This window comes from Mesorhizobium sp. M1396, from assembly GCF_040317725.1.
Classification (GTDB): Bacteria; Pseudomonadota; Alphaproteobacteria; order Rhizobiales; family Rhizobiaceae; genus Mesorhizobium.
In genome coordinates this window covers 1-56,809 of sequence record NZ_JAMYLA010000018.1, presented here as the reverse complement: position 1 = coordinate 56,809, position 56,809 = coordinate 1, and the positions used below count along the sequence as shown (strand labels likewise).

The 56,809-nt window shown below is 62.8% G+C and carries 53 protein-coding genes (1 of these 53 cut by a window edge); 33 read left to right on the top strand and 20 right to left on the bottom strand.

Translation table 11 applies throughout. The features are described 5' to 3' along the window. Positions 1-527, bottom strand: partial view of a L,D-transpeptidase gene (locus tag NKH02_RS14220; protein ID WP_352879504.1) — the 5' portion only. The gene continues 214 nt to the left of window position 1, outside the view; the window shows 527 of its 741 coding nt (coding positions 1-527); the start codon lies at positions 525-527; its stop codon lies beyond the left edge, outside the window. A 212-nt stretch (positions 528-739) separates the two neighbouring features. On the opposite strand from NKH02_RS14220, the gene NKH02_RS14215 reads away from it, so the two are divergent. After that, positions 740-1,378, top strand: coding sequence for a DNA-3-methyladenine glycosylase I (locus NKH02_RS14215; RefSeq protein WP_352871612.1), 639 nt, complete (start codon positions 740-742; stop codon positions 1,376-1,378). Positions 1,379-1,381: 3 nt separating this feature from the next. Here the strand turns inward: NKH02_RS14215 and NKH02_RS14210 are convergent, their stop codons facing one another. Further along, positions 1,382-1,633: a hypothetical protein gene (locus NKH02_RS14210; RefSeq protein ID WP_352879502.1), complete on the bottom strand. Its 252-nt coding sequence runs from the start codon at positions 1,631-1,633 to the stop codon at positions 1,382-1,384. Positions 1,634-1,868: 235 nt separating this feature from the next. Here NKH02_RS14210 and hisS point away from each other — a divergent pair, with 235 nt between their 5' ends. The 5 genes from hisS to NKH02_RS14185 all read left to right on the top strand — a co-directional run bounded on the left by hisS (position 1,869) and on the right by NKH02_RS14185 (position 8,522). Then, on the top strand, positions 1,869-3,374 hold the full coding sequence (gene hisS, locus NKH02_RS14205; RefSeq protein ID WP_352879501.1) for a histidine--tRNA ligase: 1,506 nt from the start codon (positions 1,869-1,871) through the stop codon (positions 3,372-3,374). Positions 3,375-3,552: 178 nt separating this feature from the next. Further along, positions 3,553-4,674 (top strand): ATP phosphoribosyltransferase regulatory subunit, encoded by a 1,122-nt coding sequence (locus NKH02_RS14200; RefSeq protein ID WP_352879500.1) that lies wholly within the window; start codon positions 3,553-3,555, stop codon positions 4,672-4,674. Continuing rightward, positions 4,671-5,372 carry an ATP phosphoribosyltransferase gene (gene hisG, locus NKH02_RS14195; protein WP_352879498.1) on the top strand — a complete coding sequence of 234 codons (702 nt, stop codon included), beginning with the start codon at positions 4,671-4,673 and terminating at the stop codon, positions 5,370-5,372. Before NKH02_RS14200 ends, hisG begins: the two co-directional genes overlap by 4 nt. 230 nt (positions 5,373-5,602) lie before the next feature. Further along, positions 5,603-7,375, top strand: coding sequence for an AMP-binding protein (locus tag NKH02_RS14190; RefSeq protein WP_352879496.1), 1,773 nt, complete (start codon positions 5,603-5,605; stop codon positions 7,373-7,375). A gap of 43 nt (positions 7,376-7,418) precedes the next feature. Further along, the gene (locus NKH02_RS14185) at positions 7,419-8,522 is read left to right on the top strand and encodes a calcium:cation antiporter (protein ID WP_352879494.1); all 1,104 of its coding nucleotides are present in this window, start codon (positions 7,419-7,421) and stop codon (positions 8,520-8,522) included. Positions 8,523-9,078: 556 nt separating this feature from the next. Here NKH02_RS14185 and NKH02_RS14180 read toward each other — a convergent pair. From NKH02_RS14180 to NKH02_RS14170, 3 genes are all read right to left on the bottom strand, one after another. Next, positions 9,079-9,777, bottom strand: a complete 699-nt coding sequence (locus NKH02_RS14180) for a hypothetical protein (RefSeq protein ID WP_352879493.1) — start codon at positions 9,775-9,777, stop codon at positions 9,079-9,081. After that, the gene (locus NKH02_RS14175) at positions 9,774-10,322 is read right to left on the bottom strand and encodes a hypothetical protein (RefSeq protein WP_352879491.1); all 549 of its coding nucleotides are present in this window, start codon (positions 10,320-10,322) and stop codon (positions 9,774-9,776) included. Before NKH02_RS14175 ends, NKH02_RS14180 begins: the two co-directional genes overlap by 4 nt. A 501-nt stretch (positions 10,323-10,823) precedes the next feature. Continuing rightward, positions 10,824-11,732, bottom strand: coding sequence for a LysR substrate-binding domain-containing protein (locus NKH02_RS14170; RefSeq protein WP_352879489.1), 909 nt, complete (start codon positions 11,730-11,732; stop codon positions 10,824-10,826). A 101-nt stretch (positions 11,733-11,833) separates the two neighbouring features. Here NKH02_RS14170 and NKH02_RS14165 point away from each other — a divergent pair, with 101 nt between their 5' ends. After that, entirely contained in the window at positions 11,834-12,358 is a 525-nt protein-coding gene (locus tag NKH02_RS14165; RefSeq protein ID WP_352879487.1) for a DUF8737 domain-containing protein, read from the top strand. A 129-nt stretch (positions 12,359-12,487) separates the two neighbouring features. Here the strand turns inward: NKH02_RS14165 and NKH02_RS14160 are convergent, their stop codons facing one another. After that, complete coding sequence (locus NKH02_RS14160; protein ID WP_352879485.1) at positions 12,488-13,165, bottom strand: MIP family channel protein; 678 nt, start codon at positions 13,163-13,165, stop codon at positions 12,488-12,490. Positions 13,166-13,481: 316 nt separating this feature from the next. On the opposite strand from NKH02_RS14160, the gene NKH02_RS14155 reads away from it, so the two are divergent. The 4 genes from NKH02_RS14155 (at position 13,482) to guaA (ending at position 17,726) form a co-directional block, all read left to right on the top strand. Next, entirely contained in the window at positions 13,482-14,771 is a 1,290-nt protein-coding gene (locus NKH02_RS14155) for an RsmB/NOP family class I SAM-dependent RNA methyltransferase (protein WP_352879483.1), read from the top strand. A 141-nt stretch (positions 14,772-14,912) separates the two neighbouring features. Next, the gene (locus tag NKH02_RS14150) at positions 14,913-15,371 is read left to right on the top strand and encodes a PaaI family thioesterase (RefSeq protein ID WP_352866618.1); all 459 of its coding nucleotides are present in this window, start codon (positions 14,913-14,915) and stop codon (positions 15,369-15,371) included. Positions 15,372-15,375: 4 nt separating this feature from the next. Beyond that, complete coding sequence (locus tag NKH02_RS14145; protein ID WP_352879481.1) at positions 15,376-16,011, top strand: 5'-methylthioadenosine/S-adenosylhomocysteine nucleosidase; 636 nt, start codon at positions 15,376-15,378, stop codon at positions 16,009-16,011. A 152-nt stretch (positions 16,012-16,163) separates the two neighbouring features. Further along, positions 16,164-17,726: a glutamine-hydrolyzing GMP synthase gene (gene guaA / locus NKH02_RS14140; RefSeq protein WP_352866622.1), complete on the top strand. Its 1,563-nt coding sequence runs from the start codon at positions 16,164-16,166 to the stop codon at positions 17,724-17,726. 412 nt (positions 17,727-18,138) lie between these two features. Here the strand turns inward: guaA and NKH02_RS14135 are convergent, their stop codons facing one another. Next, a complete protein-coding gene (locus tag NKH02_RS14135) occupies positions 18,139-18,570 on the bottom strand; it encodes a hypothetical protein (RefSeq protein WP_352879479.1) in 432 nt (143 codons plus the stop codon). Positions 18,571-19,310: 740 nt separating this feature from the next. On the opposite strand from NKH02_RS14135, the gene NKH02_RS14130 reads away from it, so the two are divergent. Next, positions 19,311-19,493, top strand: coding sequence for a hypothetical protein (locus NKH02_RS14130; RefSeq protein WP_352879478.1), 183 nt, complete (start codon positions 19,311-19,313; stop codon positions 19,491-19,493). A gap of 101 nt (positions 19,494-19,594) precedes the next feature. Here the strand turns inward: NKH02_RS14130 and atzF are convergent, their stop codons facing one another. From atzF to NKH02_RS14090, 8 genes are read right to left on the bottom strand one after another with little or no spacing between them, the layout of a single operon-like run. Beyond that, a complete protein-coding gene (atzF, locus tag NKH02_RS14125) occupies positions 19,595-21,412 on the bottom strand; it encodes an allophanate hydrolase (RefSeq protein WP_352879477.1) in 1,818 nt (605 codons plus the stop codon). Continuing rightward, positions 21,409-21,759, bottom strand: a complete 351-nt coding sequence (locus tag NKH02_RS14120; RefSeq protein ID WP_352879475.1) for a cupin domain-containing protein — start codon at positions 21,757-21,759, stop codon at positions 21,409-21,411. Before NKH02_RS14120 ends, atzF begins: the two co-directional genes overlap by 4 nt. Then, positions 21,752-22,420: a cysteine hydrolase family protein gene (locus NKH02_RS14115; protein WP_352879473.1), complete on the bottom strand. Its 669-nt coding sequence runs from the start codon at positions 22,418-22,420 to the stop codon at positions 21,752-21,754. The genes NKH02_RS14120 and NKH02_RS14115 overlap by 8 nt, the downstream gene beginning before the upstream one ends. Further along, positions 22,420-23,952 carry an ABC transporter ATP-binding protein gene (locus tag NKH02_RS14110; RefSeq protein ID WP_352879471.1) on the bottom strand — a complete coding sequence of 511 codons (1,533 nt, stop codon included), beginning with the start codon at positions 23,950-23,952 and terminating at the stop codon, positions 22,420-22,422. Before NKH02_RS14110 ends, NKH02_RS14115 begins: the two co-directional genes overlap by 1 nt. A 10-nt stretch (positions 23,953-23,962) precedes the next feature. Further along, entirely contained in the window at positions 23,963-24,664 is a 702-nt protein-coding gene (biuH, locus tag NKH02_RS14105; protein ID WP_352866664.1) for a biuret amidohydrolase, read from the bottom strand. A gap of 16 nt (positions 24,665-24,680) precedes the next feature. Beyond that, positions 24,681-25,607, bottom strand: a complete 927-nt coding sequence (locus NKH02_RS14100) for an ABC transporter permease (RefSeq protein WP_352879469.1) — start codon at positions 25,605-25,607, stop codon at positions 24,681-24,683. Then, positions 25,607-26,704 (bottom strand): ABC transporter permease, encoded by a 1,098-nt coding sequence (locus NKH02_RS14095; protein ID WP_352879590.1) that lies wholly within the window; start codon positions 26,702-26,704, stop codon positions 25,607-25,609. Before NKH02_RS14095 ends, NKH02_RS14100 begins: the two co-directional genes overlap by 1 nt. Before the next feature lie 45 nt (positions 26,705-26,749). Then, the gene (locus tag NKH02_RS14090) at positions 26,750-27,877 is read right to left on the bottom strand and encodes a BMP family ABC transporter substrate-binding protein (protein WP_352879467.1); all 1,128 of its coding nucleotides are present in this window, start codon (positions 27,875-27,877) and stop codon (positions 26,750-26,752) included. A gap of 335 nt (positions 27,878-28,212) precedes the next feature. Here NKH02_RS14090 and NKH02_RS14085 point away from each other — a divergent pair, with 335 nt between their 5' ends. Continuing rightward, on the top strand, positions 28,213-28,869 hold the full coding sequence (locus tag NKH02_RS14085; RefSeq protein ID WP_502913814.1) for a GntR family transcriptional regulator: 657 nt from the start codon (positions 28,213-28,215) through the stop codon (positions 28,867-28,869). 151 nt (positions 28,870-29,020) lie between these two features. Here the strand turns inward: NKH02_RS14085 and NKH02_RS14080 are convergent, their stop codons facing one another. Together NKH02_RS14080 and NKH02_RS14075 are read right to left on the bottom strand one after the other, a co-directional pair. Beyond that, the gene (locus NKH02_RS14080) at positions 29,021-29,620 is read right to left on the bottom strand and encodes an NADPH-dependent F420 reductase (protein ID WP_352879466.1); all 600 of its coding nucleotides are present in this window, start codon (positions 29,618-29,620) and stop codon (positions 29,021-29,023) included. A gap of 41 nt (positions 29,621-29,661) precedes the next feature. Beyond that, positions 29,662-30,396: an SDR family NAD(P)-dependent oxidoreductase gene (locus NKH02_RS14075; protein WP_352879465.1), complete on the bottom strand. Its 735-nt coding sequence runs from the start codon at positions 30,394-30,396 to the stop codon at positions 29,662-29,664. A 270-nt stretch (positions 30,397-30,666) separates the two neighbouring features. On the opposite strand from NKH02_RS14075, the gene NKH02_RS14070 reads away from it, so the two are divergent. Continuing rightward, positions 30,667-31,563 carry a LysR family transcriptional regulator gene (locus tag NKH02_RS14070; RefSeq protein ID WP_352879463.1) on the top strand — a complete coding sequence of 299 codons (897 nt, stop codon included), beginning with the start codon at positions 30,667-30,669 and terminating at the stop codon, positions 31,561-31,563. 261 nt (positions 31,564-31,824) lie between these two features. Here the strand turns inward: NKH02_RS14070 and NKH02_RS14065 are convergent, their stop codons facing one another. The 3 genes from NKH02_RS14065 to NKH02_RS14055 are packed head-to-tail and all read right to left on the bottom strand — an operon-like array spanning position 31,825 to position 34,433. Next, positions 31,825-32,943, bottom strand: a complete 1,119-nt coding sequence (locus NKH02_RS14065) for a mannonate dehydratase (protein WP_352879461.1) — start codon at positions 32,941-32,943, stop codon at positions 31,825-31,827. A 4-nt stretch (positions 32,944-32,947) separates the two neighbouring features. Next, positions 32,948-33,733 carry an SDR family NAD(P)-dependent oxidoreductase gene (locus tag NKH02_RS14060; RefSeq protein WP_352879459.1) on the bottom strand — a complete coding sequence of 262 codons (786 nt, stop codon included), beginning with the start codon at positions 33,731-33,733 and terminating at the stop codon, positions 32,948-32,950. Further along, complete coding sequence (locus NKH02_RS14055) at positions 33,726-34,433, bottom strand: FadR/GntR family transcriptional regulator (protein WP_352879588.1); 708 nt, start codon at positions 34,431-34,433, stop codon at positions 33,726-33,728. The genes NKH02_RS14060 and NKH02_RS14055 overlap by 8 nt, the downstream gene beginning before the upstream one ends. A gap of 222 nt (positions 34,434-34,655) precedes the next feature. Here NKH02_RS14055 and uxuA point away from each other — a divergent pair, with 222 nt between their 5' ends. From uxuA to NKH02_RS13960, 19 genes are all read left to right on the top strand, one after another. Next, positions 34,656-35,840: a mannonate dehydratase gene (gene uxuA / locus NKH02_RS14050; protein WP_352879458.1), complete on the top strand. Its 1,185-nt coding sequence runs from the start codon at positions 34,656-34,658 to the stop codon at positions 35,838-35,840. 118 nt (positions 35,841-35,958) lie between these two features. Continuing rightward, on the top strand, positions 35,959-37,101 hold the full coding sequence (locus NKH02_RS14045) for an ABC transporter substrate-binding protein (RefSeq protein WP_352879457.1): 1,143 nt from the start codon (positions 35,959-35,961) through the stop codon (positions 37,099-37,101). Next, positions 37,101-37,952: an IclR family transcriptional regulator gene (locus tag NKH02_RS14040; protein WP_352830887.1), complete on the top strand. Its 852-nt coding sequence runs from the start codon at positions 37,101-37,103 to the stop codon at positions 37,950-37,952. The genes NKH02_RS14045 and NKH02_RS14040 overlap by 1 nt, the downstream gene beginning before the upstream one ends. 27 nt (positions 37,953-37,979) lie before the next feature. Further along, a complete protein-coding gene (locus tag NKH02_RS14035; protein WP_352879455.1) occupies positions 37,980-39,011 on the top strand; it encodes a sugar ABC transporter substrate-binding protein in 1,032 nt (343 codons plus the stop codon). A 71-nt stretch (positions 39,012-39,082) separates the two neighbouring features. Then, complete coding sequence (locus NKH02_RS14030; RefSeq protein ID WP_352879453.1) at positions 39,083-40,066, top strand: ABC transporter permease; 984 nt, start codon at positions 39,083-39,085, stop codon at positions 40,064-40,066. Beyond that, positions 40,056-41,588, top strand: a complete 1,533-nt coding sequence (locus tag NKH02_RS14025; protein WP_352879451.1) for a sugar ABC transporter ATP-binding protein — start codon at positions 40,056-40,058, stop codon at positions 41,586-41,588. Before NKH02_RS14030 ends, NKH02_RS14025 begins: the two co-directional genes overlap by 11 nt. 45 nt (positions 41,589-41,633) lie before the next feature. Then, positions 41,634-42,629, top strand: a complete 996-nt coding sequence (locus NKH02_RS14020) for an ABC transporter permease (protein WP_352879449.1) — start codon at positions 41,634-41,636, stop codon at positions 42,627-42,629. A gap of 1 nt (position 42,630) precedes the next feature. Then, positions 42,631-43,416, top strand: coding sequence for an SDR family NAD(P)-dependent oxidoreductase (locus NKH02_RS14015; RefSeq protein ID WP_352879447.1), 786 nt, complete (start codon positions 42,631-42,633; stop codon positions 43,414-43,416). Between the two features lie 21 nt (positions 43,417-43,437). Further along, a complete protein-coding gene (locus tag NKH02_RS14010) occupies positions 43,438-44,643 on the top strand; it encodes a CaiB/BaiF CoA transferase family protein (RefSeq protein WP_352879445.1) in 1,206 nt (401 codons plus the stop codon). Next, on the top strand, positions 44,640-45,434 hold the full coding sequence (locus tag NKH02_RS14005) for an enoyl-CoA hydratase/isomerase family protein (RefSeq protein WP_352879443.1): 795 nt from the start codon (positions 44,640-44,642) through the stop codon (positions 45,432-45,434). The genes NKH02_RS14010 and NKH02_RS14005 overlap by 4 nt, the downstream gene beginning before the upstream one ends. Continuing rightward, positions 45,431-46,447, top strand: a complete 1,017-nt coding sequence (locus NKH02_RS14000) for a hypothetical protein (protein WP_352879441.1) — start codon at positions 45,431-45,433, stop codon at positions 46,445-46,447. Before NKH02_RS14005 ends, NKH02_RS14000 begins: the two co-directional genes overlap by 4 nt. Continuing rightward, on the top strand, positions 46,444-48,231 hold the full coding sequence (locus NKH02_RS13995) for a CoA-transferase (RefSeq protein WP_352879439.1): 1,788 nt from the start codon (positions 46,444-46,446) through the stop codon (positions 48,229-48,231). The genes NKH02_RS14000 and NKH02_RS13995 overlap by 4 nt, the downstream gene beginning before the upstream one ends. Positions 48,232-48,238: 7 nt before the next feature. Continuing rightward, entirely contained in the window at positions 48,239-49,075 is an 837-nt protein-coding gene (locus NKH02_RS13990; RefSeq protein WP_352879437.1) for an SMP-30/gluconolactonase/LRE family protein, read from the top strand. Between the two features lie 228 nt (positions 49,076-49,303). Continuing rightward, entirely contained in the window at positions 49,304-50,230 is a 927-nt protein-coding gene (locus NKH02_RS13985) for an ArsR/SmtB family transcription factor (protein ID WP_352879435.1), read from the top strand. A gap of 181 nt (positions 50,231-50,411) precedes the next feature. Continuing rightward, positions 50,412-51,923: an arabinosylfuranosidase ArfA gene (gene arfA, locus NKH02_RS13980; protein ID WP_352866714.1), complete on the top strand. Its 1,512-nt coding sequence runs from the start codon at positions 50,412-50,414 to the stop codon at positions 51,921-51,923. A 48-nt stretch (positions 51,924-51,971) separates the two neighbouring features. Continuing rightward, complete coding sequence (locus NKH02_RS13975; RefSeq protein ID WP_352879433.1) at positions 51,972-53,063, top strand: ABC transporter ATP-binding protein; 1,092 nt, start codon at positions 51,972-51,974, stop codon at positions 53,061-53,063. A 13-nt stretch (positions 53,064-53,076) separates the two neighbouring features. Then, positions 53,077-54,000 (top strand): carbohydrate ABC transporter permease, encoded by a 924-nt coding sequence (locus tag NKH02_RS13970; RefSeq protein ID WP_502913813.1) that lies wholly within the window; start codon positions 53,077-53,079, stop codon positions 53,998-54,000. Further along, positions 53,997-54,845 carry a carbohydrate ABC transporter permease gene (locus NKH02_RS13965; protein WP_352866720.1) on the top strand — a complete coding sequence of 283 codons (849 nt, stop codon included), beginning with the start codon at positions 53,997-53,999 and terminating at the stop codon, positions 54,843-54,845. The genes NKH02_RS13970 and NKH02_RS13965 overlap by 4 nt, the downstream gene beginning before the upstream one ends. A gap of 99 nt (positions 54,846-54,944) precedes the next feature. Further along, positions 54,945-56,258 (top strand): ABC transporter substrate-binding protein, encoded by a 1,314-nt coding sequence (locus tag NKH02_RS13960; protein ID WP_352879587.1) that lies wholly within the window; start codon positions 54,945-54,947, stop codon positions 56,256-56,258. Positions 56,259-56,809: the final 551 nt, after the last annotated feature.

Here is a 56,809-nt window from a genome sequence, read left to right as displayed (position 1 = left end):
CCCTTGGCGGCTTCGCGCTTGATCATTTGCGCCGGCGGGCGCCAGTCCGGCCACTCGCGCTTGTTGGTGATCTTGTGCGTGCCCGACCATTCGAAGCCCGGCTTGCCGGTGCCGACGCCGTAGCGCCGCGCCTTGCCGTTCTTCTCGATCAGGAAGAGGAAATTCTGCGTGGTATCGATGACGATTGTGCCCGGCTTCTGCGGGCCGTCAAAGTCGACCTCCTGCGGCAGGAAGATCGGGTTGATCTGCGGGCGAATGGCCACACGTTTCGCGGGTGGCTGCACCGCTGCCGTCTGTACCCGGTCGGGCTGTTGCGTAGCGCGCAGCCGCAACTGCTGCTGCACGATCTGGCGGTTCTGTCGCACGATGCCGGGCGCCTGGCCAAGCTGCAGCACCCAAGGTGCTGAAAGGTCGGGGCTCACCATCACCGGCGGCCTGTCGGCATAGCGGTCGCCAGCGGTTGAGGGCGTGACGCCGGCGGCAAACACAGCCACGGCGCCGAGCATGGGAAACAGAATTGTCTTCATCGGAACGCACCTTGATCGTCTGATAAACGGGTGGAAACGTCCTCCCGGTTCGGCGATCATTGGCGTGGAAGCAGCAACCGAAACATGAATCGGAATGCGTAAAATGCGCAAGTGTCAGTAAACCTTTTGGTGTGGTTACCGCCGGGTTCAGGAATCTGGTAAAGCCGCGGTAAATGCAGCGCAAGAGCGCATTAACGAACGGATTTTGGGCTATGGACAAGGAAAACACCGGCCTGCTCGCAGGCCCCGACGGCGTCGCGCGCTGCTTCTGGCACGGCAATCTGCCCGACTATCTGCACTACCACGACCATGAGTGGGGACGGCCTGTCGCCGATGACCGCAGGCTGTTCGAAAAGATCTGCCTCGAAGGTTTCCAGTCAGGTCTGTCGTGGCTGACAATCCTGCGCAAGCGGGAGAATTTTCGCGAGGCCTTCGCCAATTTCGAATTCGACAAGGTCGCCGCCTTCACCGACAAGGATGTCGAGCGCCTGCTCGGCAATGCCGGCATCATCCGCCATCGCGGCAAGATCGTCTCGACGATCAACAACGCCAAGCGCGCCCGCGAGATGGCCGACGAGTTCGGCTCGCTGGCCGCCTGGTTCTGGAAATTCGAACCCGGCAAGGATGAGCGGCCCGTGATCATCGATCTCGCGCATCTGCGTGCCAACCCGACCACGGCGGTCTCGGTGCGGATTTCGAAGGAGCTGAAGAAGCGCGGCTGGAGCTTCGTCGGCCCGACCACCGTCTACGCCTTCATGCAGGCGATGGGTCTGGTCAACGACCACCTCGAGGGCTGCGTCTGCCGCAAGGAGGTCGAGAAACAGCGGAAGGCTTTCAAGCGGCCGAAGTAGGGCTCACGTGCCGTTGGCGCTGGCCAGCACCAGGCCGGCGACAATCGCCACCACCGTGGCCACTGCCGGATAGATCACCAGCAGGCCGGTCATCAACGCGTCGCGCATGGAGGGACCCTTGCCCGTGTCGGCCGGGACTTCGAATGGGCCGGCAGCCTGACTGACCATTTTCGGAGCGCGGCTGTCGGCCGGGCGCAGGCGTGCGGGCAGTTCGGCACCGCTGTCGATGGCATGGAATCTTGCTATGCTGGTCATGGCCGCGAACCCCTCAATTCGGCGCGTTTATCTGTTGCGATTGTGTCGGCACGATGCCGCGCGCATGGCGGGATTGTTTCATTCTCGGTGCGTTTCTGTTTCAGGGGGCGGCGCCTTTTCCCTTCTCCCACAAGGGGAGAAGGAAGAGCGCGCGCCCTTGCCGCACCAAGCAGCTTCGGTTAGGACACGCCCATTCGCGATATGTCATCGATTACTTAGCAAAAAGACTCATTCCATGGCCGACAAATCGGAAAAGACGAAAGCGCGCCTGCCGCGCGGTTTTGCCGACCGCAGCGCCGAGGACATCCGAGCCGTCGAGAAGATGATGGCGACGATCCGCTCGGTCTATGAGCTTTATGGTTTTGAACCGGCCGACCAGCCGCTGATCGAATACACGGATGCGCTCGGAAAATTCCTGCCTGACCAGGACCGGCCCAACGAAGGCGTGTTCTCCTTCCAGGATGACGATGACCAGTGGTTGTCGCTGCGCTATGACCTGACCGCGCCGACGGCGCGCTTTGTCGCCGAGAATTATGAGCGCCTGCCCAAACCCTATCGCAGCTATCGCTCCGGCTGGGTGTTCCGCAACGAGAAGCCCGGCCCCGGTCGCTTCCGCCAGTTCATGCAGTTCGATGCCGACACGATCGGCACACCGGGCGTGGCCGCCGACGCCGAGATGGCCATGATGATGGCCGACGTGATGGAAGCGCTCGGCATCAAGCGCGGCGACTACGTCATCCGCGTCAACAACCGCAAGGTGCTGGACGGCGTTCTGGAAGCGATCGGCCTTGGCGGCGACGAGAATGCCGGCCGCCGGCTGACGGTGCTGCGGGGGATCGACAAGCTGGACAAGCTCGGGCCGGAAGGGGTGAGGCTTCTGCTTGGGCCGGGGCGCTGGGATGGCGGCAAGGAAGGCGAAGGCGACTTCGCCAAGGGCGCCGGGTTGAACAACGGGCAGACCGAGGCAGTCCTTCTCGCGACAGCGAGGAATGCACAGGCCGGCCAGGATGCCATGGTTAGTTCGAACGCGGTCTACCAGGAAGGTGTCGGCGAACTGTCGACGATTGAAGCCCTGGTCAGGGCAGCAGGATATGGCGAGGACCGTATTGCCATGGACCGTTCCGTCGTGCGCGGCCTCGAATATTACACCGGCCCCGTCTTCGAGGCCGAGCTGCTGGCTGAAATCCCCAATGAGGACGGCCAGATCGTGCGCTTCGGCTCGGTCGGTGGCGGCGGCCGTTATGATGGCTTGGTCTCGCGCTTTCGCGGCGAGTCGGTGCCGGCAACCGGTTTCTCCATCGGCGTCTCCAGGCTGATGACCGCGCTGAAGAACCTCGGCAAGCTCGACGCCTCGGACGTGATCGCGCCGGTCGTGGTGCTGGTGATGGACAAGGATATCGACAGTCTCGGCCGCTATCAGAAGATGGTGTCGGAGCTGCGTGCTGCCGGCATCCGCTCCGAAATGTATCTCGGCGGCGCCGGCATGAAGGCGCAGCTCAAATACGCCGACCGCCGCAACTGCCCGGTCGCAATCATCCAGGGCGGCGACGAGCGCGCCAAGGGCGAGCTGCAGATCAAGGACCTGATCGAAGGCGCGCGCATGTCGGCCGAAATCACCGACAACGCCGAATGGCGCGCCGCGCGCCCGGCGCAAGTGACGGTTGCCGAGGGCGAACTGGTCGCGGAAGTGAAGAAGATCCTGGCGGCGCAGGCTGCCGATCGCGCGAAAGGTGGCGCTTGAACACCCCCCTCTGGCCTGCCGGCCATCTCCCCCGCAAGGGGGGAGATCGGATGTCACGTGGGCTTTCGCCAATCTCCAGCGTTGAAGGAGAGGCGCTGAGCCTCAAGCTGCCAATCTCCCCCCTTGCGGGGGAGATGGCTGGCAGGCCAGAGGGGGGTGCCTCGCGCCCATCCGATCGATGACCTCCCGCTACCCCGCCATCGCAGCCGACATCACCAACCTCTTCGCCACCTGCGACACGCATGCCGTCGAGGTCGCGGTGCTGCAGCCAGCCGATCCATTCCTCGACATGGCCGGCGAGGATCTGCGCCGCCGTATCTTTCTGACCGAAAGCGAGACCGGGCAGACATTGTGCCTGCGGCCTGAATTCACCATTCCGGTCTGTCTCGACCACATAAATTCGCAGGCCGGGACGCCGCGCCGCTATTCCTATCTCGGCGAGGTCTTTCGCCAGCGTCGCGAGGGCGGCAACGAGTTCTTCCAAGCCGGTATCGAGGACCTCGGCGACAGCGACACGGCGCATGCCGATGCCCGCTCGGTGGCCGATGCGTATGCGCTGCTGTCGCTTGTGTTGCCTGGGCAGGCGCTGGCGATCACGCTCGGCGACCAGACCATTTTCGAGGCTGTGCTGGCTTCCCTTGGCCTGCCGCGCGGCTGGCGCATGCGCCTTGCCCGCGCCTTCGGCTCCGCACCGATGCTTGAGGCGGCACTCGCCGATCTCGCCAACCCGCCGCGCAACGGTCAGCTCTCCGGCCCGGTCGCCGCCCTCGTCCTCGACGGTGATCTGGACGGACTTTCCGCCCACATCGCCGGCGGCATGGAAAAGGCGGGGCTGTCGGCGTCCGCCGGACGCCCGCCATCCGACATCGCGCGGCGGCTGATCGAAAAGGCCGAACTGCGCAGCGTGCGGCTGTCGAACGAGGCCTTCGCGGCGCTGAAGGGTTTTCTAGCGATCGACGTGCCGCTCGATGGCGCGGCCGAGGCGCTGGCCTCCTTCGCCAGCGGTGCCGGGCTTTCGCTCGATACCGCGCTGGAGAAGTTCGCCGCCCGTGCCAAGGCGATCGAGGCGCACGGCCTGCCGGCCGGAAACATCCGCTACGATGCCGCCTTCGGCCGTCCGCTCGACTATTACACCGGCCTTGTTTTCGAAATCGCGGCTGACAATGGCGACCGGCCGCTGGTCGGTGGCGGCCGCTACGACCGGCTGCTGACCTTGCTTGGCGCGAAGACGCCGATCCCCGGCGTCGGCTTTTCCGTCTGGCTCGACCGCATCGAGGCGTTGCGGGAGATGGCGCCATGATCACGCTGGCGATCCCGTCGAAAGGCCGCCTCAAGGAGCAAGCGCTGGACGTGCTGGCCAAGGCCGGCCTCGCCGTCAGCCTGCCCGGCGACGAGCGCAAGTACCACGCCCGCGTCGAGGGCCTGGACAATGTCGAAGTGGTCTTCCTGTCGGCGTCCGAGATTGCGGGCGAGATCGGCCAGGGCACGGTCGATCTCGGCATCACCGGCGAAGATCTGGTGCGTGAGAACCTCGCTGACTGGGAGACCCGCGCCGAAATCGTCGCCCGTCTCGGCTTTGGCAGTGCCGATGTCGTGGTTGCCGTGCCGGACATATGGCTCGACGTCGACACCATGGCCGACCTTGATGACGTCGCCGCCGATTTCCGCCAGCGCCACGGCAGGCGGTTGCGCATCGCCACCAAATACTGGCGGCTGACCCAGCAATTCTTCTCGCAGAAGCATGGCATCCAGGTCTATCGCATCGTCGAGAGCTTAGGTGCCACCGAAGGCGCGCCGGCGGCGGGACTGGCCGATGTCATCGTCGACATCACCACCACTGGCTCGACGCTGCGCGCCAACCATCTCAAGGTGCTGGGCGACGGCCTCGTGTTGCGCTCGCAGGCCTGTCTCGTGGCGTCGAAGAAGACACGGGCGGCGGCGGATGAAGCGATCCTGCGCGACATTGCCGCGAAGATGAGCGCCCTCCCTCCCCCTTGAGGGGAGGGTGGACAGCCGCCGAAGGCGGATGGACGGGTGGGGTCCGCGGTGACGCACTCCATCTTTTCAGTCAAAGCCAGATAGAGGTCGGGGCAGTTGAGATGACCCCACCCGCCTCGCTTCGCTCGGCACCCTCCCCTCAAGGGGGAGGGGATCGTCCAGTACCATCGGCGGGATTTCCACCGTCGCGGCAGGCTGATAGGCTCGACCAGTGCCGGGAGGAGAGAACGATGCCAGTCAATCTCGACGAGCTGAAGAATGCCAGCAATTTGCGCGGACATGGATCGCGCAATGGCGGTGTCTTCGTAGCGCCCGTCGACGGCAAGGCGCATGTCTCCGGCGAGCGCACCGTGCCGCTGCTGAACAAGACGATCCCCGCGCTGTTTTCCGACACTGCCAGCAAATATGCCACGCAAGATGCCGCCGTCTTCGTCGACCAGGACAAGCGCTTCACCTGGAGCGAACTGTCGGACACGGTCGACGCGCTGGCCGCCGGCTTCCTGGCACTTGGCCTGGAAAAAGGCGATCGCGTCGGCATCTGGTCGCCCAACCGATGGGAATGGCTGGTGACGCAATTCGCCACCGCCCGCATCGGCCTGATCCTGGTCAACATCAACCCGGCCTACCGGCTGACCGAGCTGGACTACGCGCTGAACAAGGTCGGCTGCAAGGCGCTGGTCACCGCGGCCAAGTTCAAGACCTCCGACTATCTCGGCATGATCGAGACGCTGGCGCCGGAGATCGCGAAGGCCACGCCCGGCAAACTCAAGGCGCAAAAACTGCCGGCGCTGAAGATCGTCATCCGCATGGGCGAGGACAACTCACCCGGCATGTTCAATTTCGGTGATGTGCTGGCCATGGCAGGCCGCGACGAGCATGACAGCCTCGACCGCATTTCGGAGGGGCTGAAGCCCGGCGACGCCATCAACATCCAGTTCACGTCAGGCACGACAGGAGCCCCCAAGGGCGCGACGCTGACCCACAACAACATCGTCAACAACGGCAGTTTCGTCACCTCGGCGATCAAACTCACCGTCGACGACCGGCTCTGCATTCCGGTGCCGCTCTATCACTGCTTCGGCATGTCGATGGGCACGATAGGCTGCGTGTCGAAGGGCGCCACCATGGTTTTCCCGGGCGAGGGGTTCGACCCGGGCGCCACGCTGAAGGCGGTGGCTCAGGAACGCTGCACCGGGCTCTATGGTGTGCCGACAATGTTCGTCGCGCTGCTAGATCACCCGGACTTTTCATCCTTCGATCTCTCCAGCCTGCGCACCGGCATCATGGCCGGCTCGCCATGCCCGATCGAGGTGATGAAGAAGGTGGTGTCGCTGATGCATATGGAACAGGTGACAATCGCCTATGGCATGACCGAGACCAGTCCGGTCTCGTTCCAGAGCGGCGTCGACGACCCGCTGGAAAAGCGCGTCTCGACGGTCGGGCGCATCCACCCGCATGTCGAGGTCAAGGCGGTCGATGCCGATGGCGTCACCGTCGCCGTCGGCGCGCCGGGCGAGCTTTGCACGCGCGGCTATTCGGTGATGAAGGGTTACTGGGATGACGAGGAGAAGACCCGCGAGGCGATCGACGCCGACGGCTGGATGCACACCGGCGACCTCGCCACCATCGACGCCGAGGGCTATTGCAACATCGTCGGCCGGGTCAAGGACATGGTCATCCGCGGTGGCGAGAACGTCTACCCGCGCGAAGTCGAGGAATTCCTCTACCGCCATCCCAAGGTCAAGGAGGTGCAGGTCTTCGGCATTCCCGACGCCAAATACGGCGAGGAACTGTGCGCCTGGATCGTGCTCAAGCCCGGCCAGATCGTCACCGAGCAGGAAATCAAAAACTTCTGCGCCGGCCAAATCGCCCACTACAAGATCCCGCGCCATATCCGCTTCCGAACCGAATTGCCGATGACGGTGACCGGCAAGCCGCAGAAGTTTTTGATGCGCAATGCGATGATCGAGGAACTTGGGTTGGTGACGCAGAGGACGGCGTGAGTATAGGCTTTCCGCAAGGTTCGCAGAAACACACAGGGCTTGCATGAGTGGTTTCGCGCGATCGGTGACTTCTTATGCGATGCCGTTGGTCGCCTTGGCGATGGCTATCGCAGTCAGAGCCAGCGGGCTGTCGGTGGATGAAGGTTCGCCGAGCGTCAAGATCCTTGTCGGAGCGCTTTCGAGTGCGATCATGTTTATCACCATTTTCGTGGTGCTCGACCATGCCGAAGCGGTAGCTCGGCGAGTAGGGGAGCCTTACGGTACGTTGGTGCTGACTTTTGCCGTGACGGCAATCGAAGTGTCGATCATCGTTTCCATGATGCTGCATGGAGAGAACAACCCTACGCTTGCACGTGAGTCCGTCTTCTCGACGGTGATGATTACATCTACCGGCGTTGTCGGCACGTGTCTCACGCTTGGCGGCTGGCGCCATCGCAAGCAGGCAATCGTTCGACAAGGGACCAGCGCATATCTTGCGGTTCTGGCCGCGCTGACCGTCATGACGCTTATTCTGCCGACCTACACACGAACTACGGAGCCTGGCACATTTTCAGCAGCTCAACTTGGTTTCGTGAGCGTACTTTCAGTGCTGCTCTATGCAGGTTTCGTGTTCGCGCAGACTGTCCGGCATCGCGACGACTTCATCGAAGGACAAGCACACGATGTTTCAATGCGAACCGCCCCGCACGAAAGCATCTCTGCCAGCGCTCTGCTCCTGTTAATCGGGCTGATCGGAATTGTCATGCTCGCCGAGCAAGTCGCCGCAAGCGTTGAAGATGCGCTCGTTACCTACCAGGTGACCCAAGCTGACGCTATTGTGGGAGCATTGATCGCGGGGTTGGTTTTGATGCCAGAGGCCATTTCGGCGGTTCGTGCTTCACTCAACAATGAGCTGCAGCGCGGCTTGAATGTCGCGATGGGTTCGGCTTGCGCTACAATTGGTTTGACAATACCTGCGGTCGCAGCCGCCAGCCTGCTGACGGGAAGGGGTTTGACCCTGGGGCTCCCGGCGACCGACACAGTGCTTTTGATTTTGGCGCTTTTCATATGTAGCGTAAGCTTTAGCAATGAAAGAACGACATTCCTGACCGGCATGGTCCATCTTGTATTATTTTTTACTTACGTATTTCTAATATTTGTACCATGAAAGCTTAATCTTGCATCGTGGTCGCGGACGGGCGACCTCCGGCCCACTATAGTCATTCATTCGAAGACGGGCAGCGGATGACCGCCTACCGGCGCCTCGACGGTCGAATCCGATGGCTACGTCTGCGATATTCTGGCTGACCACGAAGTCTCGCAGGCCAGGAGCGCAAAGCATTCGGGTAGGCAACGCGCAGATTTCGCACGAGCGCCGAGGTCAGAATGACATCCCCGATGTATTTCGTCTGGATAACGAGAATGGACTTGATTTGCAGCCGATCAGCCGTCGAGATATTCAGCACGTCGAACTCACGAAAGGCGGGTAAGGTTGGTCATTGGTGGCACCAGCGCGCGGGCTCACGGTTTCGGCTAAGGGATATCTCTCAACACCGAAGCAAGGTCACCCTCGTTTAAAATTCGGGACGGTCCGCCATATTGCGAGCCTCCTAAGATATCCCACTGTCTTTCACTGTGAACGGTGCCTTTCCGATAACAAGCAAAGGTAAATGCAGCTCAAGGACGTGGCCTCAAGTCCTTGGCCACTGTCGTCGCCCGGCCCATCATCGCATTTGTCCCTGCCACAAGGGCAATCCACTTTCTGCGGCGAAGTCTCTATCCTCGGCGTAGATCGGCTCACCTCTTCTCACCACCCGTCGAAGCAAAGCCGCATCTTCGTCGGCATGATATCGAAAGGCATTTCGGCTGTCGTACCCATGCCCGGCTTGGGACAGGGAAAACCCGCTGACGACAACAGGAGCGAAACCGGCGAACCGCGCCAGCATGATCGCGAAGGCTCCGGTGGAGATTTTCCGGTGCCAACCGCGGGACACATGATATTTGCCGCTGAGCCGCCAGACGATGTTGGCAAGCTGCCATTTGGTAAGCGCCTGCAAGGTGTCATAACGATAGTTGAAGGTGCGACAACCAGCTTTCAGCTTGTCCTCGACGTCCGGCCAAACCGGGATGATCAGATGCTTTGCCCCCCGGCCTTTTAACAAATCACGCTTGTAATAATCCTGCTCGCCCTCGCCGACTAAAATGCCGCGGCGGATCAGGGCGATATCAGGAGCGGGGAGGCTGAAGGTTTCCGCCAAAAGCTGGGAAGCATTGACAGTCACAAGTGCCCAGTCGGCATCATGTCGCTCCGGGAGGCGAAAATTCGGCGCCGACCCCATCACCAAGGCGGGACCCGTGACGCCGGGCAAGCGAAGAATTGGCTTTGAGAAGGTTGGCAAGAGATCCGAAAGCGGAGTTTTCATTTGGGAATCTGAACCGCATCTTCCTCAAACGCACGCAGAATGCTCTCTTCTCGGCTCCACAATTCGTCCCATTGCGTGGCGCCGGACCAGCCCGCAAACCAAGGGCCGCCGAGCGTGTAGTGCGCCAGCGAGACATCGGCGGGGTCGAGTTCGGAAGCCGAAGCCCCAACGAGGTAGTTCCATGCGAGAGGCAATTCCCCGATCTCATGGTCCTCAAGCCATTTGAAGGCGTGGAGGTCACGCCCGGGCCACGTGTTAAGCATTTCGTTGGTCAGCCGTTTGTTGGCGGGATGATCTAGATTCCACAAAACGACCGATGACCAGTTTTTGCGGCGATAGAACGTCTGCGTTTGTCCGTCCATCTTGACCGCTTCGGATTCTCGTTGCTGGTGCTTAACCGCCATGATCGCGTAGGAAGGATCGACCAGGTCGAGCAGCTTGACCGGATCCTTTAGAAACAGGACGTCACAATCGCAGAACATGGCCCAGCCGCCTTGCCGCACAAACGGAACTGCAAAGCGCGATATGGCAAACTCGGTCGCCATCGGTGCCTCGGAAATCGGGCACCAGAGCCTACCATCACGTATCTCCATCGGTCGCTTCATGATTCCTTTGGCTTCAAGGTCTTTGAGCACGAGTGGCCGTATCTGCAATGGCTTACTTGTCCGCCGGTAGGCGCTCCATCGCGCTACGTCCAGGACTCGGGCTTCGCGTGGATCATACCCAATGTAGATTGGTATCATGTGGCAACTCTATAATTGGATGTGAATTTACTCGTGCATGGCAGCACTGGAGAACCGAAGTAAGCGCATCACCTCGTCGCGGTGGCGACCGTACAAACCAGGACGTCGCAGACGGAAGATTGCATGTTCCAACCCAGGGGGAGATGACGGAATTTCGGCTCATGCAGCCAGAGACCTCCGGAGCAGCGATTGTCGCTTCAGCATGCGCCTGAACCCACGCAATGATAGGCAAATGTCGCGATTGCCGCAACGGTCTGGCCCATCGTCTCGTCGCGACGCGAGTGCCGCCGGTCACCGAGACGCTCACGCGCCCGATTTGAGGTGATCGATGAAGGCGCGCAGCTTCGGCAGGATCTGGCGTTTGCCGGGATGATAGAGGAAGACGCCCGGCGTCGTGGCGGCGACGCCGTCCAGCACCGATCTGAGTTTTCCCTGTTCTATGGAGCCTATGGCGACGGGTCGCGGCGTCTGCGCCAGCCCGATGCCTTGTATCGCCGCACCGAGCAATGTCGGATAGTCGTGCGCGATCAGCGGGCCGGAGACCATCGCCTCGATTGCCTCGTTGCCGTCGACGAAGGACCAGGGCGCGATGGCGCCGTTCGAGCGGCGCAATCGCAGGCAGGCGTGGTGGCGCAAGTCGTCCACACGCTCGGGGCTGCCGTGGCGCTCAAGATAGTCCGGACTGCCGACAACCACGAACGGGAACGACGGCGTCAGCCGCACGGCGACCATATCGGGCGCGATGAACTGGCCGAGGCGGATGCCGGCATCGAACCCGCCGGTTGCGAGATCGACCATTTCGTCGCTTGCGGCGATCTCCAGTTCGATCTCGGGATAGGTTCGGCAGAACGACGCAATCATCGGCTCCACGATCAACGGCACGACGGCGCGGGGTACGGACAGGCGCAGCAACCCGGTCGGCCGTTGGCCGAGGTCACGCGCGGCTTCGCCTGCCGCGACGAGTTCCTCGAAGGCAGGGCCCGCACGGTCGAGGAACCGCTGACCGGCCTCGGTCAAACCGACGCTCCGCGTCGTGCGCACGAACAGCGCCGCACCCGTGCGGGCTTCCAGCGTGCGCACCGCTTGGCTCACGGCGGAAGGCGTCACGCCGAGGTCCGCGGCGGCACGGCGGAAATTGCGCCGCCTGGCGACGGCCAGGAAGGCCTCGACGCCTTCCAGCGCACCGTGTCGAACTGTGTAGTTCTGCTTCATAGGTTGTGGTGATTACACCGGCTAGTCGAACTATGAAAGCTGGCTTAGAGGTAACCGACTGGCTGGGAGGCTGCGTGAACCAGCCGCTGACAGGAGGCCAAATGTCCACGGAAATGCTGTTCCAGACCCATCTCGTTCTAGGCTACGTCGCGTGGCTGCTTTGCTTCGGCGCATATGGTCTGCCGTGGCTGAGCTCAATGGACCGGGTCGCCGCGCAACGTGCGATCGCCACCCTGCATAGCTTCCGCTTCTTCGGCCTCGTCTTCATCCTGCCGGGCGTCGTTAGCCGCGATCTGCCGGCCGGCTTCGCCGTGTTCGCCGCCTATGGCGACTTCGCGACAGGGGTGCTGGCGATGCTGGCGCTGCTCACGGTGAGGATACCACCGCTCTTCTGGCCGCTCGTCGTCGCCTTCAACCTTGTCGGAATGGCCGAGCTCGTCGTCGATTATTACCACGCCATCCAGGTCGGCCTCCCCGCGCACGCGGAACAACTGGGCGCCGCCTACGCGATCCCGATCATCTACGTGCCGCTGCTGATGATCACGCACATCGCCGCATTCTATTTTCTGCTGCGTCCTCACCAGAACGCGACCGGAGCCATTGCAGACGATGCGGCTGTTTCATAGAGCATCCGGAGGTCCGTTTCGGGTCCTAACGACCACCGGCCCCACTGTGCCTTCGACGGCAAGAGCATCCACCAAGGAAAAAGGCGCGGACCCGGGCCCGCGCCTTTTTCTCGTTCAGCCTTTCGAAGCTCAGTCCTTCTCGAAGATGCGCGCCTTGGCGACGACGCCGGCGATGGCGCCGCCGATCAACGGTGCGACGATGAAGAGCCAGAGCTGGCCGATCGCGGCAATTCCCGAAAACAGCGCCGGGCCGATCGAGCGGGCCGGGTTGAGCGAGGTGCCGGTCACCGGGATGATGGCGAAATGCAATCCTGCCAGCGTCAGGCCGATGACCAGGCCGGCGAACGCCGTCGAGTGCTTTTCAGCCGTGACGCCCAGGATCACCGTGACGAAGGTGAAGGTGCCGATCACTTCCCACAGGAACGCCGAGCTGACGCCCCATTTCGCCACGTCCCAGCCATTGGCGCCGAAGCCGCCAGTGTGTCCGCCGGTCTGGCCGGAGACGATGATCCACAACGCCAGCGAGGCGAGGATGGCGCCGATGACCTGCGCGATCCAGTAGGGGATGACGTCCTTGGCCGGCAGCCGGCCGGCAAGGAAGACGCCGAGCGTCACCGCCGGATTGAGATGCGCACCCGAAATCGGGCCGATCGCATAGGCCGCCGCAATGAGGCCGATGCCGAACGCCAGACCGATGCCTTCCTGGCCAAGCGGCAGCGCACCGCCGAAGCCGCCCGTCACCACAGAAGCCGTACCGATGAACACCAATAGAAATGTGCCTAGAACTTCCGCCAGATAAGTTTTCATTGCCCTCTCCTCGTAGCGATCCGCCGGTCCGCCTTTTCCGCGCCGCGAATCATGGCGCCAAGAGTATTCTCAACTGAAAAACTTGGGAAGCAGAGCGGTTGCGTCACATGCCATGCTTGAGGTCGCCGGTCACGAATATTAGAGACCGTTCATCTATTGATCGATCTGCTGCCGCCGGCTTAGGGCATATACTGGTTGGCTCGCTGGTCTCGGTTTGGATTGCCTCGTCGTCGCCAGGCGGAAGCGGGGTTCAATCCAGGCGCGAAAGGCTCTAAGAGCAGGCCAAGATCACGTGCTCGATTTGATGGAATGACGAATGCGACTGGGCGGACGGCTGGCTGCGGCCATCGAAGTGCTGGAAGACATCGGCCGACGCCACCGGCCGGTGGCGGACGCGCTGAAGGATTGGGGCCTGTCGCATCGCTTCGCCGGCGGCGGTGACCGCGCGGCAATCGGCAACATCGTCTATGATGCCTTGCGCCACAAGCGTTCCGCCGGCTGGCTGCTGGGCGAGGACACGCCGCGCGCCATCGGCTTCGGCGCCCTGCTGCTCGAATGGGGCCAGACCGCGCAATCGCTCAACGACGCGCTCGATGGCGACAAGTTCGCACCGCCGCTGCTGACCGCCGCCGAGCTTCAGGCAATCGCCGAACGCCGGCTTGCCGATGCGCCGGACGCGGTACGGGCGGATGTTCCCGACTGGTGCGCGCCGCTTTTCGAACGAGCCTTTGGCCCCACTTGGGTCGACGAGGGAGCGGCGCTGGCGACACGCCCGCCGCTCGATCTCAGGGTCAATACGTTGCAGGCCAATCGCGACAAGGTGCTGGCCGAACTGTCGGGAACCGGCGCGAAACCCGCCGCCATCGCCCCGCACGGTATCCGCATCCCGCCGATCGACGGCGACGGCAGGCACCCGAACGTCCAGGCCGAGCCGGCCTTCCAGAAAGGCTGGTTCGAGGTCCAGGACGAAGGCTCGCAGGTGGCGGCCGCCCTTGCCGGGGCCGAAGCCGGCATGCAGGTGCTGGATTTCTGCGCCGGCGCCGGCGGCAAGACGCTGGCGCTGTCGGCTTCGATGGGCAATACGGGCCAGATCTTCGCCCACGACGCCGAAAAGGCGCGGCTGGCGCCGATCTTCGACCGCATCCGTCGTTCGGAAAACCGCAATATCCAGATCGTCACCAAGCCGACCGAACTCGCCCCGCTCGGCAACCACATGGATATCGTGCTGGTCGATGCGCCCTGCACCGGCAGCGGCACCTGGCGGCGCCGTCCAGATGCCAAGTGGCGGCTGACGCAAAGACAGCTCGACGCCCGCAAGGGTGAGCAATCGGCGATCCTCGATGCGGCCAAAGCCTATGTCAAGTCAGGCGGCCTGCTGGTCTACATCACCTGCTCGGTCTTCGATGAGGAGAATGGCGAGCAGGTCGCGGCCTTCCGCGACCGCAACAGCGGTTTTGTCCCGGTCGATCATCGCGCGCTCTGGGACGGCCGTTTTCCCAGTCATGCGGCAGCCGCACGCATCGGTGCCAAAGGCGACATCTCGCTGTCGCCGGCGCTGAGCGGCACCGACGGGTTTTACTTCTGTGCGTTGCGCAGGTCGGCCTGAACCTCATTGGATACCGCCAATCCCTGGCGGATGCGTAACCCTTGCCGGCAGACGAGACCGATTGCTGCAGTGCAGCAAAAGCGTTTGCCTGCCGCCCATGCCTCTGCAATAAGCTTATCCGCATAAAGGAAAGCAGCGGCCATGGCAGCAAAGATCGTACCCGCCCCGGACTATGACGACCGCGTCAGGACATCTTTCGCGCGTCAGAAAGCGATGGCCACGATCGGCGCCGAACTGACGCTGGTGACACCCGGTATCATCGAGATCGAGATGCCTTATTCGGCGGCGCTCACCCAGCAGCACGGTTTTCTCCATGCCGGCGTCATTTCGACCGCGCTGGACTCGGCTTGCGGCTATGCGGCGTTTTCGCTGATGCCGGAAAACTCAGGTGTGCTGACCATCGAGTTCAAGGTCAATCTGCTGGCGCCGGGCCGAGGCGAGCGCTTCCTGTTCCGCGGCTCCGTGACCAAACCCGGCCGCACCATCATCGTTGCCGACGGCCAGGCCTATGCCTTCGCCGCCGACGGCGAAGCCAAGCTGATCGCCACCATGACCGGAACGATGATGACGGTGGTCGGGCGAGACGGCATCGAAGGGTGATCCGATGGGCAACGTTGCGCGACTAGGCGGCAAGGACGTCCTCTTCGTCATGGCGGCACAGGCCGAATACGGCCCGCACCTCAAGCAATTGTTCACGCCGCTGATGACGGGGGTGGGACCGGTCGAAGCCGGCGTCAGGCTGGGCGCCGAACTCTCCTGGCTGAAGTCGCGGAAGGCGCTGCCGGACCTCGTCGTGTCGCTCGGCTCGGCCGGCAGCCGGACACTGGAGCAGACCGAAATCTACCAGGCGGTGTCGGTCAGCTATCGCGACATCGACGCCTCGCCGCTCGGTTTCGAGAAAGGGGCGACGCCGTTTCTCGATCTGCCGGTGACGGTGCCACTGCCGTTCAAAATTCCTGAAATCAGGGAGGCGACGCTGTCGACCGGCGGCGCGATCGTCACCGGCGCGGCTTATGATGCGATCGCTGCCGACATGGTCGACATGGAGACCTTCGCTTGCCTGCGCGCCTGCCAGTTGTTCGATGTGCCGCTGATCGGACTGCGCGGCATCTCCGACGGCGCGGCTGATCTGCGGCACGTCAACGACTGGACCGAATATCTGCACGTCATCGACGAAAAGCTGGCCGGGGCGGTCGGGCTGCTGGAACAGGCAATCCGCCACGGTCTGCTCGGCGCCTGACCGCAAATCGGATCAAGCCGCCAAGCTTGCGGCCGGAGAGGCTGCTGCAATGGATGAAGACGCTGGCGCTGAAGGTGAAGTCGTGGAATCGAAGTGACAGCTAGGCCTCGCAACCCATTGCGCCGACTCATTTCTTTCTCTAAACGCTCGCCATGAAAACAGCCAATCATCCCGACACCGTCCTGATTGTCGATTTCGGCAGCCAGTTTACCCAGCTCATCGCCCGCCGCGTCCGCGAGGCCGGAGTGTTTTCCGAGATTGTGCCGTTCCAGTCGGCCGAAGCGGCGTTCAAGCGCATCAATCCGAAGGCTGTCATCCTGTCGGGCGGCCCGGCTTCGACCGGCGATATCGGCAGTCCGCGCGCGCCGCGGATCGTCTTCGACGCCGGCGTGCCGGTGCTCGGCATCTGCTATGGCCAGATGGCCATGTGCGTGCAGATGGGCGGCGTCGCCGAAAGCTCCGACCATCGCGAATTCGGCCGCGCCTTCGTCGAGATCGAAAAGGACAGCCCGCTGTTCGAGGGCCTGTGGGCGCCCGGCCAGCGCCACCAGGTGTGGATGAGCCACGGCGACCGCGTCATCTCCTTGCCCCAGGGGTTCGAAGTGTTCGGCAAGTCGGAAGGCTCGCCCTTCGCCATCTTCGGCAATATCGAGCGCAAGATGTACGGCATCATGTTCCATCCCGAGGTGGTGCACACGCCCGATGGCGCCCGGCTGCTGCGCAACTTCGTCCACAACATCGCCGGCATCGAGGGCGACTGGACCATGCGCGCCTACCGCGAGCACGCGGTCGAGGCCATTCGCAAGCAGGTCGGCAAGGGCAAGGTCATCTGCGCGCTGTCGGGCGGCGTCGACTCCTCGGTCGCCGCGCTGTTGATCCACGAGGCGGTCGGCGACCAACTGACTTGCATTCTTGTCGACCACGGCCTGATGCGCAAGGACGAGGCCGCGGGCGTGGTGGCGATGTTCCGCGAGCACTACAATTTGCCGCTCATTCTGGTGAACGCATCGGACCGTTTCATCGACGCCTTGGAGGGCGAGTCGGACCCGGAGAAAAAGCGCAAGACAATCGGCCGGCTGTTCATCGAGGTGTTCGAGGAGGAGGCCAAGAAACTCGGCGGCGCCGAATTCCTGGCGCAAGGCACGCTCTATCCCGACGTCATCGAAAGCGTCTCCTTCACCGGCGGCCCGTCGGTGACGATCAAATCGCACCACAATGTCGGCGGCCTGCCCGCGCGCATGAACATGCAGCTGGTCGAGCCGCTGCGCGAACTGTTCAAGGACGAGGTGAGGGCGCTCGGCAAGGAGCTCGGCCTGCCCGAGAGCTTTATCGGCCGCCATCCATTCCCAGGTCCGGGTCTCGCCATCCGCTGCCCCGGTGGCATCACCCGCGAAAAGCTGGAGATCCTGCGCGAGGCCGACGCCATCTATCTCGACGAGATCCGCAAGGCCGGCCTCTACGACGCCATCTGGCAGGCCTTCGCCGTTCTGTTGCCGGTGCAGACCGTCGGCGTGATGGGCGATGGCCGCACCTACGAATTCGTCTGCGCCCTGCGCGCCGTCACCTCGGTCGATGGCATGACGGCGGATTTCTACCACTATGACATGGCCTTCCTCGGCGCCGCCGCCACCCGCATCATCAACGAAGTCCGCGGCATCAACCGCGTCGTCTACGACGTCACCTCGAAGCCGCCGGGAACAATCGAGTGGGAATGATTCAGGCCTACTCAAACGACGCCGAATTTAGGCCGATGTATGCCATAACCATTTGATAACAAATATAAATCAATTTATAGACAATCAGCGACAATCGGTACGCAGGAGATTGGACTTGACGGATCGGCTGACGGACTTACCGCATATTGCTTGCTCGGATTTTTCGAAGCGCCGGGGTGGAGACTGATTCCCAACAAGGCGCGCCGCGCCAAATCGGGATCTTCAACAAGGCGCTAATTCAAACAATCCGGTAGCTTTGAGCCACCCAGGTTCATTATCAACCAACGGGTGGTTCTGCCGCGTTCCGTTTCGTCGCTCGGGGCCGTGCAGGACATCCGGGGTCACAACGTGCAGGGAACTATCCTTCCCTTGGCAGGTCGCCGAACGTCCGTGAAAACGCCGCGCATCCGGTTCAGTGCAGCAGAACAGTTCTCAGCCAAGCCGTGAACCTGCTTCCGCGAATGGTCCTGCGCACCCTGACGGCGGCCCAACTCGCTTGCATCGTGGTCCCGACGTGACAGCTGCAGACGATTTCGTGCAGTTGCCAGTCGCCCAGCTGGAAAAAGCGTTTTGCCTCCCCATAGCTATCATCCTGGAGACCCGATGCACGCAGCAGCGAATCCTCGAATGCAACGGTAATAGCCGATCCAGCCGTGCGTGCTTCCTCACGGACTTTGGGATGAAGATGTTCAGTGCCAACAAGCGCTCCAAGGGATCGCGAGGGGTTCCGCTCGAGAAGCTCCGCCCAACGTTTGATCCTCTGTGTTTTGGTCATGACGGCGCTTTGCGCCGTGGGTTTAACATCTGCGATTGTCTGCAGTTCGTGGAGGGTCTGGTGTCTCATGGTTTGGCTCCTGTTGGTCGCAGCATCCCCTTTTTCTAGGAACTATCGCGACGGGATGTCCTGACAAGGGCGTCGCCGAAAAGGAGTTCCGTTAACCGCGTAACAGTCGGTCCCAAGACAACCTCCAGCACTCGGACGTCGTGCGTTGCGGCGTCCCATTTGCAAACACCCCAAGAAACTCGGCGAAGGACTGCGGCAGCGCGAAACAAGCGGCTCCCGTCGAAGAAATTGGCCTGGAATCCCGGTTCGATGGAACCTGTCGGCTTACCGCGGGTTGCTCAGCAACCCGTCGCAAGCAAGCCCAAAGGAGGACCGCATGGCGCGCAAAGCAGCTCCCCCCAATCCCAATGCCGCGACGATCCACGACCAAACCCTTGTTCGAGGGCAGGGGTGGAGAGCTGCACTAGGTTGCGGAAGGTAACAGCGAGGGTCAAGTTGTAGGAGAGGTTCATCCGGCAGCCCACCCGTGCCGGATGAACTGGAGCGTTCCCTTTCGAACTGAAAGGAATGAGCAGTGGCTGACGAAGAAACCAGACGCCCGGTCATAACCCCGCAAGCCGTGCGGGCGCTGGCGCGCGAGTGCGGAGTGACGGAGAGCCAAATCCGTGAGATCGTTTCATTGGTCGGGACGGACAGGGCATCGATCCTGCGCGAGGCCCGGCTTCTTAAACAGGGCGGGGGTTGAGTCCCCGGCTTTGTATTTTTTCGACCAAACGACAGACTGGCAGGAGGATGCGCCAATGTCGAAAGCGAAAGAGACCCGGCGCAAAAAAGTCGAGAACGACGCCCAAGGGCAATATGTGCGTAGCGACCATGGTCGCGAAAACGATGGCGTGACGAGCGTCAAACCGCGCGTATTGCCGAGCCACCCGACGCAAAATTCCGAGGCCGAGGGCTCTGAGCGCTGGCGGAAACGCGATTGACAGCTCTCTTCAGTCTAAAGAGCGGCGCTATCCGTCTCGTCTAACAATTGGGGTGTGAGCGACGGGGCAGTGGGCCTTTCGGTGCTGATGGCTTTGGTCTGCTATGTTCTTGCCGGGGCCGAGTTCTTGCTGGGGCCGGCGAAGCGGCGCCAGCCGCCGAAGGACGAGATGTCGGACGCACCGCTGAGGCCAGCGGTTTCGACCAGGAAGCCCTTGGCCGAACTGCCGTCATCGAGCTCGATGGTTCCGATGCCGAGCGGTGGCGGGATGGCCGCGACGAAGCGGCCGAAGGCATCGGCCGACAGCCGCCAGACTTCGACCTCGACGGCAGCGCCGCCCTCTGCGACACGGAGCAGCCCCGGCTTGGGCACGGACTGGCCAGCCAGCGCATAGAGCCTGTAGGCGGCGGATGTCTTTGCCGAGCGCGAGAACCGTGCGCCGAGCTGGCTCAGTTGGCCGTTGAGCGGCATTCCCGAAAGATGCGCGCCAACAACCACGAGATCGATCATGCCATCATCGGCTGATGAAGCTGAAGGCAGAAAACCCGGCTGCTGCCAGCCGGTTGCGCCGAGCGAAAGGCCGCTCGCCGCATGCAGGTCGCGGGCGAGCGCCGCTGTCAGCGCATCGCGGCCGGCCGGCGCCAGCAAGGTGACGCTCATCGGCAGGCCGTCGTCGCGCTTGCCTGTCGGCACGGCGATGCCACACATGTCGAGCAGGTTGACGAAATTGGTGTAGGTGCCGAGGCGGCTGTTGGTGTCGATCGGATCGGCGAGCACGGCGGCGGTGGTGTAGTGCGTCGGCGCGGTCGGCACGCAGAACAGGTCGACCGAGGCGATGACGGGAGCGAGCTTCGCCCTGTAGGCCTGCAACGCATAGAGGCCGCGGAAAGCGTCCGCCGCCGAAAGGTTGCGCGCGCCGCCGATGATCTTGCGTGTCACCGGATGCAGGGCCGCTTCGTTGGCCTCCATGAAATCGCGGATCGCCGCATAGCGCTCGGCCACCCAGGCGCCCTCATAGAGAAGGTTGGCGGTGGCGTAGAAATCGCCGAAGGGGATTTCCACCAGCCGGCAGCCGAGCCGCGACAGCGTGGCAAGCGAGGCCTCGAAGCCGGCTTGCATCGCCGCATCGCCAAAGAACTTCAGGTCGGCCTTAGCCGGGATGCCGACGCTCAGCACCGGCGGGCGTACGGCGAGCGGCTGGACGGCGATGTCGCGAGAATATGGATCGGCCGCGTCGCGCCCCGCCGCCGCCAAGAACACCCGATAGGCGTCGTCGACGGTCAATGCGAACACCGAGACGCAGTCGAGCGTGCGGCAGGCCGGCACGACGCCGGCGGCCGACAGCGCGCCGACCGTCGGCTTCAGCCCGACGATGTTGTTGAGGCCGGCTGGAATGCGGCCGGACCCGGCGGTGTCGGTGCCCAGCGCGAAGGAGACGATGCCGCGCGCCGTTGCCACCGCGGACCCCGACGAGGATCCGCCCGGCACCAGGCTGGCATCGACCGCGTTCCTCGGGATCGGATACGGCGTGCGCACGCCGACAAGGCCGGTGGCGAACTGGTCGAGATTGGTCTTGCCCACCACCAATGCGCCGGCTGCCTTCAGCCGGGCCACCACGGTAGCGTCCGCCTCTGGCATATAGGCATATTCGGCGCAGGCGGCGGTTGTCGGCATGCCGGCGACATCGATGTTGTCCTTGACCGCGAACGGCACGCCCCACAGCGGCTTGGCCACCGGATCGAACGGTCCGAGCTTTTGCGCCTGCGCCAGCATGTCCGCCTGGCCGGGCAGATGAATGAAGATGCCGGGATCGTCGGCCGCCGCGATGCGGGCGTGAACGGCATCGATCATGGCGGCAACACTGACGCCGGCTGCATAGGCAGCATGTAGACTGCCTATGTCGAAGCGGACCTCGCTCATGTGGACTCTCCCAGAATGATCGCCGGAAGGTCCCACTGGATCAGCACGACGCAGCCGTCTTTCGTCCACACCGAATGCTCGGTGCCGACCGGATTCAGCACGACGCTGCCGGTGGGATAGTCGCCATTCTCGTCACTCTGCGTTCCCTCCAGCACGACGATGGTCTCCAGCCCGACATGGCGGTGGCGCGGCACGCCGGCACCGGGCCGGTAGCTGAGGATGGCGACCGACGGCTCCGCCGGCCCGCCCTTCAGCAGCCAGTGCACACTGATGCCGTCACGGAAAGGCTCGAACGCCAGATCGCGCCAGCCGCCGTCGAGCAGGCCGGCAAAGGCAAGATTAGGCATTGGCAATTCCCTTGAGTACCTGGTCGGTGGTCGCTGTCCAGCCGACGATGGCGCCCTGCGCCCTGATCATGGCGATCGCCGCTGCCTTGAACTCGGGGAAATAGCTTTCCGTCGCGTCCTCGGCGAGCAGGCACTCATAGCCACGGTCGTTGGCCTCGCGCATCGTCGTCTGCACGCAGACCTCGGTGGTGACGCCGGCAAAGACCAGCTGCCCGGCGCCGAGCCTCTTGAGGTCCTCGTTGAAGGAGGTGGCGTAGAATGCCCCCTTGCCGGGCTTCTCGATGACGATCTCACCGGGCAGCGGCGCCAGCTCGTCGAGGATCGCCGTACCCGGCTCGCCGACGATCAGCACGCGGCCCATCGGGCCGACATCGCCGATGCGGATCGAGGGATTGCCGCGATTGCGCTTGGCTGGCGGCAGATCCGAAAGGTCCGGACGATGGCACTCCATCGTGTGGATCACCGGCAGGCCGGCGGCGCGAAATCCCTCGATCAGCCGCTTCACCGTCGGCACGATTGCCACGACCCGGCTGACATCGTTGCCGAGGCTGGCGCCGAAGCCGCCGGGTTCGGCGAAGTCGCGCTGCATGTCGATGACGACCAGCGCCAGGGACTCCGGCTTAAAGGCAAAGGCAAACGGCTGCGCATCGATTTCGGCCATCAGTGATGCCCCGCCATATGCTCGCCGATCGTCTGCACGCTCGCCTGCGCGATCGGCGTCTCGTAGACCACCGCGCCGTCCGACATGACCAGGATGCGGTCGGAGAGTTCGAGCAGTTCGTCGAGATCTTCCGACATCAAAAGCACCGCGGCGCCGGCATTGCGCGCCTTCATGATGCGGGCGCGGATTTCGGCCACTGCCGAGAAGTCGAGGCCGAAGCACGGGTTGGAGACGATCAGAAGGTCGACCTCGCCGGTGAGTTCGCGGGCGAGCACGGCGCGCTGCACGTTGCCGCCCGACAGCGAGGCGATCGGCGAGGACAGCGAGGCGGTCTTGACCTTGAACTGCTCGACCAGGCGGGCGCTGAAGGCCCTGATGGCACCGGCGCTGATCCAGCTCACCGGCTTGCCGTTGCCGTCGATGTCGAAGGTGCGGAAGGAGATGTTTTCGGCCACGGTCATCTTCGGCGCGCAGGCGTTCTTCAGCGGCTCCTCCGGGATGAGGCGGACATTGAGCGCACGCGCCTCGGCACGCGTCGCCGCATAGGCGGTGCCGCGCACCATCACTTCGCCGGCATCGCGCGGGCGCTGCCCGGCCAGCACTTCGAGGAATTCCTTCTGGCCGTTGCCGGAAATGCCGGCGATGCCGACGATCTCGCCGGACCGCACGCCGAGATCCTCGATCCGGATCGACTTCAGCCCGGTGCGGTCCGGCGCCTTCAGCGCCTTGATCTTGAGTACGATCTCGGCGTCCGGCTTCGGCTCGGCGCGGCTGTCGAGCGTCGCGATCGGCTGGTCGCCGATCATCATCGCCGCCATCTGCCTGTGGTTGAGGTCGGCTACGCGGCCGGTGCCGGTCAGCCTGCCCTTGCGCAGCACGCTGACGTCGTCGGCGAACGCCGTCACTTCGTGGAACTTGTGCGAGATCATCAGCACGGTGAGGTCGCCCGCCCTGGTCATGGCGCGCACGAGGCCGAGCACCTCCTGCGCCTCACCGGGGGTGAGCACCGAAGTCGGCTCGTCCAACACCAGGAAGGAGCGGCCGAGATAGAGCTGCTTGACGATCTCCAGCTTCTGCTTCTCGCCGGCGGCAAGCTCGGCCACCTTGACGTCGAGCGGAAGCTTGAAGGGCATCCGGTCCATGAACACGGCAAGCTCGCCGCGCTCCTTGCGCCAGTCAATGATGCCAGGCACCTTTTCGCGCGAAATGACCAGGTTTTCCGCCCCGGTCAGCGACGGCACGAGGGTGAAATGCTGGTAGACCATGCCAAGGCCGAGCGCCGAGGCATCCTTGGGGCTGGCGATCGCCGCCTCGCGGCCGTCGACCAGCATGTCGCCGGAGGTCGGATGGTAAAAACCCATCATGCATTTGACCAGCGTCGACTTGCCGGCGCCGTTCTCGCCGAGCAGCGCGTGGAATGATCCCGCCGGCACCTTGACCGAGACATCGTCGAGCGCCGTGAAGGCGCCGAACCGCATGGTCATGCCGATGGTTTCGACGCCGACGGCCTTCTTGCCGGTGATTTTGATCATCCCCGGTTCCTCACGGCAGTTGGGCGACGAATGACGCCGAGTTCGACACCGCGCCGAAGACGCCGCCTTGCATCTTGATCATCTTGATGGCGGCCAGATGGTTCCCATAGTCGGTCGCGCCACAGCAATCCTCCAGCATCACGCATTCGAAGCCGCGGTCGTTGGCCTCGCGCATGGTGGTGTGGACGCAGACATCGGTGGTGATGCCGGTGAGCACGATGTTTTCGATACCGCGCTGGTTGAGGATCAGCTCCAGGTCGGTGGCGCAGAAGGAGCCCTTGCCCGGCTTGTCGATGATCGGCTCGCCCTCGGCCGGATAGAGGTCGGGGATGATGTCCCAGCCGGGCTCGCCGCGCACCAGGATGCGCCCGCAGGGGCCGGGATCGCCGATGCCGGCATTGATGCGACGCGAGCGCCAGCGCTTGTTGGCCGGCAGGTCGGCGAGGTCGGGCCGATGGCCCTCGCGGGTGTGAATGATGGTGTAGCCCTTGGCCCGCATCTCCGACAGCACCGACTTGATCGGCTCGATCGGCGCGCGCACCAGCGACAGATCGTAGCCCATATGATCGACATAACCGCCCGGCCCGCAGAAGTCGGTCTGCATGTCGATGATGATCAGCGCCGTGTTGTCGGGACGAAGCTCGCCATTGTAGGGCCATGGATAGGGATCGGCGTCGATATAGCGCTGGGTGACACCGGCTCTGGCGTTCATGGCAAAAACTCCGGTCTCATTTGGTGATCGACAGTTCGCTCGGTGCGCCGGCGAGCGAACGGGTCGGCGACGACGTGGCGATCATGATGACCAGGGTGAGGATGTAAGGGGCGGCGTAGAAGAGGTAATACCCTTGCGTGACGCCGACCGACTGCAGCGCCGGCCCGAGTGCCCCGGCGCCGCCGAACAGAAGGGCGGCGGCAAAGCAGCCAAGCGGGTTCCAGCGCGCGAAGATGACCAGCGCCACCGCCATCAGCCCTTGGCCAGACGAGATGCGTTCGGTCCAGCTGCCGGGATAATAGAGCGACAGATAGGCGCCGCCGATGCCGGCGAGCGCGCCGCCGACGCCGGTGGCGATCAGGCGCACGGTGTTGGGGTTGAGGCCCATGGCGCGCGCGGCGTCGGAACTGTCGCCGACGACGCGCACGATGAGGCCGGCGCGGGTGTTGCGGAAGGCCCACCATAGGAACACCGCAAGTGCGGCGCCGATCAGGAATAGCACGTTGACGTCGAGGGCTGCCTGCACCTGCGGAATGTCCGACCATGCGCCCAACGGAATGGCCGGCAGGTCGGGCGCCGAGGGCTGGATGAACGGCTTGCCGAAGAAGAAGGCGAGGCCCGAGCCGAACAGCATCAAGGCGATGCCGATGGCGATGTCGTTGACCTTCGGGAATTTGCAGATCCAGCCGTGGAAGAGGCCGAAGCACAGGCCGGCGAAGGCGGCGGCGATGAGGCCGAGCCAGGGCGAGCCGGTCACAACCGCCACGGCATATGCGGCCATGGCGCCGAACACCAGCGTGCCTTCCAACCCGAGGTTGATGCGGCCCGAACGCTCGGTGATGGCTTCGCCGAGCGAGACGAAGATGAAGGGCGTCGAGACGCGGATCGCGCCGCCGAGGATGGCGAGCGGCACGCCCCAGAGGCCGATCCCGCTGGCGTCCATCAGTTGCTCCTCTGCCAAAGATCGGGGTTGAAGGCCTTGAGGCGGCCGTAGAAGGTCTCGCTGAAGAGGATGACGATGAACAGCATGCCCTGCAGCACCAGCACGGTGGCGTCGGGCAGGTCCATGCGGCGCTGGATCAGCCCGCCGGAGGCGTCGATGCCGCCGAGCAGGAAGGCGACCGGGATGATGGCCAGCGGATTGTGGCGGGCGAGGAAGGCGACGAGGATGCCGGTATAGCCATAGCCGGCGGCAAGCGAGGCGTTGGCGCTGCCCTGCACCGCCGCGACCTCCAGCATGCCGGCAAGGCCGGAGAAGCCGCCGGCCAGCCCGGTGAAGCCGACGATCAGCGAGCCGACGGCAAGGCCCTGCACCTGGGCGGCCCTGACATTGCCGCCGGCGATGCGGGCGGCAAAGCCCCAGCGGGTCTTTTCGATCAGCACCCAGGACAGAACGCAGGCGACGACGCCGACGGCAAGGCCCCAATGTACCTCCATGCCCGGCATGTCGCCGATGCGGTAGATATCGGCCAGCGGCTGGGTCGAGGGCTTGTTGAGCGAGGCTGGGTCGCGCAGCGGCCCTTCGACCAGCTGGTTCATCAGGGCGATGGCGATATAGGCCATCAGCAGGCTGGAGATGGTCTCGTTGACGGCGCGGTAATGGCGGAGCGCGCCGACGGCACCTATCCAGATGCCGCCGGCGGCCATGCCCGCCACGCCCATGACGAGAATGACGATGAAGGAGGGGGCGCCGTCGAGCGCCGTGCCTGCTGCCGCGGCGGCGACGCCGCCGAGCACGATGGCGCCCTCGCCGCCGATAACGACGAGGCCGAGCCGCGCCGGCAGCGCCACGCAGAGCGCCGCCAGCAACAGGGGTGCGGCGCGTGACAGCGAGTTCTGCACCGAGAACCACGAGCCGAAGCCGCCGTGCCACATCGTTTCATAGAGCTGGACCGGCGACTTGCCGACAGCCAGGATGAACAGGCTGAACAGGGCCATGCCGACGACCAGCGCCGCCAGCGGAATGACGAATGCTTCCGCCCGCCGCGCCATCCATTCCAGCGCCGCCGGATGACCCCTGGCGCCGAATGTCACCGGCATGCCGGCTTCCGTCACTATCTCCGCCATCGCCCCGCTCCCTTTCGGTCAGGCGGTCGAGCCGACGACCCCGTCGACCAGATAATCCATGCTTTCGAGTTCGATCGCGTTCTCGGGGAAAGCCTGGCCCTCGGTGGCCACGACAGCGCCCTTGTTGCTGTTCAGCGGACCCTTGATGACGGCGAAGCCGCCCTTCATCATTTCGGCCAGCGTGGCGTCGAACTGTTTGCGCGCCGGCTCGGAGACGGCGGGGCCGAGCGGGCTCATCTTGACGAAGCCATCGGCCAGACCGCCGCGCGTGAAGTTGGGCAAAGGCTTACCGGCGACGAGATCGTCGACGAACATCTTGTAGACCTTGGCCCAGTTCCATTCGGCGCCGGTCAGGTATTTCTCGGGTGCCAGCGGGCTCTGGTTGGCGTGGTAGCCGCAGACGAAGGCGCCGCGGCCGGCTGCCGTCTCGACCACCACTTTCGGGCTGTCGACATGGCAGGTGATGACATCGGCGCCCTGGTCGACCAGTGCGTTGGTGGCTTCCGCCTCCTTGACCGCCAGCGACCATTCGCCGGTGAAGATGACCTGGCAAGTGATCGTCGGATCAACCGAGCGCGCGCCGAGCAGGAAGGAGTTGATGTTGAGCAGCACCTGCGGAATGGGCTTGGCCGCGACGAAGCCGAGCTTCTTGGTCTTGGAGGTGTGGCCGGCGACGACGCCGTTGAGATATTGACCCATGCCGATATAGCCGAAGTAGGAGCCGGCATTCATCGGATGCTTATCCTTGTTCCACATGCCGCCGCAGTGGCGGAACTGAACGTCGGGGAATTTCGCGCACATGGCCAGCATGTGGGGGTCGAAATAGCCGAACGAGGTCGGGAAGATCAGCGAGGCGCCGTCGAGATTGATCATCGATTCCATAGTCTTTTGGACATCGACCGTCTCCGGTACGTTCTCCTCCTCGACGACGGTGATGCCCTCGATGCCTTTCAGCGCCGCTGCCCCCTCGGCATGCGCCTGGTTGTAGCCGTAATCATCCTTCGGGCCGACATAGATGAAGCCGACCGTGGCGCTCGCGGCGAACGCCTTGCTGATGGGAAAGGCCGCGGAGGCAAGCCCGAGTGCGGCTCCCGCGGCGGTGGTCTTGAGCAATTGGCGGCGGCTAAGCATGAATCGGTCGGTCATGTGAATGCTCCCCTGTAGGACCCTTTCCGGGTCGGTTAACGCCTTTTCAAGAAAGTGCATGCAATCGCTGTGCCAGTTCAAAACAGAAGATTTATGTAATGAAATCAGGAATGAATATTTTTTGCGCTGCACAATTGAAAGGCAATTGCATACACTTATTGCCTTAAACAAAGCCAGTTTGACAGACGGATTAAAATATAGGCATAGAGGATGCGAGGCGAGTCGGGTCGCGCCGTTCGGCGCTGATTTCATGGCTCGGACGTAGAAGCACGGAAGGCGAAGCAGATTTGTCGGGAAAGCGCAGCCTGATCCGGTCAGGCACGACCGTCGATCAGATGGTGAGGGCGATCGGCGACCGCATCGTCACCGGCGTGCTGCGCCCTGGTGAAAAGCTCGACGAGGCTTCGCTCGCCGCCCGCTTCGAGGTGTCACGCACGCCCGTACGCGAGGCGCTTGGCCAGCTCAGCGTCATGGGCCTTGTCGAAAGGCGACCTAACCGGGGCGCGATCGTCGCCGTGGTGACGCAGGAGCATCTCGCCTCGATGTTCGAAAGCATGGCCGAGTTGGAAGGCATCTGCGCCCGCTTTTGCGCCGAACGCATGACCGGCGGCGAGCGTCGCGCGCTCGAGATCGAACACCAATCCTCGGCCCGGTTGGTGCGGCTGGGCGCCGAGGAAGACTATGAATACTTCAACACCGAATTCCACAGCCGGCTCTATCGCGGCGCCCATAGCACGCACATCCAAGAGCTGACCGCCACGACGCGCAGCCGCCTCGCCCCCTTCCGCCGCGCACAGTTCAGACTAGCCGGCCGCCTGGCCAAGTCCTGGCAAGAGCATGACGCCATCGTCACCGCCATTCTGCGCGGCGATGGTACCGCAGCCGGAACCGCGGCCAAGAATCACGTCTCGATCGTCAGCGAGGCAAGTGCCGTCTTTGCCGTCGGTGATCAGCCGAAAGCCGCAAGCACGACGCAGGTCACCGCCGACTGAGAAACCAACTGGTTGCAGCACCGGCACATAGCGCCGAAGCTACGGATCTGGCTGCGCGACCTTGTGGCCTTCAAATTTTCGGTCGCGCGCTGCTCGAAGAGGTTGGCGCGCGACCAGTTCTCGGCGTCGATCGCACGCGGTCGTAGATCGATTATTGCTCCTTCTTGAACAAATCCTGGAAGATGAGCTGGCCCCAAGTGCGGCCGCGTGCGTGCACCAGCGCGCCACCCTCGTTGAGCTTTCCCAGCTTGACGGGTGCAAACCCGAGTTGTTTGGCCAAGGCCGCCACGGGTGCGATCGCGTCCTCGTCGTCGCTCGACAGAAAGACGACCCGGTGGCCGCCCTCGACGACCGGATCGGTAGCCAGGGTGGCCGCAACCAGGTGATTGAATCCTTTCACGAACTTGGCGCCGGTGAACGACTTCGCGACGAATGCGGAGGACGGGAGGCCGTCCAGCTCTTCAGGGACAGGAAACGCGTTCATCGCGTCGATGACCGTCTTGCCTTTCCAGCTCGGCAGGGCTTTCGCAACCTCGCGATGCTCCCCGAAAGGGACCGCCAAGATGATTGTGTCGGCCTCGAGTGCTTCCCGCAGCGACTTGGCGACGACCGTGGGTCCAATCGCCCGAGCCTGCGGCGCCAACGCCTCGGGCGGCCGGCGGCTTGCGACGGTCACGTCGATGTTTTTACGGGCGAAGGCGTGGGCGAGGGCCTGGCCTATCTTACCGAATCCTACAATCGCGTAGTTCATAATGCTTCTCCGATCCGTGTTGATATTGATTCCCCGACCCTTCAGATGGCCGAGAAGCCGCCGTCGACAGACAACTCCACCCCATTCACGAAGCTCGAATCGTCTGAAGCAAGAAACAGCGCGACCGCCGCAATTTCCTCAGGACGCCCCATCTTTCCCCGCGGGATCAGGGATTCGAACATCTGCTTCGCCTCCTCGGTGAGAACTTGGTCCTGCATCGGTGTGGCGATCGGCCCTGGGTGCAGCACGTTCACCCGGATATTCCTGCCCTTGAGTTCGTTGAGCCATCCGCGTGCGAATGCGAGCAACGTCGCCTTGCTCGCCGCATACACGCTGTAACCAGGAAAACCTTTGATCGAAGCAACTGACCCGGTCATGAAAATCGATCCGCCATCGTTGAACAGCGGCAACGCCTTCTGAACCGTAAACAGCGTGCCGCGCGCATTCAGGTTGAAGGCCGCATCGAAGTGCTGCTCGGTAATCTCGCCCAGTGGGACGGCTTCGCCGGTGCCGGCGCTCGCATACAGGACGTCGATCTTGCCCTTTTCCCGCTTGACTGTATCGAACAGGCGGTCGAGGTCGTCGAGATTGGACGCGTCGCCGCGCACGCCGGTCACGTTCCGGCCGATCAGCCTGACGGCCTCGTCGAGCGGCTCCTGTCTCCGGCCCGTGATGAAAACATAGGCGCCTTCTTCAACGAACCGCCTGGCGCTCGCCAGCGCCATGCCGCTCGATCCTCCGGTGATCACAGCAACCTTACCCTCAAGCTTTCCCATGACTTCTCCTTTTGTGTTGTCGGGACAGCATCTGCCTCCGAGGACCTCGAAATGGGTCCGCCGGTGTCAGTTGTTGAGTGCGGAAGCGCGCACATCGGTGGTGCGAAATCGATCCGGTTGGACGACTGACGCCAGCCGCGACGATCGGTGTCCGCCGTTCGGAATTGGGCCGCACTCGTCGACATAGGCCATTATTGACCACCCGCACTGCTGTTCGATGTGTTAGATACGGGCCTTTGGAAGGCGCACCGCGCGGTGCTGGATTGCACCATGATCGACTGGGATGACGTCCGCTACTTTCTTGCCGTCGCGCGCGCAGGCTCGGTGCGGGCCGCCGCCGTGCGCCTCGGGGTGAATCACTCGACCGCGCTGCGACGCATCGCTCAGCTCGAGGAACGCCTAGGGGCGCAGATGTTCGAAAAGCTGCCTTCGGGCTACCGCCTGACGGCCGCGGGCGAGGAGGTCCTGGAACTCGCAAACCAGATGGAATCGTCGTCGCACCAGCTGGAGACGCGCGTCTTCGGGCGCGACCAGAGCGTGCGCGGGCTTCTGCGGGTGACGCTGGCACCACCCCTGGCGACACATCTGCTCATGCCGGACTTCGCCGATTTCGCGCGTCTGCATCCGGACATCGAGATGGAAATCTTGTCGTCCGGCGAGCTGGCAAATCTGACCAATCGAGAGGCCGACGTCGCGATCCGCGTCGTCTACGACCGCAAAACCCTGCCGCTCAATCTTCACGGCCTGAAGGGACCGGAGCTGTTCGGCGGCGTCTACATGTCCTGCGATCGACTAGCCGCGTGGCGTGCGGGCGCGCCTGATCCCATCCGGTGGATCGTCATAAGCATTCATGGAATCCCGCACTGGGCCAGCGAGGGTGAGGTCCGCGCCACGGGGGTTCCATTCAGGACCTCGGACGCCGAGGCTCAGATCGTTGCCGTACGGCAAGGGCTCGGGATCACGACACTGCCATGCTTCGTTGGCGATGCCGACCCCCTGTTGGTGAGGGTGCCGGGTACCGACCTGCACCTGTACGGAACAGTTTGGCTCCTCACACAGGGGGAGACACGCAAGACGAAGCGCGTGCGGCTCTTCACCGAATTCGTATCCCGCAGGCTCGCCGCGTACGCGCCGCTTCTTGCGGGGCTGTCCATATCGCTCGACTGATGCGCGGCAGGTCGCCGGCGACGCTTGCCGTAATCCGGTCGGAAGCCGAGCTGCGATCGCTTGAAGCGGCGTCGTTCAGTCCGCGAATGGCGCGCCGTATCGCAACCGGCGCGAGGGCCGCACTACTACTGGCGGGGTACGGACACACCGAGAATCGTCGCTCAGGTCGGTATCAGTTCGCCCCCAATGCGTAGCGTGGCGATGCGCCACTGGCGACGTGGATTTCACCAGGCTTGAGATCATGGAGGCGCGTCGATTTTGTCATGAGGCTTGCATCCGGATGTTGGTGGCTTGGGCGGTCCGAGAAGGCCCGAGTGCCGCAGCGTTCTGGACCAGCGCACGCATGTAGCCCAAGGCAAAGGCCTTTCCGGCGTGCCAGGGCGCGTCGCAGGACATCTCCGGCGTGTGGTCCGGGATCATCACGCCGTCATAGTTTTCATCGCGCAGGATGCGGATGATTTCGGCCATGTCGATGTCGCCGTCATCGACGAAAGTCTCATGATAGTTAGGCACCTTGCCACGCACATTGCGGAAGTGGATGTAGCCGATGCGTTTGCTTCGAGCGAAGCGCCGGACGTGTCCGTAGATATCGTCGGTGCCCGGCATTTCCTGCAGCGAGCCGAGGCAGAGCTCCAGCCCATTGGACGGCGAGTCGACGATGCCCATCAGCCGGTCGTATTTCTGCGGCCGGTTGACGAGCCGCGCGGCGCCACGCAGCGCTTCGGCCGGCGGATCGTCGGGATGCGCCGCCAGCATGACGCCGGCCTCTTCGGCCACCGGAACGAGTTCCTGGAGGAAGACGTCTAGACGCTGCCAGAGCTCGTCGCTGCTGACTGTCACCGGCACGCCATTCGGCCGGCCAGCACGATAGCGCATGTTCCAGACCACGCCGTCGGGGAGGGGCAGATCGGGATCGATGGCAGCGAGGTCGAGCCCCACCGACATCGCCTCGCCCCGAGCGAATGGGCCGCGCGACCAGCCCCAGACGCCGGCGATCGAGAAGTTGTAGCCGATACAGGGAATACCGGCACGTCCGGCATCGCGAACAAGGCGCTTCAATCCTTCGATCTGTTTTGCCCTGTCAGGACCGCCGAGCAGCACGTCCGACCAGAAACGCGGCGAGAAATTCTCGATCGCGGCGATTTCCAGGCCGTTGTCACGCACGGTCTTCACCAGACCGACGAAATCCTCATAATCCCAAAGCTCATCGCTGGAGCAATCGCCCCAACCCTCGGCTTCGCTGCCGGCGGACAGCGAAGGATCGCGGCCGCGAAAATAGTTGGTGAGGTGGGCAACGATGTGGGTGGCGCCTGCCTGGCGGGCGAAGCGGAAATTATCAGGGGTCAGCGACTCCCGGTAAAGGCCAAGACCGATTTTCATGGCTCTATTTCACGCCGATACCGGCGGTTAGGCCGCCATCTATTCTGTAGTCCGCGCCAGTGCAGAAGCCGGCCTTCGACGAGCACAGGAAGGCGATCAGCTCCGCCACCTCCTCCGGCTCGCCGATACGGCCAAGCGGATGGGCCGCGCCGAAGCGCTTGTAGGCAGCCTCGACATCGGCATCCGTGCCGCTGTCGCCGCGCGCGGCCCTCTCCAGGATCGGAGTGCGGATCGAGCCCGGGCTGACGGAATTGACCCGGATACCCGCCGCCGCATAGTCGAGCGCCAGCGATCGCGTCAGCGTGTGGATGGCGCCCTTGGTCGTGGCATAGGCGGCGACGTTCTGCTGACAGGCGAAGCCCTGCACCGAAGCGACGTTGACGATGGCGCCGCCGCCACGCTTGATCATTTCCGGGATGCCGAAATGCGCTGTCAGGTAGATCGATCCGACATTGACCGTCATTGCGCGGTTCCAGGTTTCCCAGTCGGTTGTCGTCGCTGTCCCGTAAGGATGCACCGCCGCGGAATTGACGATGATGTCGATGCCGCCGAATTTCGCGACGCCGGTCGCGACCGCGTCGCGAACCTGGTCGGAAACCGAAACATCCACCGTTTGCACCAGCGCATTCGCTCCGGCTCCGGCGAGGCTTTCCTGCATGGCCGCATTGGCTGCCTCATCGATGCCGCAGGCGACGATCGCGGCACCCCCCTGCGCCAGACGCTTCGCGGTGGCGACCGCGATGCCGGTCGTGCCGGTGATCAGCGCAACCTTGTTCTCAAACTCAGACATGCTGCAAATCCTTGGAAGATGTCGGGTCCGGCAGCGCCGGCGAGGTGCGAGCGTTTTCGAGGTCGTCGGGAACGAAGCGCAGGCCGAAATCGAGATGTCGGCTCATCAGGTAGCTGTAAGCGATGCGGTCGCGCGCCCGCAGAGCCGCGATGATCTCGCCATGGGCGTGGCGTGTCTCGCTCAGCACCGGACGGATGGATTTGCCGACGGTCATGATGTGCAGGATGACCGGCGACAGGAACTGATAAGTCTGCACCAGCATGCGGTTGCCGGCAAGCTTCATCAGCGCCAGATGGAAATCGAAATCGCGCTGCGCGGCTTCCTGGACGTCCTTGCTGGTTTCGATCAGGCCGTTGACTTCGTCCAGGACATCGAGTTCGGCGGCACTGGCATTGAGGATGATGTGGTCGCCGATGCTCACTTCGATGATGCGGCGAAACCCCTGTATGTCGTGAAAGGAGGTCCTTGAAATATCCATCTGGGCGGCGAAGAAATTCTGGATCGCGATATTCTGGCGGTCGGCCAGTACCGCGCCGACACGCGGCTTGGGGTCGATCAGGCCATAGGTGCGGATGGTGCGCAGCGCCTCGCGTATCGTGTTGCGGCTGGCGCCGAATAGCTCGCCAAGGTCCCGCTCGGTTGGCAGGACGTCGCCGACGGACATGGCGCGGTTCCGAATGAGGTCAAGGATCTGCCGCACAGTCTGGTCGACGGCCGAACTGCTGACTCCGGCATCTTCCGTCGCTTCTTGATCCAAGGGTTGTCTCTCCTTATTTGTTGGACCAAGCCTAGGCCCAATCGGATAGGAAATCAATCGGCGCCCGGCAAAAGAGGGAAAAAGGATCGCCGCCAGAAGAATTCAGCTTGTTGACAGGTCTGTGGTCCAACAATATGGTCGCCTTGTTAACATTGAGGAGGCTTCATGGAACAGTGCTGGCGCTGGTATGGACCGAACGACCCGGTAACTCTCGATCATGTCAGGCAGGCAGGCGCGACAGGCGTGGTGACGGCCTTGCACGATATCTATGACGGGCGCGCCTGGCCGCTCGAGAGCATTCTGGAGCGCAAGCGGATCATCGAGGCCGCTGATCTGACATGGTCGGTTGTCGAGAGCATTCCGGTCCATAATTCCTTCAAGATCGGCGCACCGGAACGCGAGCGCTACGCCGGCTTCTATCGCGACAGCATCCGCGCACTTGCCAGGGCCGGCATTGCGACGGTCTGCTACAATTTCATGCCCGTGGTCGACTGGACCCGCACGGATCTGGCCTATCGGCTTCCGACAACGGGTTATGCGCTGCGATTCGACGCGGTCGATTTCGCGGCCTACGATTTGTTCGTGCTGAAGCGCAGGAATGCCGAGGCCGGCTACAGTGCCGCCCGCATCGCCGAAGCGGAAGCGCGACTGAAGGAACTGAGCAGCGAGGCGATCGACAGGATCGAGCGCAACCTGATCGCCGGCCTGCCGGCGACGGAGCGCAGCTACAACAGGGACAGTTTTCGCGAGGCCCTGGCGGAATACGATACGATCGATCCGAAGGAGCTGCGCGACAACCTTGCGTGGTTCCTGCGCGAGATCATTCCGGTGGCCGAAGAGGAGGGGGTGCGCATGTGCATCCATCCAGACGACCCGCCCTTCTCGCTCTATGGCCTGCCCCGCATCGTCTCGACCGCCGAGGATGCGCGTTTCATCCTCAACGCCGTGGACAGTCCGGCCAACGGCCTGACGTTCTGCACCGGCTCTTACGGCACGCGCGCCGACAACGACATCGTCGCCATGGTCAAGGAGTTCGCCGGCCGCATCCATTTCGCCCATCTGCGCAACATCACCATCGAGGATGACGGCTCGTTCTACGAAGCCGAGCATCTCGAGGGCGGCACCGACATGGCGCATGTCATCCTCGCTCTGATGCAGGAGGAGACGCGGCGCCGGAAGGAGGGCCGCGCGGACTGGCGCATTCCGATGCGGCCAGATCACGGCCATCTGCTCGCCGACGATATCGGCAAGACCAGGATCAATCCCGGCTATTCGCTGATCGGGCGGCTGAAGGGCCTCGCCGAGCTGCGTGGCATCATGCGCGCCGTGGAACGCTTCGGGCTGGCATGAAGCCGTCAGGAAGCCAACTGTCATTTGCATATGTAAAAGTTACTTGTCTATGTGAAAATAGCTGCTACGACTGCGAGCCGGGCGGACATAATCGGTTGCCAGGGAGGAATTGCCTGAAATGACAAGACTGCGCGGTCTTGCGTGGGATCATCGACGCTGCTGGGGTCCGCTCGACGCCAGCGTGGCGCCGTATTGCGCTGGCAATCCAGGCCTTGAAATCGAATGGGATCGCCGCAGCCTCTATGAATTCGGCGAGGGTGCTCTCGGTTCGGTGCTCGGCACTTACGATCTGGTCGTGTTCGACCATCCCTTCATCGGCGACATCGCGAAGGATGAGCTGATGGTGCCGTTCGACGCCTATCTGTCGGCCGAACAAATCCGTTTCTTCGAACACGATTCGGTCGGTGCGTCCTGGCGCTCCTACGCAAAGGACGGACGCCAATGGGCGTTGCCGATCGATGCCGCTTGTCAGGTCGCGTCCTATCGCCCGGATCTCCTGGAGCGTTACGGGCCGGTGCCGCGCGCACATGACGAGGTGGTCGAGCTTGGTCGGCGCGCCCGCAAGAGCGGCAAGTGGCTCGGCCTGCCCTCGGTCCCGACGGATGCCATGTGCATGCTTCTGACGCTTGGCCGCCCACAGGAGAACGGTGGGCAATTCATTGCCAGGGAGACGGTCGAGCAGGCCGTCACTCAATTGCGAGAGCTCGCGGCGCTGTCGCATCCGAACTCATCAAAATGGAACCCGATCCGCTGCTATGACCACATGATCGCGCATGACGACGTGGTCTATGTGCCTTTCGCGTTCGGCTATGTGAACTATGCCTCCAGGAGTGACAGGCCGTGTCTGCGCTTTGCCGACGTGCCGACGCCGCACTCCGCCGGAGCCTTGCTCGGCGGTGCCGGCATCGGCGTCAGCGCCCGGTCGAAACACAAGCAGGCCGCGATCGACTACGCGGTGTTCCTGTGCTCGCCCGAATACCAACGCGGCGACTATGTGAAGTCGGGCGGACAGCCGGGATCGCTGGCGGCCTGGAAGGATGTCGAGGTCAACCAACTCACCGGCAATTTTTTCAGCTCGACGCTTGCGACGATCAGTTCGTCCTATCTGCGTCCGACGCATCCAGGCTTCATCGCCTTCTTCCGCGAATGCGCGCCGCATGCGGCGGCCGCCATCGCCGGCGACATTTCGGCTGCCGAACTCGCCGACCACGTGAATCGCCTCTACCGCGAAACCAGGCAACCGGAACGGAGCATTGCGTGATGGCCGCCAGCGTTACCGAGACGCTCGACGACAGCGAAAGTGGCCGCAACGGCTATCGTGTGCCGGCGGTAGACAAGGCGCTCGACGTCCTTGAGTTCATGGCAGCCAGCGCCGAAACGCTGACCCAGACCGAGATCGCGGCCGGCCTCGGACGCTCCATTCACGAAATCTACCGCATCCTGCTCCTGCTGGAAAAGCGCGGATACATCTTTCGCACGCAGTCGGACCGCTTCCGCCTGTCGCTGAAGCTGTTCGAGCTGGCGCACATGCACCCGCCGGTAAACCGGCTGGTCGAATGCGCGCTGCCGGTGATGCGTGAGTTGACCGCCAATGCCGATCAGAGTTGCCACCTCGTGGTGCGCGAAGGCCAGAACGCGCTCGTGGTGCTGCAGATCGATTCACCGCTGCCGATGCGCTACTCGGTTGCCTTGGGGTCGCATTTCCCGATCCTCGAAACCAGTTCAGGCGCGGTCTTGCTCGCCCATTCGAACCGGGCCGAGCGCGACCGCATTGTCGATCGCATCGTGACCGCCGGCGAAGGACAGGGCACGCGGGCCGAAATCGAGGCACGGCTGAACGAGGTGGCCAGGCTCGGCTACGAGATGCGGGCCTCGCTGGCCGTCGAAGCCTGCACCAACATCTCCATGCCGGTGCGCGATCACACCGGTGCCGTCATCGCCGCACTCACGGTCCCGCTGCTGCCGCAGAAGGCGGCACGGTTCGACCGGCAGACCGTCTTCGAACGCACCCGGGCAGCCGCCGAGAAGATATCGGCGGAGCTCGGTTGGGGGGAATCCAACTCTTCGTTACGTGCCGACCCGGAACGGCGGGACTACCCGTTCAGCGATTAACAAAAGCGATAAACCTGGGAGAAGAAAATGCACTGGTCCAAGTCAATCCTGTTTGCGTCCGCGGCCGCGCTGGCCATGAGCGCGGCGGCTGCATATGCCGAGAACATGCCCAAGCGCATCGGCTACGTCACCAATTACGCCACCCATGAATGGTACCAGAACGTCATCAAGGGCATGAAGGCTCACGGGAAGGAACTCGGCATCGAGGTCGAGGTGCAGGACGCCAATCTCGACATATCCAAGCAGGTCGCCGCGGCCGAAGACTTCATCGCCAAGGGCGTCGATGTGCTGATCATCACGCCGGTGAATGAAGAAGGTGTGGTGCCGCTGCTGCGTCAGGCCAAAGCCGCCAACATTCCGGTGGTGCTCGAGGGCAATCCGGTCAAGGGCATGACCACGATGGTCGCCATCTGCGATTATGACACCGGCTATTTCTCCGGCGTCGAGGCCGGCAAATATGCCAAGGAAAAGCTCGGCGGCGTTGCCAAGGTGATGAATGTCGGCCTGCCGCTGCTTTCCGCCACGGTGCTGCGCTCGCACGGTTTCATGGACGGGCTGAAGACCGTCATCCCTGACGCGGTCATGATCCACGACCTCGACGGCGGCGGCAATCCGGACCGCGCGCTCGAAGTGTCTTCGGCGGCACTTGCCAAGAACGCCGACATCAACATCATCTACGGCATCAACGACTCGTCGTCGCTGGGCGGCCTGCAAGCCTGGAAGGCGGCCGGCAAGTCGCAGGACGGCCTGTTGACCGTCGGCACCGGCGGCGAGGGGCTTGCCTTCATCAACGCGATGCAGAACGAGCCATCGTATCGTATCGAGGCCGCGATGTTCCCGGAAAAGGAAGGCTTTACCGCCATCGATGCCGCGGTGAAACTGTTCAACAGCGAGGAAGTGCCGGAGCACATCGTCAGCCCGACCGCGCCGATGAACGGCGAGGACTGGAAGAAGTTCTATGACTACGACGGCACCACCCGAACCATCAAATGGGATGCCGTCAACGCACTGCAGCCGCCGGCAAAGTGCATGAAGACCTCCGCCGACCTGAAGAAATAAAGCCGACCGACTTTGCCCTTCCCGCAATGCGGGAAGGGCGCCTGAACCACGGCGGCCCGGAATGGATTGAGATGAGCGAGCTTATACACGCCTCCGCGCCGAAGCGCCTTGTCGGCGGCCAGCTGCTGGGCAGCGGCCAGCTTGTGCTGGGTGTCATCCTGGCTGTGCTGTGCATCGCCATCTCGATCGCGGCGCCGCAATTCTATTCGGAGGCCAACATCATCGCCATTCTGCGCCAATGCGCGCTGGTGCTGATCGTTGCCTCGGGCATGACCATGCTCATCATCACCGCCGAGGTCGATTTGTCGGTCGGCGCTTCACTCGCCTTCGTCGGCTGCATCGGCATGGCGGTGCTCAATTCTACACACAGCCTGACGCTCGGCTTGCTGGCGGCACTTGCCTTTGCCGGCGGGGTCGGCCTGTTCAATGGGCTGGTCGTCACCAGGCTCCGGGTCAACTCGCTGATCGCCACCATCGGCACGATGATGATGATGCAAGGCGGCGTCTATCTGTTCACGCGCGAGGCGGTGCAGAACCACAATCAGCTCGCGAGCTTCACCGATCTCGGCGCCGGCTACGTCGGCGCGGTGCCGGTCCCCGTCATTCTGGCGGCGCTGATCTTCGTGGTTGCCTATGTGACGCTGCGTTTCACCACGCTCGGCCGCTACCTCTATGCCGTTGGCGCCAATGAAAAGGCGGTCCGCCTGTCCGGCCTTCGGTCGGAGCGCCTCAAGCTGTTTGCCTTCGTTCTCACCGGGCTCTGCGTCGGCGTTGCCGGCATGATCCTGTCGTCGCTGATGAATGCCGGCCAGCCGACCGCCGGCCGCGGCTTCGAACTGACGGTCATTGCTGCCGTCATCCTCGGCGGCACCAGCCTGCTCGGCGGCCGTGGATCGCTGTTCGGCACCTTGCTCGGCGTACTGGTGCTGAAGGTGATCGACAACGGCATCATCATTCTCGGCTGGAACCAGGACCTGCAGATGGTCGTGCCGGGCGTCGTCATCATCCTTGCAACCTATCTCGACATCATCCGGAACAGAGCCAATGTCCGTTGATTTCCTTCACCCTGGCGAAGGCGCGGCCATCGACACCAGCGTGCCGGCGCTCGAACTGCGCGGCATCGACAAGCGCTTCCCCGGCGTCGTGGCGCTCGACAATGTCGACTTCAGCCTGGAGCCCGGCAAGATCCATGCCTTGATGGGCGAGAACGGCGCCGGCAAGTCGACGCTGATCAAGATCATGGCTGGTGTCTACGGCAAGGATGCCGGCATCATCCGCATGCGCGGGCGCGAGGTCGACATCAAGTCGCCGCGCGACAGCTTGAAGGAAGGCATCAAGGTCGTGTTTCAGGAGATCGCGCTGATCTCCGAATTCACCGTTGCCGAGAACATCTTCTTGGAAGGCTATCCGACCGGCAGGGCCGGCTCGATCGACTGGAAGAAGATTCGTGCCGATTCTGCCGCGCTGTTCAACCGCATCGGCTTCAACGTCGATCCGGCGGCACGCACGGGATCGCTGCCGGTCAGCCAGCAGCAGATGGTCGAGATCGCCCGTGCGCTCGCCCATGAAGCCCGCGTCGTGGTGATGGACGAACCGACATCCTCGCTGACGCCGAACGAGGTCTCGTTGCTATTCACAGTCATCCGCCGGCTGGCCAGCCTTGGCATCGCGGTGGTCTATGTCAGCCACAAGCTCGACGAGGTTTTCGAGATCGCCGACACGGTGACCGTGCTGCGCGATGGACGCCACATCTCGACTAGGCCGATCGGCGAGCAAACCAACGACACGCTCATCCAGGACATGATCGGCCGGCGCATCGACAATCTGTTTCCCCGTCAGCGTGGCGCGGCGGGCAGCAAGGTCGCGCTGTCGGTGGAGAACCTCAGCACGGCGAAGAAGCTGACCGACGTCTCCTTCGAGGCGCGCGCCGGCGAGGTGCTCGGCTTCTTCGGGTTGATGGGCGCGGGCCGCACCGAGCTCGCCAAGGCGATCGTCGGCTACGACCCGATCACCGCGGGGACGATCACCGTCGACGGCAGCCGGCTCGCGCCGCACGATACGCGCACCGGCGTCAAGCTCGGCATTGGTCTGCTTACCGAGGACCGCAAGAGCGAAGGGCTGATGGGCGAACTGCCTGTCTACCAGAATGCAAGCCTGGCCTCGCTTGGTGCTTTCGCCCGCCTGGGGTTCGTCGACAAGGCGAAGGAACACGAAGCGGTGCAGGACTATGTCGACCGTTTCCGCATCAAGACGCCCAGCCTGTTCCAGCAGGTGAAGAACCTGTCGGGCGGCAATCAGCAGAAAGTGCTGATCGCGCGTTGGCTGATGCGGGGCCTGAAAGTGATCGTCGTCGACGAGCCGACGCGCGGCATCGATGTCGGTGCCAAGTCGGAAATCTTCGCGCTGATCGACCGGCTCGCCGGCGAGGGCCTGGCGGTGGTCATGATGACGTCCGAGATGCCGGAACTGCTCGGTCTTGCGGACCGGATCGCGGTGATGTGCGAAGGCCGCCTGACCGTGATCATGTCGCGCGAGGAAGCCACACAGGAGAAGATCCTCAATGCGGCGATCGGGTAAGATGATGACATCCAGCGATCAGCCCCACCTCGAAGGGAGCATCCGATGAGCTTTGCAGCCACGGCTTCCGCAAGGGCCCAACCATCCATGCTGGTGCGGCTCGTTGCCCGGCAGGAACTGGCGCTGCTTGTCTGCCTTATCCTGGTGTTGGCGTTCTTTTCCTTCACGGTCGAGAATTTCTTCTCCGTGCGCAATCTGACCAACGTGCTTGGCCAGGCGTCGCTGCCGCTGATCGCCGGGATTGGCTGCGCCATCGTCTTCATTTCCGGCGAGGTCGACATCTCGATCGGCTCGCTGCTCGCGACCATTGCGTTGCCGCTGGTCATCGTCATGAACGACACCAATTCGCTGTGGCTCGGCGTCAGTTGCGCGCTGCTGTTCGGGCTGATCATCGGCGTGGTGAACGGCTATCTCACCGCCTATGCCGGCATCAACTCGCTGATCGTGACCTTGGGCACGATGTTCATCATGCGTGGCGGCGTCTATCTCTACACCGGCCAGCGCGCCATCCCGGACGATGCCAGCCTCGACAGCTTCATCGCTCTGTCGGATGGCCGCCTGTTCAACACCATCCCCTATTCGGCTGTCATCGCCATCATCCTGCTCGCCGCCTTCGCCTACATGATGCGGCATCGGCCGTTCGGACGGCAGATCTATGCCGTCGGCGGCAATCAGGAAGTGGCGCGGCTGGCCGGCTATGACGTGCGGCGCGTCAAGTTCATCTGTTTCATCATCAGCTCATTGCTGGCGACCGTTGCGGGCATTATTCTCGCCGCGCGCGTCGGCTCGGCGCAGCATACGGCGGGGCTCAATTTCGAATTCCAGGTCGTCGCCGCGACGGTGCTCGGTGGGGTCAGCCTTGCCGGCGGCATCGGCAGCCTGACCGGCATGGCGCTGGGCGTGCTGATCCTGCAGTTCCTGTCCAACGGCCTGCGCGGGCTCGGCCTGCCGACCGAATGGCAGCTGGTCATCACCGGCATGATCATCATCGCCGCGGTCGCCTTCGACGAGGCGAAACGCCGGCGCGCGAATGGAGGCTGACATGGCTCGTCTCGAAGGGAAAACCGCCGTCATCACCGGTGCCGCCGACGGCATCGGCCACGCGATCGCTGAAGCGATGGCGCGTGAAGGCGCGCATGTCTTCCTCGGCGACATAGCCGACGGCGCGGGCGAGGAATTCGCGACCGCGCTTCGCGCCGCCGGCCGTCAGGCCGATTACGTGCATTGCGATGTCTCTCAAGAGGCCGATATCGCCGGCCTCATCGACAGCGCTGTCACCAGGACTGGGCACCTCGACGTCCTGGTCAACAATGCCGCCATCGCCATTGGCGGCATGCCGGTGCACGAGATGACCGATGAGCAATGGCACCGGCTGATCGCGGTCAACCTGACCAGCGTGTTTCGCGGCTGCAAATACGCGTTGCCGCACATGATCGCACAGAAGTCCGGCTCGATCATCAACATGGCCTCGGCGCAGGGTCATATCGGCCTCGACGGCTGGACCGCCTATGCCGGCGCCAAGGGCGCGGTGATGGCGATGACGCGCCAGATGGCGGTCGAGTTTGGGCCGGTGAACATCCGCGTCAATTCGATCTCGCCGGGCACCATCAACACGCCGATGAACGACAGGCTGATCAAGGAGATCGGCGGCAACTTGGCCAAGGCCTGGGTCAAGATGCATCCGCTCGGCCGCATCGGCGAGCCTTCCGAAGTGGCCGAGGCCGCCGTCTATCTCGCCTCCGATGCCGCGGGCTTCACCACGGGCACCGATCTGCGTGTGGATGGCGGGCTGACCGCCGCACCGCGCTACGTTCCCGAACTGCTTTGAAAACACGAAACGAGACATGAAATGAACAAGGCCCTCGAAGGCGTCCGCATCCTCGATTTCAGCCATTTGCTGCAGGGGCCGTTCGCCACGCAGCTGCTCGGCGACATGGGCGCCGATGTCATCAAGGTCGAGCGCGCCGGCGCCGGCGACATGTTCCGCGGCATGACCTTCTTCGCAAAATGGGTGGGCGGCTCGGAGAGCCCGAATTTCCTCGCCTGGAACCGCAACAAGCGCTCGATTGCCCTCAACCTGAAGAGCCGCAAAGTGCACGCCATCCTCATGGAGATGGCCAAGAGCGCCGATGTGGTGGTGCAGAATTTCCGCCCCGGCGTGCTGGCCAAGCTCGGCTATGGCTATGAGGACTTCAAGGTAGTCAATCCGCGCATCATCTATTGTTCGGGTTCCGGCTATGGTGAGGAAGGCCCCTATGTCGAGCGCCCCGGCCAGGACATGCTGATCCAGGGGCTTGCCGGGTTGATTGCCAACACCGGCCGCGGCGATCAGGCGCCGGTTCCGGCCGGCGCCGGACTCGCCGACCAGATCGGCGCCATGAACATGGTCTACGGCATCCTGTCGGCGCTCTATTATCGCGAGAAAACCGGCAAAGGCCAGAAGATCGAGGTCAATCTGCTGGCCGGCCTGCTGGCGCATCTCAATCAGGAATATGTCGCCGTGCTCAACCTCGGCGAGGATTTCGTGCGGCCCAATTCCGGCATCGGTCATCCCGGCATGCAGGCGCCGTTCGGCATCTACGAAGCGAAGGACGGCGGCTACATCTCGATCGCGATGAGCCCGTTCAAGACGCTTTACGAGGTGCTGGAGGCGCCGCAGCTTGCCGTCTATGACGATTTGAAAACCCTGTTCGACAAGCGCGACGAGGTGTTCGAGAAGGTCAACGCGGAGACGAAGAAATTCGCTACGCAGGATCTGCTGGCACGGCTGCTGGCGGCCGACATCTGGTGCGCCGAGGTGAAGGATATCCGCAGTGCGGCAGAGGACCCGCAGGTCAAGCATATGGGCATGATCACCAGTTATGATCATCCGCGCGGCGGCAAGGTGCGGGTGGTGGCACCCGCGGTCAAGATGAGCGAGACCCCCGCGACCATCGATCGGCCGGCGCCGCTGGTCGGCCAGCATGGCCGCGAGATCCTGGCCGAGTTCGGCGTCTCCAAGGAGGAAATCGCAGCATTGGAGGCGTCCGGCGACATGACCGTGGACGCGGCATGACAATGCGCGTCTACCAGACAGTCACGGTCGAAATCCTGGGCCGCGTCGCGGTCGTCACCTTCCGCCGCGCCGACCAGCTCAACGCCATGAACCGGATGATGCAAGGCGAGATCACCGACGCCTTCGAGGGCCTGTCAGGCGACGCGGGTGTAGGGGCGATCGTGGTGACCGGCGAAGGTCGCGGCTTCATGGCCGGCGCCGATATCAAGGAATACGCCGCGCAGACCGCCGCCGAGTTCGACACGTTCCAGGCTGCGGGCATGCGCATGTACGCGGCGATCGAGAACAACAGCAAGCCGGTGATCGCGGCGGTCAACGGCTTTGCCTTGGGCGGCGGCATGGAGCTGGTGCTGTGCTGCGACATCGTGATCGCCAACCAGTTCGCGAAACTCGGTCTGCCGGAAATCAAGCTGGGGCTGGTTCCCGGCGGTGGCGGCACGCAACGCAGCGTCGCCAAGCTCGGCCGCAACCGTGCCAACCTTCTGCTGATGACCGGTGCCATCGTGCCGGCTTCCGAATTCATCGCTGCCGGCCTGGTCAACGAGGTCGTCGATGTCGACAGGCTGATGCCTCGCGCGCTGGAGCTGGCGCAGATGATCGCGGCCGAGCCGGCCGAGGCGATCGAAGGGTTGAAGGCCCTGACGGCGCACGCCGTGTCTGGCAATCTGGCCGATGGCCTCGCCATGGAGCGCGACATGCTGGGTGACCTCTATCGAGGCGAGATCGGCCAGCAGCGCGTCAAGGCGTTTGCCGACAAGAGCGGAGCGCAGGTGAAGAAGGCCGGGCCGTGAGCGTCGATGATGACTATCGTGGGCTGGGTTGGGCACATGGCGCGCTGACCGTGCAGCGGCTCGGCGCGATGCTGGCGCCCATCACGTTCCTCCTGGCGGACGGCCGGCAAATCTCGCCGATGCATATCGCACCCTGGTCGCACGAGCCGGGGGCGGAAGCCTTGCCGGGCATCCTGCGCCGGTTGCGCGGCGAGTGGCCCTGCGTGCCCTTCGGCTATTCAGTGCCCGCCGGTGGATGGCCCGAGGGCTGGACGCGCGTGATGGGGCCGCCGGAGCTTGACGAAGAAGTCCATGGCCACAGCTCCAACCATGACTGGGCTTGGCGCGACAGCGAGAGCGGGTCGCTGTCGCTGGTACTGGACTATCCCAAAGGGAGTCCTGTCGAGCGTGTTGAACGGACGATTACGCCCGATCAATCGGCGCCGGCTATCGACATTGAATTCAAGATCGCCGTCCGCCGAGCCTGTCGCTTGCCGATCGGCCTGCACCCGGTGTTCCGGCTGCCGTTCGAGACAGGCGCCGCCGCGCTCGAGCTCGGCGGTTTCGATGAAGGCCGCACCTATCCACACGACGTGGAACCGGGCGCAGCGCTGTTTGCAAGAAACAAAACCTTCTTCGAACTGAGCGCCGTGCCATCGCGCAGCGGGGGTGCGATCGATGCCTCGCTGCTTCCTCTGGCCGCCGACACGGAGGAGTTGCTGCAGATCGAGGGGGTCGATGGTGTGGCGGCGCTCGCCAACCACGAGGACGGCTACCGGGTAGAGCTCTCCTGGCAGAAGGAGCATTTCCCCAGCCTTCTGCTCTGGTACTCCAATCGCGGCCGCAAGGCGGCTCCCTGGAATGGGCGTCATGTCGCCATCGGCATCGAGCCGATCTGCTCAGCCTTCGGGCTCGGCCCGGCGACCGCGCTGGCTGACAACCCCATCGCCCAATCCGGCATTGCGACGGCACTGGAATTCTCAGCCGAAAAGCCGTTCGTGACCCGCTACCGCATCGAGGCGTCCGCGCTGTGAATGATCGTGCCGCAATGTCCCTGGTCAAGTCGAACCGGCCGCGCTTCACTGAGATCGAAGGGCTGGCCGCGATGGTCCGACAAGGCGACTCGCTTGGCGTCGGCGGTCACCATTTCGCTCGGTTGCCGATTGCATTGCTGCGCACGATAGCCCAGTCGGACGTCAAGGATTTGCGTTACGTCTGCTGGGCCGGCGGCTTGCCGCTCGAGCTGCTGCTCGAAGCGGGTGCGGTGGCGGAGATCGATGTCTGCTTTTCCAGCCTCGACATTTTCGGCCTGCCGCCGCGTTTCCGCGCTGCCGCCGAAACTGGTGCGATGCCGGTTCGCGACTGGACAGCGCTGGCCATGATCCAGGCGTTACGGGCAGCGCAGCAGAACCTGCCGTCAATGCCGTTTCAGCTGCCCCTGGGTTCCGACATGCTGGCGCGCGTGCCGGGGGCGAGCGCCGGGCCTGATCCGATCGCCGGGACCGACACCGGTTTCATCCCGCCGCTGCGCCTCGATACGTTCGTCGTCCACGCCCAGCGCGCGGATGAAAGCGGCAATGTGCAGATCGTTGGGCCGCGCGCATTGGACTTCGCGATGGCGGGTGCCGCGCGCAAGGTGCTGGTCACGGTCGAGGAGGTCGTCCCGGTCGGGGCGCTGCGGCAGGACGGGCGCCAGAGCATCCTCACCCGCAACCAGGTTTCGGCCATAGCGCTGGCGCCGGGTGGCGCCTGGCCGGCGTCCTGCCTGCCATTCTATGTCACCGATTATCAGGCGCTTGCGCAGGGATTGGCGGCCAGCGAAACGCTCTTGGCGGATAGTTTGCGGCTGCCCTCCGATGGCGTGCCGAAGCCGCTGCAAAAGGCCGCGAAGGTTCGCGCCAAAACGGCCCTCGCAATGCCGGCGCTCGCACATGGTGAGGAGAAAGCATCCATCGACGAGATCATTGCAGGCCGCATCGCCGCCGAACTCGACAATGAGAGTTTTGCCAGCGCCGGCGCTGTCTCGCCGCTGGCCAACGTTGCCTACCGGCTGGCCAAGGCAACGCACGCGCCCGACATGATCATCGCGACGATGAGCTGCGGCCATCTCGACATCGCGCCGAGCCCGATGATCCTGTCGCTGATCGAAAGCCTGGATTGGGAGACGGCTGTGACGCATGCCGGCGGCGACGACACCTACTCGACCTACTATCAGGCAGGTGCCGTGACGCATGAGATCGTCGGCGCGGCACAAGTCGACCGGCGTGGTCGCGTCAACACCATCGCGCTGCGCAAACCGAGCGGCGGCCTGATCCGGTTGCCAGGGCAAGGCGGCATGGCCGATGTCGCCAACATGCACCGCGACTATTTGCTCTACATTCCCCGGCATTCTGTCCAGTCGCTGGTGGACGAGGTGGAGATCGCGAGTTCCGCCCGCGGGCTGCTGACGCCGGCCGAGCGCGAGCCGATGGGCTATCGCACCGGCAAGGCGCTGGTGTTCACCGATCTCTGCGTCTTCCGGCTCGACCGGATATCCCGGGAATTGATCGTCATCGAGACCATGCCAGGCGTCATGCAGCAGCAGATCCGCGACGCCACCGGGTTTGCGGTGACCTTCGACGCCGATTGCCGAGAGGTCCCGTTGCCTTCCAGCGATGCGCTCGCTGTTCTGCGCAATCGCATCGACCCGCTCGGCCTGCGTCGCCTCGAATTTGTCAGCGCCAAGGAGCGCGGTGCGCTGATCGCCGAGATCCTCGCCGCCGACCGCGCGATGGTCGAGCGCTGCATCGTCGCACAGAGATCGTACATCGCAAGCTGAGGACCCCATGGTAAAGCCGTTGCTCGACATGTCCGCCGCGCGCGTTTTCTTCGACGGCATCTTCACCAGCCCTCGCGTCGCGCACCCGGAGGGCGTGGCTGTCCACCGTGACGGGTCGATCTGGTGCGGCACCGAAACCGGTGACCTCCTGCGGCTTGCCGCCGACGGCGGCTCGGTCGAACGCATGGGCGGCACGGATGGCTTTCTGCTTGGCATAGCCTTCGACAGCGCCGGCAACTGTTTTGCCTGCGACCTGAAGCATGCCGCGATCTTTCGATGGGATGCCGCGAGCGCGCGCATGGAGCGCTTCGCGTCGTCCGGTATCCGCGTGCCGAATTATCCCATCGTCGACGAGGCGAGAGGCTGGCTTTACGTGTCGGATAGCGTTGGCGAGGACAATCGCTCCGGTATCTTCCGCTACGATCTCAAGACGGGCGAGGGCCGTCTGTGGTGCCAGGAGGCGATGTCGTTCGCCAATGGCATGGCCATGGCGCCGGAGGGAAGCGGGCTTTATGTGGTGGAAAGCAATGCGTCGTGTGTCAGCCACGTGCCGATCCTTGCCGACGGTGCGGCTGGGCCGCGACGGGTCGTTGTCGAAGGCGTGCATAACGTCCCGGATGGCCTAGCTTTCGCTCCGGACGGCTCGTTGTTCATTTCATGCTACGAGCCCAGCCGGATCTATTGCTGGCGCAAGGACCGAGGACTTGAGACGTTGATCGAGGATCCGGCCGCGACGACGCTCGCGCATCCCACCAATATCGCGTTCAAGGGTAACAAACTCTACACCGCCAATCTCGGCCGCTGGCACATTACCGAGATCGATTTGACCTTGGTCGGTCGATAAACCGACGCACGACGTCAAATGCTCGTGGTGACATGTGCAAATTCGATCAGACCTTGTGGGTGGATTGTGTCGCCAGTACCGCGCGGTCTCCGCGTGCGGCTCGGCATGTTGGTCAGCCCTCCTCCGCGGTTTGAGCAGAAACAGGCCCAGCCAGCGCATTGATTAAATCAATTATCCCGATATACAAGGTAATTTCGGATATAGATTTCGCACAGGGTTGGCAAATTCATGAGTCGCAATTTTCTTGTGATCGAACCCGAGAAGGACATTGCCGTCCTCAAGGGGCTGGCCTCTTTGGCACGCATCTCCATGCTGAAATTGCTGCATGAGAAGGGGCCGATGAATGTCAATGACATCGCCGCCGTGCTGTCGCTGCCGCAATCGACGGTCTCGACCAATATCCAGGTGCTCGAGGATGCTGGCCTGATCCGCACCGAGAACCAGAAGGCGAAGAAAGGCAGCCAGAAGATCTGTTATCCGACCGCCGAGGAAGTGCTCGTGGTCTTCAAGAGCGAATATCGCGCGGTCAGGAACAACGCGATCGAAGTGTCGATGCCGATCGGGCTTTACACCGGTTTCGAGGTGACGGCGCCCTGCGGCCTGTGTTCTCCGGATGGCATCATCGGTCTGCTCGATGTGCCGAACACGTTCCTCGATCCGGACCGTATGAAAGCCGGGCTGCTGTGGTTCACGCGCGGCTTTGTCGAATATCAGTTCCCCAACAACGCCAAGCTCGCCAACGCCGAGATCACCGAACTCGAAGTGGCAATGGAACTGTCCTCGGAGGTGCCGGGCACCAGCGCCGACTGGCCCTCCGACATCACGTTGACCATCAATGGCGTCGATGTCGGCACCTGGACGTCACCCGGCGATTTCGGCGACAAGCGTGGCGTTTTCACGCCCTCCTGGTGGAAGCTCAAGGGCTCGCAATATGGCAAGCTGAAGAACTGGCGAATTTCCACTGACGGCACCTATGTCGACGGCCTCAGGATTTCCGAAACCAGCCTCTCCGCGCTCGACCTCAAGAGCCATCATTCAATCCGCATCCGTATTGGCGTCAAGGACGACGCCAAGCGTCCCGGTGGGATCAATATTTTCGGCAAGGGGTTTGGAAATTACGACCAGGACATTCTGCTTAGGATCAAAACCGGTTGATATCATCAAACCGGGTTTTGAAATAACTAAGCAATTTCAATGGCATGAAATCACTTATTGCCGAAATCATAGTTCAATTGTCAGACTTTTGCCTATTTTGACTTGACGAAGGCTGCCAAGTGGCCTTTGATATCGGGTAAGGTGATTTAAATCATCATTTGTGATATTGTGGGAGGAATGTATGCAGGCAGCCGTTACGGCGCATCCGCGCTATGTCGTCTCGGAAATCGATCCGAGGCTGTATGGATCCTTTATCGAGCATCTGGGGCGGGCAGTTTACACCGGCATCTATGAGCCGGGCCACCCGACGGCGGATGCCAATGGCATGCGTCAAGACGTTATCGATCTGGTCAGGGAACTCAACGTTCCGATCGTCCGCTATCCCGGCGGCAATTTTGTGTCCGCTTACAATTGGGAGGACGGTGTCGGCCCCAAGGGAGAACGCCCGGTGCGCCTCGACCTCGCCTGGCATACGTCGGAAAGCAACGAAGTCGGCCTGCATGAATTTGCCAACTGGTGCGCATCCGCCAACACCGAGATGATGCTTGCCGTCAATCTCGGCTCGCGTGGCCTCGATGAAGCTCGCAACTTTCTCGAATACACCAATCATCCAGGCGGAAGTGAGTGGAGCGACAAGCGTATCGCCAACGGCCGAAAGGAGCCCTTCGACGTCAAGCTGTGGTGCCTCGGCAACGAAATGGACGGCCCCTGGCAGATCGGCCACAAGACCGCCGACGAGTACGGCCGCCTGGCCCACGAGACGGCCAAGGCCATGCGCGCCTTTTCCAAGTCGCTCGAACTGGTGGTCTGCGGTTCTTCGAATGCCAAGATGCCGACCTATCCCGAGTGGGAAGCGACCGTTCTCGACCACACCTACAACGAGGTCGACTACATCTCGCTGCACATGTATTTCGACAACGAAGCCAATGACGCGCCGAACTATCTCGCCATGAGCGAGAAGCTCGACGACTACATCGCCTCGGTCGCCGGCGTCATCGACTACATCAAGGCCAAGAAGCGCTCCAGCAAGCAGGTCTACATCTCGTTCGACGAATGGAACGTCTGGTACCATTCCAAGGAGCAGGACAAGAAGATCCTGGGCGGCAATGACGGCTGGCCCTTTGCCCCGCCGCTGCTCGAGGATATCTACAATTTCGAGGACGTGCTGCAGGTCGGCTTGATCCTCAACACCTTCATCCGTCGTTCCGATGTGGTCAAGATCGCGTGCATGGCGCAACTGGTCAACGTCATCGCACCGATCATGACCGTTCCCAACGGCCCGGCATGGCGCCAGACGATCTACTATCCCTATCTCTATGCTTCGATCTACGGCCGCGGCAATGCGCTGGATCTCAAGGTGGAATGCCCGACCTACAAGTCCACCGTCGCTGGCGACGTTTCCTATGTCGATGTGGCCGGCGTGCACGACACCAAAACCGGCCATGTCACCTTCTTCGCCGTCAACCGCCATTCGAGCGAGGCGATCGAAACCGTGATCGACATCACCGGTTTCGGCGCGGCTGATATCGTTGATCATCAAATGATGACGCACGCCGATCTGAAAGCCGTCAATTCAGCCGGGAATCCCGGCAATGTCGGCCCCAGGAAGGGAGTGGGCGCCTCGGTGACTGACGGCAGATTGAGCCTGTCGCTGCCGGCCTATTCCTACCAGATGATACGCCTGAAGCTCTGACCTCGGGCGTGTTGTCGGAAAGTGCATGCGCTGAGGAGGAGCGTCGAAGTGACGGCCGATATCGAAATCAGGAATGTGAGCAAGCACTTCGGTGCCATGTCGGTGCTGGAGGATCTGTCGCTCTCCATCAAGGCACGCGAATTCATCGTATTTCTCGGTCCATCCGGATGCGGGAAATCGACGCTTTTGCGAATGATCGCAGGTCTCGAAACTGTTGATAGCGGCGAAATCGCCATCAACAAGGAGCGCATCGATCATCTGCCGCCGGGCAAGCGCGGCATTGCCATGGTGTTCCAGTCGTATGCGCTCTATCCGCATATGACGGTGCGCGACAACATGGCCTTCGGGCTTGAGAATATCGGCATGTCGCGCGAGGTCATTGACGCGCGGATCAACGAAGCCGCCCGCATCCTGGAAATGCCGCATTTGCTCGAACGCAAACCGGGCCAGCTCTCGGGCGGCCAGCGCCAGCGTGTCGCCATCGGCCGTGCGATCGTGAAAGAGCCGAAGGCCTTCCTGTTCGACGAGCCGCTCTCCAATCTCGATGCGGCCCTGCGCACCCGCACCCGCCTCGAACTTGCCCAGCTTCACCAACGCCTGCAATCGACGATGATCTTCGTCACCCACGATCAGGTCGAGGCCATGACGCTCGCCGACCGCATCGTCGTCATGAACAATCGCAGGATCGAGCAGATCGGCTCTCCTATGGAAATCTACGAGCGCCCCGCGACCAGATTCGTCGCCGGCTTCGTCGGTGCCCCGGCGATGAACTTTATCGATGCGGCACTCGACAGATCGGGTGGCAACGCCACGGCCAAGTTTTCGGACGGTATATCGGTTCGGACCGCGATTTCTTCCGACCTGTTGACCGACGATAGGTATAGCTTCGGCATCCGCTCGGAAGATGTCCGCATCGTTCCTGCCGGACAGGGCAATGCCGATGGCGTGGTCGATGTGCTCGAGCGGCTTGGCGAGCGCACCTTGATCTACATTAGTCTCGGCGATGGCCAGCAGATCGTCGGCTCGGATGTCGGCAACAGCCGCGTCGCTGTCGGCCACAAGGTAGGGCTCGCCTTCGACGGCCAGAAGTCGCATCTGTTCAACGCGGCCGGCCGCGCCTGGCACGCGAGGGAGGCTTGATATGGCCGACCGGATGACGATGCCGCGGACCGCGGCGCCGGCCGTGAGCGTCAGGGCTCCAAGCGTCGATATCTATGCGCCGCAATGGCGAAACTTCGTTTTCGTTGCGCCGTTCCTGTTCTTCTTCACGACGCTGCTCATCTTTCCGCTCCTCTGGGGAATGTGGCTGAGCTTCCACAAGGCCGACACGTTCTCGTCCGGAAATTTTGTCGGTCTCGGCAATTATGTCAGGCTGTTTCACGACAAGGTCTTCCTGCAATCGGTCTGGAACACCTTCTACTTCGTGCTTCTGACAGTGCCGACGCTGGCGCTGATCGGCCTTTTTCTCGCGCTTTGCCTCAACCGCCGCACGCGTACCGCCGCTGTGCTGCGGACCCTCTTCTTTTCGTCCTCGGTGCTGTCGGTCACAATCGTCACACTGATCTGGCGCATCGTGTTCATTCCGAATGTCGGCCTTCTGTCGACGATCTACGGATGGTTCGGCGCAACCGCCCCGGCTTTCATTTCCGACCCCAGCCTCGCGATGATCGGTATCGCCATTGCCACTGTCTGGTGGTGCATCGGCTTGCCGATGATGCTGTTTCTCTCGGCCCTGCAGCAGATTCCGCAGGATATTTACGAAGCCGCAGCCCTGGACAATGCCAATCGCTGGCAGACGCTGCGCTCGATTACGCTGCCGTCGATCAAACGCACTTTCATCCTGGTGATCATTATCCAGATCGTGCTGCAATTTCAGCTGTTCGGCCAGGCTTGGCTGATGACGCGCGGCGGCCCGAACAATCTCACCAAGCCGATCGTGCTCTACATCTATGACACCGCATTCCGTCGTTGGGATCTGGGCATGGGCGCCGCGGCATCGGAAATCCTGTTCATTCTGATCCTGATCGCGGCCATGGCCCAGTACCTCGTCGCACGCAACAAGGCGGATCAGGCATGAGCGCGCCAGCCAGTTCCATCAGGGGACGCGCATTTGGCGACCGCGTGTTGCTGGCCCTCGTCATCCTGCTTTCGATCGCCATGATCGCGCCGGTTCTGTGGGTCATCGGCCTGTCGCTCAAGGAAAATGCCGAGCTGATGGCCGATCCGAATTCGGTTTTTCGCGCACCCTACACGCTCAGGAACTACATCAACACCATCGGTACCTCTTCGGTATTTCTCTGGGTGCTCAACAGCATCATCGTCTCGGGCGGGCTGACACTCGGTACGCTGATCCTGTCGTCGCTCGCCGGCTACGGGTTTGCACGTCTGAACTTCCCCGGGAAAAACGTCCTGTTCGTGATCGTGCTCTTCGGTCTGGCGGTGCCGGAACAGGCCGTGCTCGTCGCCCGCCACCAGATCTTCAGCATGTTGAAGTTCCACAACACCTATCACGGGCTCATTCTCCCCGGCCTGTCGGCTTCGTTCGGCGTCTTCCTGATGACCCAATATTTCAAGGCCATCCCGAAGGAGTTGGACGAAGCCGCCATGCTGGACAATGCCAGCCGGTTCCGGACCTTCTGGAAGGTGCTGCTGCCGCTCACGGTGCCTGCGCAGGCAACCCTCGGCATCTTCACCTTCCTCGGCGCCTGGAACGATTACTTGTGGCCGCTGATCTCGGCAACCAGGAAGGACATGTACACGCTGACCGTCGGCATGGCTTCGACACAGACCAATTTCGCCCAGTCCGAAGGCATCGGCTTCCTGATGGCGCAGGCGGTGTTCGCCGGCGCGCCGATCCTGATCGTCTACCTCTTTTTCCAGAAATACATCGTCACCGCCGTCTCTGGCGCCGCGGTCCGATAGCGAAAATTGCAGGGCGGGGGAGTGCGCCGCAGCGATGGAAAGCATGACGCCAATCCAGTGTGGAGTGGCGGAAACTCAGTAGGAGGAACTGACATGAGAATGAAGAAAATACTGTTTGCCGCGGTCTCCGCGGGGGTAATGATGCTCGCAAGCCCAGGCTTTGCAGCGACGGAGCTGACGGTACAGCGCTTTTTCGGTGCCTGCGACGCCGATTTCGGCACCAACACCGATGTCGCCAAGGCTGTTGGCGAATGCGGCATCATCACCTCGCTGATCAACAAGTTCAACGCCGACAATCCCGACGTGCATGTCAGCGTCAGCACCGTGGAATGGCCGGGCTATGACCAGCTGACCGCGCAATTCGCTTCGGGAGATGCTCCGGACATCGTCACGATCCATGAATCCGCGCTGTCGGATTACCAGTCCAAGGGGCTGCTGATGCCGCTCGACGATCTCTTGAAGTCCGTCGGCGTCACACCTGAAGCTTTCACGGACGCAGCGCGCAACGGCGCCACTAAAGATGGCAAGATCTACGGCCTGCCGATCGACAGCTGGACGATGCTCTATCACATCAACATGGATCTCTTCAAACAGGCCGGCCTCGTCAATGCCGACGGCACGCCGATGCTTCCGAAGTCGCCCGAGGAATTGCTCGCCCAGGCCGAACAGTTCAAGCAGAAGACCGGCAAGCCCTACTTCGTTCAGAACCTGGCCAATGAGACGGCACTCTACACGCGCAACCTCTACACCTATCTCTTTCAACAGGATTCCGACTTCTTTGCCGATCCGAAGCATGTGAAGCTGAATACGCCGGAAGCCAAGAAGGTCGTCGAGATGTACAAGGCGATCTTCGACAAGGGCTACACCACCAAGGATCTCGATTACGGCGGCGCGATCAACGCTTTTCTTGCCGGTGACGGTGGCGTTCAGCTCAACGGCACATGGGTCGTCGGCGACAACAACGCCCAGTCCGAAACCAAGGGTACGGCGCTCAACAAGGGCGGCTACGCGGTTTACCCTTATCCGCAGCTTTTTGGCGGCGCCCATGCGCAATATGCCGATGGCCACACCTGGGCAGTCTCGCAGAAAGACCGCACGCCTGAACAGACCGCGGCCATCGGCAAGTTCCTGAAGTTCTTCGCCGACAACGATTTCGAATGGTCGCGCACCGGCCATCTGCCGGCATACAAGGCCATCATCACCTCGGACGCCTTCAAGGCACTGCCGCATCGCAACACGATCGCCGCTGTCGCCGATCTCGGCAGGCCGCTGCCGTCAGCCGTGCAGCGTCAGTTTGCGATCCAGGACATTGTCGGCGAAGAGATGAGCGCTGCGATCACTGGCCAGAAGGACGTCGATGCCGCGCTTGCCGACATGGAAAGCCGCGTCAACGAGTTGCTCGCCAACATTTAATTTAACCACAGGGTTCCCAGAGAACTCTCCCAACGCCCCGCGACTGGAGACAGTCGCGGGGCTTTTTGCCAAATGCAAGCAGCACTGCTTTTTGTCCAAGATGGTCAAACGTTGACTGCTCTATCCAGCACTTCCCTGCTGGTCGCCAAATAATTCCCTGTTGGCAAGAGCAGGAATTCGTCCGCCCCGCGCGAAATGAGAGAATTGCCGCGAATGCTGGCTAGCGTCCCCAGACGACGGCATTCTCGTGCCGCTTGATGAGGCGGCTGCTACATGGGATTTCCGATCTTGGACGTTTGAGTAAATGCCCGAGGTCATGCCGCTGTGCTCGTGAATTCCAAGGGGGCGCTGTCGAGTGGTTGCCGGATTGACGGGACTTTTACGGTATGTTCGGCGGTATCTGTGCCGAACGAAAATAGATCGCCTTTCGAAATCAATTGGTTATCATGGATTGAAACGTCGAGTGCACGGTACACGACTCAGGTCTGTTTTGAGATCGTCATCGATCTTCGGGGTGCTTTTGCGAGCCATGCGTTGGCTGCTGCTTTGGG

Bases quoted from the DNA above. Each gene is read 5' to 3' on its own strand.
- uxuA (WP_352879458.1), top strand. From the start codon at position 34,656: ATGGAACAGTGCTGGCGCTGGTATGGACCGAACGACCCGGTAACTCTC.
- NKH02_RS14180 (WP_352879493.1), bottom strand. From the start codon at position 9,777: ATGAAAACTCCGCTTTCGGATCTCTTGCCAACCTTCTCAAAGCCAATT.
- NKH02_RS13985 (WP_352879435.1), top strand. From the start codon at position 49,304: ATGAGTCGCAATTTTCTTGTGATCGAACCCGAGAAGGACATTGCCGTC.
- NKH02_RS14100 (WP_352879469.1), bottom strand. From the start codon at position 25,607: ATGGACGCCAGCGGGATCGGCCTCTGGGGCGTGCCGCTCGCCATCCTC.
- NKH02_RS14200 (WP_352879500.1), top strand. From the start codon at position 3,553: ATGACCTCCCGCTACCCCGCCATCGCAGCCGACATCACCAACCTCTTC.
- NKH02_RS14035 (WP_352879455.1), top strand. From the start codon at position 37,980: ATGCACTGGTCCAAGTCAATCCTGTTTGCGTCCGCGGCCGCGCTGGCC.
- NKH02_RS14160 (WP_352879485.1), bottom strand. From the start codon at position 13,165: ATGAAAACTTATCTGGCGGAAGTTCTAGGCACATTTCTATTGGTGTTC.
- NKH02_RS14005 (WP_352879443.1), top strand. From the start codon at position 44,640: ATGACAATGCGCGTCTACCAGACAGTCACGGTCGAAATCCTGGGCCGC.
- NKH02_RS14215 (WP_352871612.1), top strand. From the start codon at position 740: ATGGACAAGGAAAACACCGGCCTGCTCGCAGGCCCCGACGGCGTCGCG.
- NKH02_RS14015 (WP_352879447.1), top strand. From the start codon at position 42,631: ATGGCTCGTCTCGAAGGGAAAACCGCCGTCATCACCGGTGCCGCCGAC.
- NKH02_RS14130 (WP_352879478.1), top strand. From the start codon at position 19,311: ATGTCGAAAGCGAAAGAGACCCGGCGCAAAAAAGTCGAGAACGACGCC.
- NKH02_RS14190 (WP_352879496.1), top strand. From the start codon at position 5,603: ATGCCAGTCAATCTCGACGAGCTGAAGAATGCCAGCAATTTGCGCGGA.
- NKH02_RS14045 (WP_352879457.1), top strand. From the start codon at position 35,959: ATGACAAGACTGCGCGGTCTTGCGTGGGATCATCGACGCTGCTGGGGT.
- NKH02_RS14175 (WP_352879491.1), bottom strand. From the start codon at position 10,322: ATGGCGACCGAGTTTGCCATATCGCGCTTTGCAGTTCCGTTTGTGCGG.
- NKH02_RS14145 (WP_352879481.1), top strand. From the start codon at position 15,376: ATGGGCAACGTTGCGCGACTAGGCGGCAAGGACGTCCTCTTCGTCATG.
- NKH02_RS13990 (WP_352879437.1), top strand. From the start codon at position 48,239: ATGGTAAAGCCGTTGCTCGACATGTCCGCCGCGCGCGTTTTCTTCGAC.
- NKH02_RS13960 (WP_352879587.1), top strand. From the start codon at position 54,945: ATGAAGAAAATACTGTTTGCCGCGGTCTCCGCGGGGGTAATGATGCTC.
- NKH02_RS14170 (WP_352879489.1), bottom strand. From the start codon at position 11,732: ATGAAGCAGAACTACACAGTTCGACACGGTGCGCTGGAAGGCGTCGAG.
- NKH02_RS14085 (WP_502913814.1), top strand. From the start codon at position 28,213: ATGGTGAGGGCGATCGGCGACCGCATCGTCACCGGCGTGCTGCGCCCT.
- atzF (WP_352879477.1), bottom strand. From the start codon at position 21,412: ATGAGCGAGGTCCGCTTCGACATAGGCAGTCTACATGCTGCCTATGCA.
- NKH02_RS14210 (WP_352879502.1), bottom strand. From the start codon at position 1,633: ATGACCAGCATAGCAAGATTCCATGCCATCGACAGCGGTGCCGAACTG.
- NKH02_RS14060 (WP_352879459.1), bottom strand. From the start codon at position 33,733: ATGTCTGAGTTTGAGAACAAGGTTGCGCTGATCACCGGCACGACCGGC.
- NKH02_RS13965 (WP_352866720.1), top strand. From the start codon at position 53,997: ATGAGCGCGCCAGCCAGTTCCATCAGGGGACGCGCATTTGGCGACCGC.
- NKH02_RS14135 (WP_352879479.1), bottom strand. From the start codon at position 18,570: ATGAGACACCAGACCCTCCACGAACTGCAGACAATCGCAGATGTTAAA.
- NKH02_RS14185 (WP_352879494.1), top strand. From the start codon at position 7,419: ATGAGTGGTTTCGCGCGATCGGTGACTTCTTATGCGATGCCGTTGGTC.
- NKH02_RS14095 (WP_352879590.1), bottom strand. From the start codon at position 26,704: ATGCCGGTGACATTCGGCGCCAGGGGTCATCCGGCGGCGCTGGAATGG.
- NKH02_RS14075 (WP_352879465.1), bottom strand. From the start codon at position 30,396: ATGGGAAAGCTTGAGGGTAAGGTTGCTGTGATCACCGGAGGATCGAGC.
- NKH02_RS14110 (WP_352879471.1), bottom strand. From the start codon at position 23,952: ATGATCAAAATCACCGGCAAGAAGGCCGTCGGCGTCGAAACCATCGGC.
- NKH02_RS14115 (WP_352879473.1), bottom strand. From the start codon at position 22,420: ATGGCCGAAATCGATGCGCAGCCGTTTGCCTTTGCCTTTAAGCCGGAG.
- NKH02_RS14030 (WP_352879453.1), top strand. From the start codon at position 39,083: ATGAGCGAGCTTATACACGCCTCCGCGCCGAAGCGCCTTGTCGGCGGC.
- hisG (WP_352879498.1), top strand. From the start codon at position 4,671: ATGATCACGCTGGCGATCCCGTCGAAAGGCCGCCTCAAGGAGCAAGCG.
- NKH02_RS14155 (WP_352879483.1), top strand. From the start codon at position 13,482: ATGCGACTGGGCGGACGGCTGGCTGCGGCCATCGAAGTGCTGGAAGAC.
- NKH02_RS14070 (WP_352879463.1), top strand. From the start codon at position 30,667: ATGATCGACTGGGATGACGTCCGCTACTTTCTTGCCGTCGCGCGCGCA.
- NKH02_RS14150 (WP_352866618.1), top strand. From the start codon at position 14,913: ATGGCAGCAAAGATCGTACCCGCCCCGGACTATGACGACCGCGTCAGG.
- biuH (WP_352866664.1), bottom strand. From the start codon at position 24,664: ATGAACGCCAGAGCCGGTGTCACCCAGCGCTATATCGACGCCGATCCC.
- NKH02_RS14090 (WP_352879467.1), bottom strand. From the start codon at position 27,877: ATGACCGACCGATTCATGCTTAGCCGCCGCCAATTGCTCAAGACCACC.
- arfA (WP_352866714.1), top strand. From the start codon at position 50,412: ATGCAGGCAGCCGTTACGGCGCATCCGCGCTATGTCGTCTCGGAAATC.
- NKH02_RS14020 (WP_352879449.1), top strand. From the start codon at position 41,634: ATGAGCTTTGCAGCCACGGCTTCCGCAAGGGCCCAACCATCCATGCTG.
- NKH02_RS13970 (WP_502913813.1), top strand. From the start codon at position 53,077: ATGACGATGCCGCGGACCGCGGCGCCGGCCGTGAGCGTCAGGGCTCCA.
- NKH02_RS14010 (WP_352879445.1), top strand. From the start codon at position 43,438: ATGAACAAGGCCCTCGAAGGCGTCCGCATCCTCGATTTCAGCCATTTG.
- NKH02_RS14080 (WP_352879466.1), bottom strand. From the start codon at position 29,620: ATGAACTACGCGATTGTAGGATTCGGTAAGATAGGCCAGGCCCTCGCC.
- NKH02_RS14165 (WP_352879487.1), top strand. From the start codon at position 11,834: ATGTCCACGGAAATGCTGTTCCAGACCCATCTCGTTCTAGGCTACGTC.
- hisS (WP_352879501.1), top strand. From the start codon at position 1,869: ATGGCCGACAAATCGGAAAAGACGAAAGCGCGCCTGCCGCGCGGTTTT.
- NKH02_RS14040 (WP_352830887.1), top strand. From the start codon at position 37,101: ATGGCCGCCAGCGTTACCGAGACGCTCGACGACAGCGAAAGTGGCCGC.
- NKH02_RS14065 (WP_352879461.1), bottom strand. From the start codon at position 32,943: ATGAAAATCGGTCTTGGCCTTTACCGGGAGTCGCTGACCCCTGATAAT.
- guaA (WP_352866622.1), top strand. From the start codon at position 16,164: ATGAAAACAGCCAATCATCCCGACACCGTCCTGATTGTCGATTTCGGC.
- NKH02_RS14025 (WP_352879451.1), top strand. From the start codon at position 40,056: ATGTCCGTTGATTTCCTTCACCCTGGCGAAGGCGCGGCCATCGACACC.
- NKH02_RS14120 (WP_352879475.1), bottom strand. From the start codon at position 21,759: ATGCCTAATCTTGCCTTTGCCGGCCTGCTCGACGGCGGCTGGCGCGAT.